This window comes from Sphingomonas sp. RIT328 (genome assembly GCF_000632225.1).
Lineage (GTDB): Bacteria > Pseudomonadota > Alphaproteobacteria > Sphingomonadales > Sphingomonadaceae > Sphingomonas > Sphingomonas kyungheensis.
Map to the genome: position 1 here is coordinate 334,514 of NZ_JFYV01000001.1, position 55,555 is coordinate 390,068.

Sequence of the window (55,555 nt, forward strand, 5' to 3'; positions counted from 1 at the left end):
AGCGCCGGCCGAGCGGGACGAGGTGGGCGGAGAAAGCGCGCATCTGGGCAGGGGTGGGGGAGGTCACGGCTGCTAGATAGTTAGGTAACTAATCATCTGCAACCGAAAACCGTCGGCGTCGCGCGGCTTTCACAATCGCGCGGCATGGCGGTGAGACTTTGGAGGAGCCCGCCATGATTCTCGACCGCCGCCTGCTGATCAAGACCGCGATGATCGGACTGGGCGCGACCGCCTTGCCGGGCGGCGCGTTCGCCGTGCAGGCGATGGGCGCGGCGCGCGGCTTCACCCATGCGGTGGCGAGCGGCGAGCCCGCCGCCGATTCGATGCTGCTGTGGACGCGCTACGTCCCCGCCGACGGCGGCGCGGTCGAATTGCGCGTCGAGGTCGCCGAGACGCCGGATTTCGCGCGCGTCGTCGCCGGCGGCGCGCAGATCACCGGACCGTGGCGCGATCATACCGCCAAGATCACCGTCGACGGCTTGCAGCCCGGCCGCCGCTATCATTACCGCTTCGTCGCCCCCGACGGCAGCCGCTCGCCGGTCGGCCGGACCGCGACCCTGCCCGAAGACGGCATGACGCCGTGGCGCGCGGCGATCTTCTCCTGCTCGAATATCGGCTTCGGCTGGTTCAATGCTTATGCGCATGCGGTCGCCCAGGGCGATTTCGACTGCGCCATCCACCTCGGCGACTATTTCTACGAATATGCGCCGGCGCATTATCCGCTGCCCGCCGACGCGGTGCCCGGCCGCACGCCAGCGCCGCTCGCCGAGACGATCCACCTCGCCGATTACCGGCTGCGCTACGGCAGCTATCGCGCCGATCCCGATCTCCAGGCGCTGCACGCGGCGATGCCGATGATCGTCCAGTGGGACGATCACGAGAGCGCCAACGACAGCTGGGAGGGCGGCGCCGAGAACCACGATCCCGCCACCGAAGGCGATTGGAACGCCCGCCGTGCCGCCTCGATCCAGGCCTATCGCGAATGGATGCCGGTGTCCGACGAGCCGTGGCGGGCCTATGATATCGGCGGCCTCGCGACGCTGTTCCGCACCGAGACGCGGCTGCTCGCGCGCACGCGCCAGCCTGATATCGCGCCGCTGTTCCGCGCCGCCGATCCGGCAACGGCGCTCAAGGCGTTCCGCGACGGCGCATGGCAGGACCCGGCTGCGACGATGATGGGCAGCCAGCAGGAGGTGTGGCTCGCGCATGCGATGCGCGCCTCGGTGCGCAGCGGCCGGCCGTGGCAGATCGTCGGCTTCGGCACGATCATGGGCGCGACGGTGATGCCGGCGGAGACGGAGCGATGGCTCGCCGACATGACGCCGGCGGCGCAGGGCTATGTCCACGCCGGCGTCGTCGCGGGGCAGCTCGGCCTGCCGTTCAATTACGACAATTGGGGCGGCTATCCCGCCGCCCGCGCGCGCTTCCTCAGGTCGGTGCAGCAGCTTGGCGGCAATACCGTGGTGATCTCCGGCGACAGCCACAACGCCTGGGCCTATGATCTCGCGCAGGACGGCCGCCCCGCCGCGGTCGAGTTCGCCGGGCATAGCGTCACCTCGCCGGGGTTCGAGAGCAGCCTCAAGACCGATCCGGCGCGCGTCGCCGCCGCGCTGGTCCGCGTCAACCCGGAGCTGAAATGGTGCGACACGTCGCGGCGCGGCTATATGGCGATGACGGTCGCCGCCGATCGCGTCACCAACGACTGGATCATGGTCGACGGGATCAAGACGCGCACGCCGCGTGCCGCGCCCGGCCACCGCGCCACGGTGTTGCGCGATCGCCACGTCATGGCGTGAAACGCCGGTTTGCCGCAACACTTTGGCGTTCGACTTGGTAGCGCAATCAATCCTACCGGGAAACGTCACATAGCGTCCGTAACGGCCCCGATCACGCCGCGGTGATGCGGCGGATTTGGGGATCATTATGTCACGGATGTTCAACGCGGTGCATCGGCGCCGCGGCGCTTTGCTGCTGGCCGTTTCGCTGGCCACGCTCGGTCAGGCTTCGGCTGCGGCGGCACAGGCGGCTGCCGCAGCTGAACCGGCCGCCGCGACCCCTGCGCCGCAGGAGGACGATGCCAACGGCGTCGTCGTCGTCACCGCGACGCGGACGACGCGATCGGCGGTGACGCTCGACGGCGCCGAGATCCAGAAGGTGCTGCCCGGCGTCAATCCGGTGAAGGCGATCCAGACGCTGCCCGGCGTCCAGTTCGAAACCGCCGATCCGTGGGGGAATAACGAGCAGAACATCTCGCTGATCGTCCACGGCTTCAACCAGAACCAGCTCGGCTTCACGCTCGACGGGGTGCCGCTCGGCGACCAGTCCTACGGCAATTACAACGGCCTCTCGCCGCAGCGTGCGGTGATCAGCGAGGATGTCGGCTCGGTCCGGCTGACCTCGGGCGCCGCCGACCTCGCCACCGCCTCGGCGAGCAATCTCGGCGGCGGGCTGGAGACCTATACCAGCGCCCCTGCCGCCCGCGCCGGCGTCCGCTTCGCGCAGACGCTCGGCAGCTATGACGCGCAGCGAACCTATCTGCGCATCGACAGCGGCGCGGCGGAGGCGCTCGGCGGCACCAACAGCGGCTATCTGTCGATCGTCCGCCAGAAGGCGCGCGCCTGGGAATTTCGCGCCAACCAGGGCGGCTGGCAGGGCAATGCCAAATTCGTCCACAAGGGCGAGCATGGCACGCTGACCGGCTATGCGGCGCTGTCCGACAAGGCGGAGCCCAATCAGGATTCGGTCGCGCACAATGCCGGCGGGATCGAGCCCTATTTCCGCACCGTCCTCTATCCGGACTGGCAGGCCGCGCTCGCCTATGTCGATGCCAACGGCAAGCCGCCGGCCAACAACCCCAATAACTACAGCAATTATTACGGCGATGCGCAGCGCACCGATTATCTGTTCTACGTCAAATACGATTATCGCTTCAGCGACGCGGTGACCTTCTCCAATCAGGTCTATGGTCATCATGACGAAGGGCAGGGGCAGATCGTCGGGCCAGTGTCGGCGGCGGGGCTGCCGGGGCTGTTCGCCGTCTATTTCCCCGGCCAGAACCTGAAGTCGGTGTTCGGCGGTTCGGGTTATGCGCTGCGCACCACCGAATATGGCATCGACCGCCGGGGCTGGCTCTCGTCGCTGGCGATCACCGCGGGCGACCACGAGATCGGCCTCGGCGGCTGGTATGAGCATAACCGCAACACAATCTTCCGCCGCTGGTATGCGGTGCCGGTCGATGCCGCGCCGCCGTCGCCCTATGAATGGGCCGATCCCGCGCTGCGCAAGCTGACGCAATATGCCAGCGTCGTCAGCTATGACGTGGTGCAGCTGCATCTGCAGGACCGCTGGCACGTCACCCCCAATCTTGCGGTCGAGGCCGGATTTAAGTCGAGCCTGCAATTCTCCGACGGCCGCGTCCCGACCCAGCCGCTGCCCAACGCGATGCCGCTGCCCGGCGGCGCGTCGACCCGCTACCCGGAAGGCAAGCTCAACACGCGCAAATGGTTCCTGCCGGCGATCGGCGCGGTGTGGGACGTGACCGCCGACGATCAGGTGTTCGGCCATATCCAGCAGAACGTCCGCCAGTTCCAGGCGTCGATCGCCGCCGGCCTGTCGCCCTATAACGTCGGCAGCCAGGACCTGTTTGAAGCGATCAAGGCCAATACCCAGCCGGAGAGCGCCTGGACCTATGAGGCCGGCGTCCGCACCCGGCGGCGGGTTCAGGCCGGCCCGCTCACCGCGATCGAGGCGCAGGTCAGCGCCTATCACGTCGATTTCAGCAACCGCCTGTTGCAGATCAGCTCGACGCAGGTGATCGGATCGGTGCTCGGCGGTGCGAGCATCCTCCAGAACGTCGGCGCGGTGCGCACCAACGGCATCGACGCGGCGGCGACGCTGCGCTTCGGGCCGGCGGTGTCGCTGTACAATGCGCTGTCCTACAACCGGTCGCGCTATGCCGATGATTATACCAGCGGCAGCAGCATCATCCGCACCGCGGGCAAGGACGTGCCGAACGTCGCGGGCTGGCTCAACAAGACGGTGCTGACACTCGCCGACGGGCCGTTCGAGACGCAAGTGATCGGCGATTACGTCGGTCGCCGCTTCGCCACCTATACCAACGACCAGTCGGTGCCGGGGCGGTTCCTGCTCAATCTCCAGGCGACCTATACGCTGCCGAAGGATCGCATCGCCGGGCTGCACAACCTGCGCTTCGCGGTCAACATCACCAACCTGACCGCGCGTCGCGGCATCTATGAGATCGGCGGGGTGGGGATCACGAAGACCTACAACACCTACGCGCAGCCGCCGCGGATGGCGTTCTTCACGCTCTCCGGCGGCTTCTGACCGGGCGGCGGGGCGGGGGCTGCGGCCTCCGCCTCACGACCGGCGGAGGCGACCGCGGAACAGGCCGCGGTGCGCGACCGCCTCGAACATCTCACCCGGCCCCTCGGGGTCGAGTACCTCATTGTCGGCGAGCCATTCCTCCAGCCCGTCGAGGTCGGGCACGCTATAGGGCCGCAGCGAGCGGCCGGGACCGCGCAATCGCTCGATCGTCTCGATCAGCGAGCCGGTCTGTTCGAGCAACTGGTCGACGCGTTCGGCGGGCACGTCGAGATGCTCGGCGATCAGGTCGCTGCGCACCGCGAGGATCTTGGCTTCGAGCCCGGCATCGGGATGGCGCGCCGCGTCGAGGATCACGTCGCATTCGGTATCGAGGCGCAACGAGCGGTTGTTGATGTTGGCGGAGCCGACGCGCAACTGCTGGTCGTCGATAATGGTGATCTTGGCGTGGCAGTATATCGCGGTGCCGCCGCGCGTGAAGGGATGGTAGAGGCGCAGCCGCCCGTGGGTGTCGCGCCGCCGCAGCGTCTCGACCAGCCGCGCGCGCGCGGTGTCCATCGCCAGCGGTTCGAGCCAGCCTTGCGCGGTGAGCGGGTTGACGATGACGATCTCCGGCCCGTCCACTTCGTCGAGCCGCGCGGCGATCGCCTCGGCGATGCGACGCGAGGCGAAATACTGGCTTTCGCAATAGATATGGCGTTTGGCCGAACGGATCTGGTCGAGGAACAGCGCCTCGACCTCGGTCACCGCGGGCGAATCGGGCATCTCGGGCTGGCTGCGCGCGATGCCGAGATCGACGTCCTCGAACATCGTGTCGAGCGACGGCGGCCAGCAGCTCCCCGCGACCTCGACCGCCGGCAGGCTCGCGCCGGTCGCGAGCTGCCAGCGCGCACGGCACAATTCGGCGAGCGCGGCGGCGGCCTTGCCGGTGATGGCGGTGGTCGCGTCATGCCACGGCTTGTAGGGCTTGCCGCCGGGCAGCTTGCGACCCGGATCGTCGTCACGATGGGCGCGCGTGTCCCAGCGTTCGGCGGTCATGTCGATGCCGCCGCAAAAGGCGAGGCAATCGTCGATCGAGACGATCTTCTGATGGTGCGACGAGGCGGTCGGGTGATGGTGATCGAGCTTGACGTGGATGCGCGGGTGGCGCGCCCATTTGAGCACGGTGAACATCGTCTTGCCGCGCAGCACCGATTTGAGCGCGCCGACATCCCAGCGCAGCAGATAGAGTTCCAGCTCGGGATTGCGCTCGACCAGCCAGTAGAGGAAGTCGCCGACCGTTTCCGGCCCTTCGGTGCTGACCGTGCTGCCGACCAGCCGGATTCGCGCGTCAAAGTCCCAGCCGACCAGCATGATCCGCCGCTTGGCTTGCAGGAAGGCCTCGCGCGCGACGCCGAAATAGCGGTCTGCGTCGACGATCACCGACAGGCGGTCGGCGTGGGCGATACGCCAGACGTTGCGGTCGCATGCGAGCAACCCGGATCGGTCGGTGCCTGAATCGCCCATAGGCCTGCGTCTGTCCTTCCTATCGGCCGTAGATGCGATCGAGCACCTCGGCGCTGCGCGCGAACCGGGCCGCGGCAGGATCGAATGCGGGCGAGGCAGCGAGCTGCTCCGCCCAAACGGCAGCCGACCGCGCACCCCAGGCATCGGGCGGCGTGGTCAGCGTGGTCGCGTGCGTACCGGCGAAATGCTGCGCCGTGAAGTCATAGAAGGAGCCATCGACGTTGCGCAGCGCCGCCCCGCCGCGGCTGCCGTAGAAGGCCGCCTCGATCACCGCGTCGCGGCCGGCGTGGAGATTCCACGAACAGGCGAGGCGAACGATGGCCGTGCCCGCGGTGAACTGCGCGACGGCATAATCCTCGACACCGCCGGGGGCGAGCGGCCTGCCGCCGGCACGCAGCTGCGCCGTCACGTCCGATACCGGCGGGAAATCGAGCGTCCACAAGGCGAGGTCGACGAGGTGGACGCCGAGGTCGATGACGCAGCCGCCGCCGGACTGCGCCGCATCGAAGAACCACGGCTTGCCTGGTCCGTAGGCGTTGTGGAAGGTGAGATCGATCGCGAAGACGTCGCCGAGCGTACCGTCGCGGACGAGGCCGGCGATCGCGCGCATCGCCTCGGTATGGCGGTAGGACAGGTCTACGCCGAGCAGCCGGTCGGCGGCGCGCGCCGCGTCGATCACCGCCTGCGCCTCAACGGCGGAACGGCCGAGCGGCTTCTGGCAGAACACCGACGTGCCGGCGGACAAAGCGGTGATCGCCTGATCGGCATGCAGCGCCGAGGGCGTCGCGATCACCACTCCGTCGAGCCCGAGCGACAGCATCGCGTCGAGTGACTCGACCACCGCGGCCTCGGTCGCGACGGCGCGGGCCTCGGCGACGCAGTCCGCGGACGGGTCGCAGATCGCCGCGACCTCGATCGCGCCCGTCTCGGCCATCGCCGCCATGCGATGGCGGCCGATCCATCCTGTCCCCAGAAATCCCACGCGTGGCTTAGTCATCACCCGTCCTTGTACGTAATTTCTCCCCGGGACGGGGCCAGCGGCTTGAGCATGCCCCGCATGCTCAAGGATCGTCCGGGGGACGATCCAACCCGATGCCGGGGACCGCCGCGTAGCGGTGGTGGAGGGGGCTCGCCGCAAGCGATATCGTTTGTGGAGGCCCCCCTCCACCAGCTGCGCTGGTCCCCCTCCCCGTGCCGGGGAGGATTGCTATTGCAGTTCCACCAGCGCCTTGACGAAGCCGGCCGGCTTGTCGCGCGTCGCATCCAGTGCCTCGGCCAATTGCCCCAGCGGATAGCGATGCGTGTAGAGCGGCGTCGGATCGAACCGCGCGCTCGCCACCGCGTCGATCGCCTCGCGCAGACCCTGCATCTGTACCGCCGGATCGCGCTCGTGCGCGTTGACCACGTCGATGCCCTTCCAGTTCCATTCCTGCATGTTGACCTGGCGCGGCCCGTCCTGGTGATAGCCGGCGACGACCAGTCGCCCGCCGAAGCCGATCAGCGCGGTGGCGAGGTCGAGCGGCCAGGGTTTGCCGACCGCCTCGATCACCCGCTCGCACAATCGCGGTTCGCCGTCGTCACCGGGGGTGAGCGCCTTGACCGTTTCGATGATCCGCCAGTGATCGTCCATCACGATCGTCTCGGCGGCGCCGTAATGGCGGGCGAGGTCGAGGCTTTCCTGCCGGCGTGAGATGGCGATGACGCGTGCGCCGGCATCGCTCGCGAGCTTGGTCAGCACCGCGCCGAGAAAGCCGATGCCGATGATCGCCACCGTCTGTCCGGCACGGATGTCGCTGCGGCGGAAGATGTTGAACGCGCAGCCGAGCGGCTCGCCCGGAAAGGGCTGCCCGTCGAGTGCGGCGGGCAGCGGCGCGACCCGGTCGGCCGGCGCGACGTCATAGCCGGCGAAGCTGCGATAGGAGAGCGCCGCGACCCGGTCTCCGACCGCCAATCCGCTGACGCCCGCGCCGAGCGCGTCGATCCGGCCCCAGCCTTCGTGGCCGAGCCCGCCCGGCTCGCCCGGATAGGTCAGCCACGGCAGACCCGCCCAGGGCTCGAGGTTCGAGGCGCAGACGCCGCAGCCTTCGAGCTTGAGCCGGACTTCGCCGGGGCCGGGCTGCGGCAGCGGCGCCTCGGTCAGCGTGATCTGCCCCGGCGCGGTCAGCACGGCCGCTGGCATGCGCTCTGCACCCAATTGGTTCTGCAACGATCTATCCTTCATGAACGAGCCCGGCATGGCGTCGACGCTGCATGGCAATATCGCCCGGCCGAGCGAACGCGGAGCGCGATCGCGCCGCCGCCGCGCGCGACGCTCATTCCGCCGCCACGGCGGAGGGGCGCGCCGGCGCATAGCGGTCGATCATCCAGGCGCAGAAATCGGCGAATTGCTGCGGGTCGCGCGCCGCGCTGCTGTGATGCGGCTGGACGCCGAGATGCTCGGGCGTGAAGCAGAAGGTCACCGTCACGTCGAAATCGGCGAGCGCCTCCATCTGCCGGTCGAACCAGTCGATCGCGTCCGGGCGGAAGCTGTCCGCCCAGCTGAGGCCGGTGCGCAGCCGCTTGGTGCCGAGCCGCTTCATCCACGCCACCGCCTCGTCGAGCCGCGGGTCCTGATAATGGAACCATTGCATCAGGCCCATCCGGTCGGCGACCGCGGCATAATCGTCGAGGCCGGGCTTGGCCGTGCCGTCCTCGCGGATCAGGCCCATGTAGAAGTGGCGGTAATAGCTCGACCCTTCCGCCTCGCGGTGCCGCGTCGTCGCGCCCCAGCTCTGCGGCAGGTCGAACAGCGAATACCAGAAGACGCGCGGCACGCGGTCGAGCAGCAGCTCGGCGGTGCGGCGCACGCCGAATTGCTGCACCTCTTCCGCGCCGAAGCTGCCGACGCCGACCTCGGTCGCCCAGATCGGCTTGTCGGGCACCACCGCCTCGATCTCGGCGATCTTGTCGGGCCAGGCGTGGATCGGCCACAGGTTCCAGTCGAGCGGAAAGCCGTGCACCGCGACGACGTCGACCGCGTCGAGTGCGCCGTAGCCGCGCATCCGCCGCACCCAGTCGGGATCGATCGGGCTCATCCCGCCGAGCACGCGCGTCACCGCCGGGTTGACCGCATGGATCGCCTGTCCGGCGCGGATCACCGTATCGGCGAAGATCGACCAGTCGGGATCGACCTCGACATCCCAATGCGACTTGTTGTTGGGCTCGTTCCAGATCATCGCGGCTTCGATCATGCCTGCCTCCCTTTCGCCGGATAGACCGCGGCCGGTCCGTATGCCTGATAGGGGACGGCGGCGATGCGGCACAGATAGACTTCGGCCTCCGGCTGCTGCTCGATCCGGAAGCCCGCCGCGCGCAACATCGCCGCGCTTCCCGCGGCATTGGGCGCCCACCAGTTGGTCCAGTCTCCGGCAAAGCGCTGCTCGATGAAGTGCAGCTTCGGATAGCCGGGTTCGTCGAACAGCGGCGGAGGCGTGTGCGTGCCGGGGACGAAGAAGGGATGGTCCTCCGGCACCGGGGCGATCTCGGTCGAACCTTGCTGCATCGTCTGGAACAGCATCAGGTCGCCGGCGACATGCTCGCGGATCAGGTCGAGCGCGAGCAACGGGTGGCGCAGATGGTAGAGCACGCCCATGAAGATGACGAGATCGAATCGCTCGCCAAGCGCGGCGACGTCATAGACGGAGAGGTTGCGGAACTCGATCCCCTCCTGGCCGAGTGCCGCGCTCGCCAGCCGTGCCTGGTCCAGATAGCGTTCGTCGCTGTCGATGCCGACGACCCGCGCGGCGCCGCGCCGCTTCATCTCGACCGAATAGAAACCGGCGTTGCAGCCGATGTCGAGCACCGACCGGCCGGTGAGGTCGGCGGGCAGCGCATCGGCGAAGCGCCGGTACTTGAAGCGGGGATAGTCGCCGAGGAAATGATCGGGCGCGGTGTGGATGCCGTGGCCGAGGTCGATGTTGTGAAACCAGGGGGCGAGGCGATCGACCTCGGCTTGCAGCGTTTCGGGTGTCATGCAGCGACCTGTTCGTTGAGGCTGATGAGCCTGGCGCCCCAGTCGCCGACGACGATGCGGCTGACCGAGGCGGGGCCGACGTCGAAGCGGAGCAGCCGGTCGAGCGGCAGGCCGAGCGCGAAGGCGACCGCGCCGCGGATCATGTCGGAATGGCTGACCAGCGCGATATGCGCGCCGTCCTGCTGCGTCGCGGCGGTGGTGATATAGCCGACGATCCGCGCCTGCGCCTCCGCCATCGTCTCGCCGCCGGGGACGCGGGCGGTGTCGCGATGATCGTTCCACGCCTGCCAGTCCGGTCCGCCGAGATCGGCGAAGGCGATGCCCGTCCAGTCGCCGAGGTCGATTTCGGTGAGCGCGTCAATCGGTTCGGGCGCCGGCAGGCCACAGGCGGCGGCGATCGCGGCGGCGGTTTCGCGCGTGCGTTCGAGGGGGCTGCACAGGATCCGCTCGATCGGCATGTCCGCGCGTCGCGCTGCCAGGCCGCGGCCGAGCGCCGCCGCCTGCGCGCGTCCGGCCTCGCTCAGCGGTACACCGGCGCGACGACCCGACAGCCGCTGGTCGAGATCGATATGGGCCGCGTGGCGGATCAGGAGAAAGGTCGCCGTCACTGTCCCGCCATTCCGCCGCCATCCCCCATGCCGCCCGGTCATCCCCAACAACGGATTGATCTCGGTTAACGAGATTACCGCATAACCCCGTAGGAACAAAGAAGAAGAACCTTCGTTCCACAAACGTAGCGAATAATCGCCAATTGGGGGCGGGTCGGCGGATGAACAGAAAAGACAGCAATACAGCGGTGGTGTCGTTGATCCGGATCAATAGACTATGACCGAAACGGTATTGATCACGGGTGGGGCGGGCTTCATAGGCCGCTTCGTTGGAGAAGAATTGCTGCGCCGCGGCAATCACGTGCGCGTTCTCGACAGTCTCATTCCGCAGGTGCACGGCGAGGTCGACCGGCCGCCGCTGCTCTCTGACGACATCGAGCTGATCCGCGGCGACGTGCGCGACGGTGCCGCCGTGACCCGCGCGCTCGACGGCGTCGACAGCGTCATCCACCTCGCCGCCGAAGTCGGTGTCGGCCAGTCGATGTACGAGGTCGAGCGCTATACCTCGACCAACGATGTCGGCACCGCGGTGCTGTTCGAGAAACTGATCGACCAGCCGGTGCGGCGCGTCGTCACCGCCTCGTCGATGTCGATCTACGGCGAGGGCCTGTATCGCGACGCCGACGGCCGTACGATCGAGGACGCCGAGCGCGGCGCGGTGCGCGACGGCATGGCGAACTGGGACCCGACCGACGCGCAGGGCCGCCCGCTGACCCCGATCGCAACGCCGGAATGGAAGCGGCCGAGCCTCGCCTCAATCTACGCGCTCAACAAATATGTGCAGGAGCGCACCACCCATATCATGGCCAAGCCCTATGGGATCGAGGGGGTCTGCCTGCGCCTGTTCAACGTCTATGGTCCGGGTCAGGCGCTGTCCAACCCCTATACCGGCGTACTGGCGATCTTCGCCTCGCGCCTGCTCAACGGCCAGCAGCCGATGATCTTCGAGGACGGCGAGCAGCGCCGCGACTTCGTCCACGTCAGCGACGTGGCGCGCGCCTTCGCCGATGCCCTAGTGTTGCCCGAGGCGGTCGGCGAGACGTTCAACATCGGTTCGGGCCAGGACCGGTCGGTGACGCAGGTCGCCGAGGCGCTGGCCAAGGCGATGAACAAGAACGACATCCGCCCGGAGATCGTTGGCAAGGCGCGGATCGGCGACATCCGCCATTGCTTCTGCGACACCAGCCTCGCCGAACGCCGGCTCGGCTTCACCGCGCGACAGGATTTTATCGAAGGGCTCGCCGAACTCGCCGAATGGGTCGGCGAACAGCGCGCCGAGGACAATGTCGCGCAGGCGCGGGCGGAGCTCGAACAGCGGGGGCTGGTCGCATGACGGCCGGTCTCGCAGAGCGATCCGGCGAAGCGGGGGCGTTCCGTGGCTGCTGAGGCGCCGATCCTCGTCACCGGCGGCGCCGGCTTCATCGGCTCGAACATCGCCGACCGGTTGGCTGGCGAGGGGCATGACGTCATCGTCTATGACGCGCTCAGCCGGCCGGGTGTCGAGCGCAATCTGCGCTGGTTGCAGGAGCGGCACGGCGACCGGATCACCGCGATCCGGGCCGACGTCCGCGACCGCGACGCGCTCGATCGCGCGGTCGCGCCGGCGCAGGCGGTGTTCCACATGGCGGCGCAGGTCGCGGTGACGACCAGCATGGACGATCCGCGCGACGATCTTGAGATCAACATCCTCGGCACGTTCAACCTGCTCGAGGCGGTGCGCCGCAAGCCCGGCACGCCGGTGATCTTCGCCTCGACCAACAAGGTCTATGGCGATCTCGCCGACCTCGAATTCGAACGGCAGGGCGAGGCCTATCAGCCGGTCGATACGAGCGTGCGGCGTCACGGCATCGGCGAGGACCGGCCGCTCGACTTCCACACGCCCTATGGCGTGTCGAAGGGGGCCGCCGACCAATATGTGCTCGATTATGCGCGCAGCTTCGGCGTGCCTGCAGCGGTGCTGCGGATGAGCTGCATCTACGGCCAGCGCCAGATGGGCACCGAGGATCAGGGCTGGGTCGCCCATTTCCTGATCCGCGCACTCGAAGGCCAGCCGATCACGCTCTACGGCGACGGCTATCAGGTCCGCGACATCCTCGACGTCGCCAATGCGGTTGAGGCCTATCTGCAGGCGTGGCGGCGGATCGATACCGTCAAGGGACGGGCGTTCAACCTTGGCGGCGGGCCGGACAATGCGATCTCGCTGCGCGTGCTGCTCGCCCATATCGGCCGATTGATCGGGCGCGAGGTGGCGATCCATGCCGCCGACTGGCGCGCCGGCGATCAGCGCTATTTCGTCGCCGACACGCGCGCCGCGGAGGCTGCCTTGGGCCTGTCGGCGCGGGTCGGCTGGCGGGAGGGCGTCGCGGCGCTGGCACGCTGGCTCGCCGCCGAACGCGGCTTCGACATCGCCATCGCCGATCCGCAGCCGATGGCGGCGGAATGAGGCTGCTGCTGACCACCGATGCGGTCGGCGGCGTCTGGCAGTATACGGCGGAGCTGGCGGTGGCGCTCGCCGCACGCGGCGTGACCAGCGTCGTCGCGGTGCTCGGGCCGCCGCCCAATGCCGACCAGCGCGCGATGCTCGATGCGGCGGGCCGGGCAGTGACGCTCGTCGTCACCGGCCTGCCGCTCGACTGGACCTGTCACGAGGCCGCGCCGGTCGAGGCCGCGGGCGCGGCGATCGCCGCGCTGGCAGTCGCGCAGGGCGTCGAGCTCATCCACTATAATATGCCGACGCTTGCTGCGGCGGGAGCGCCGCTGCCGTCGATTGCGGTGGCGCATGGCTGTGTCGCGACCTGGTGGCAGGCGGCGCGAGACGTGCCGCTCGCCGCGGCTTATCGCTGGCACCGCGCGCTCACCGCCACGGGGCTGCGCGCGGTCGACCGGGTGGTCGCGCCGAGCGCCGCTTATGCCGAGGTCGTCGCGCGCCATTATGCGCTCGCCCGACCGGTGCTCGCGATCCACAATGGCCGCAGCCTGCCGGAGGTCGCGCCTGCCGGCGCGCCCGCCGACGTCGCGCTGACGGTCGGGCGATTGTGGGACGACGTCAAGAACGCCGCTCTGCTCGATCGCGCTGCGGCGCGGCTGCCGATCCCCTTCCTCGCCGCCGGCGCGACGCGCGGGCCGCATGGCGAGACGATCCAGCTCGAGCATCTGCATAGGCTCGGCGAGGTGTCGGGCGCGCAATTGGCGCGGCATCTCGCGCGGCGCCCGATCTTCGTCTCCGCCGCGCGGTTCGAGCCGTTCGGGCTGGCGGTGCTCGAAGCGGCGCAGGCGGGATGTGCGCTCGTCCTCGCCGACATTCCGACGTTCCGCGAGCTGTGGGAGGGGGTCGCGCTGTTCGTGCCGGCCGACGGCCATGACCACGGCTGGTGCCGCGCGATCGAGGCGCTGGCGCTAGACGGTCCGCGTCGCGCCGCGCTCGGCGAGGCGGCGCGGCTGCGTGCCGCGCGCTACACACCGGCCGCGACCGCCGACCAGATGCTCGCGCTGTATCGCGCGACGCTCACCCGACCGACCATTCGAAGAGCCGCCGCATGAAGATCGTCTATTTCACACACAGCCTCGTCTCCTGCTGGAACCACGGCAATGCGCATTTCCTCCGCGGCGTGCTCAGCGAGCTGCTCGCGCGCGGCCACGACGTCCGCGTCTATGCGCCCGAACACGCCTGGAGCCTTGCCAATCTCGTCGCCGATCACGGGCCGGACGGGCTCGACGCCTATCGCGCCGCCTATCCCGAACTCGGCTCGGTCAGCTATCCGCTCGGCGCGGATGTCGCGGCGATGGTCGACGGGGCCGATCTCGTCATCGTCCACGAATGGAACGACCATGATCTGGTCGCGGCGCTCGGCGGGCTGCGGCGGCGGGGCGCGCCCTGGACGTTGCTGTTCCACGACACGCATCATCGCGCGGTCAGCGAGCCCGATCAGATGCGCGCCTATGACCTGTCCGGCTATGACGGCGTGCTCGCCTTCGGTGAGGCGCTGAGCGAGGTCTATCGCGGCTGGGGCTGGGGCGATCGGGTATGGACCTGGCACGAGGCGGCCGATGTCCGTCGCTTCCATCCGCCGGCCGAGGAGGGCCCGCGCGACGGCCTCGTCTGGATCGGCAATTGGGGCGACGGCGAACGGACCGAGGAGCTGGAGACCTTCCTGTTCGAACCGGCGCGGGAGGCAGGACTGTCGCTCGACATCTACGGCGTCCGCTACCCGCAATCGGCGCGCGAGACGCTCGCCCGCTATGGCGCGCGCTATCACGGCTGGGCACCGAATGCCGCCGCGCCGGGGCTGTTCGCGCGCGCGCTGGCGACGGTACACGTGCCGCGGCGCTATTATGCGACGATCCTCCCCGGCATCCCGACGATCCGCGTCTTCGAGGCGCTCGCCTGCGGCATCCCGCTCGTCTCGGCCCCGTGGCAGGACAGCGAGCGGCTGTTCCGCGACGGTGATTTCCTGATGGTATCATCGGGCGATGCGATGACCCAGGCGTTGCGCGACCTGCGCGAGGATGCGGATCTGCGCGCCGCGCTCGTCGCCTCGGGGCGCGAGACGATCCTCGCCCGCCATACCTGCGCGCATCGCGTCGACGAGCTGCTCGCCATCGTCGCGCGGATCGCGCCCCACGCCCGCAAGGACGCTGCATGAAGATCGCCTTTTACGGCTCCAGCCTGGTATCGAGCTACTGGAACGGTGCCGCCACTTATTATCGCGGCATCCTCAAGGCGCTGCACGCCCGCGGCTATGACATCACCTTCTACGAACCCGATGCGTTCGATCGGCAGCAGCACCGCGACATCGACCCGCCGCCCTATGCCCGGTCGGTGGTCTATCCCGCCACGGTCGAGGCGCTGAACGGCGTGCTGGCCGAGGCGGCGGCGGCGGATATCGTCGTCAAGGCGAATGGCGTCGGTGTGTTCGATGCGGAACTGCTCGACGGCATCGTCCGCCATGCGCGCGGCGACGCGCTGACCGTCTTCTGGGACGTCGACGCCGCCGCGACGCTCGACGAGATGCGCGCCGATGCGAGCCATCCGGTGCTGCGCGCGCTGCCGGCGCTCGACATGGTGCTGACCTATGGCGGCGGCCCGCCGGTGGTCGACGCCTATACCGGCTTCGGCGCACGGCATTGCATCCCGGTCTACAATGCGCTCGATCCGGAGACGCATCATCCGGTGCCGCGCGACGAGCGCTTCGCCTGTGATCTCGCCTTCCTCGGCAACCGGCTGCCCGATCGCGAGGCGCGGGTCGAGGAATTCTTCCTCCGCCCCGCCGCCGCGCTGCCCAGGCAACGCTTTCTGATCGGCGGCAACGGCTGGGAGAGCAAGGCGATGCCGGACAACGTCCGGCACCGCGGCCACGTCTATACCGCCGAGCATAACGCCTTCAACTGCACGCCGCGCGCGGTGCTCAACGTCGCGCGCGACAGCATGGCGCATATCGGGTTCTCCCCGGCGACGCGGGTGTTCGAGGCGGCGGGCGCCGCCGCCTGCCTGATCACCGACGCATGGGAGGGGATCGAGCAGTTCCTGATCCCCGACGTCGAGGTGCTGGTCGCCCGCGACGGGCAGGACGTCGCCGATCATCTCGCGGCTCTGACCCCCGACCGCGCCGCCGCGATCGGCGAGGCGGCGCGCCGGCGCGTCCTGGCGGAGCACACCTACGATCTGCGCGCCGAGCAGGTCGACGCGCTGTTCCGGGCGCATCGCGCGCAGGCGGCGACATGAGGCTCGTCGTCCTCGGCCTCAGCCTCGGATCGTCCTGGGGCAATGGCCATGCCACCACCTTCCGTGCCTTGCTCAAGGCGTTCGCCGCGCGGGGGCACGACATCCTGTTCCTCGAACGGGAGGTGCCCTGGTATGCCGGCGATCATCGCGATCTGATCGATCCCGAATATTGCGAGCTCGCCTATTACCGCGACCTCGCCGATCTCGAACGCTGGCGGGGCAGGGTGGCGCAGGCCGATGCGGTGATCGTCGGCTCCTACGTGCCCGACGGCGTCGCGGTCGGGCGCTGGGTGCAGGCAGAGGCATGCGGCGTCACCGCCTTCTACGACATCGATACGCCGGTGACGCTCGCCAAGCTGGCGCGCGGCGATTTCGAATATCTCTCGCCGGCGATCATCCCCGGCTACGACCTGTATCTCAGCTTCACCGGCGGGCCGACGCTCGACCGGCTCGAACGCGAGTTCAAGGCGCCCACGGCGCGCGCGCTCTATTGCTCGGTCGACACCGCCGCCTATCGGCCGCTCGACGTGCCCAAACGCTGGGACCTCAGCTATCTCGGCACCTATAGCGATGATCGCCAGCCGACGCTGACCCGGCTGCTGATCGACGTCGCCCGCGCCGAGCCGCAGCGCCGGTTCGCGGTCGCCGGCCCGCAATATCCCGCCGGCATCGACTGGCCGGACAATGTCGAGCGGATCGAGCATCTGCCGCCCGCCGGTCATGCCGCTTTCTATTCGGCGTCGCGCTTCACGCTCAACGTCACCCGCGCCGATATGATCGCGGCGGGCTGGTCGCCCTCGGTCCGCCTGTTCGAGGCGGCGGCGTGCGGCACGCCGATCATCTCGGATCGCTGGGACGGGCTCGACGCGATCCTCGCCGACGACGCGGAGATCATCCTGGCCGACATCGGCGACGACGTCCGCACGGCGCTGACGCGCGACGCCGCCGCGATCGGCGCCGCCGCGCGCCGCCGCGTCCTCGCCGCGCACGGCGCGGATACGCGCGCCGCCGAGCTGGAGGCCTATCTGGCCGATCGCATCACGGCGTGCGCGGCGTGACGGCGGCGACAGACGAACGTGCTTGCCTGGCGGAGCAAGCCCGGCAATGGAACGTTCCGGTAACGATCCTTGTTCGAGCAGGCTGATGAGAGACGATCCGACGCAAAGCGATCAAACCGACGGCGAGGTGGCGCGCTATCCGCAGACCGGGCGCTTCCTGATGGGGCGCGGCCGGACGCGGATGACGCCCGAGGAACGCCGCGTGCTGGAAGATACGGCGATGGCGGTGAAGGACTATCCCGCCCGTCATCATCTCGTCCGCCGTGGCGAGCCGGTCGACAGCAGCATGATGCTGATCGAAGGCTATGTGACGCGCTATATGGACGATCGCGAGGGCTATCGGCAGCTCGTCTCGGTCCACGTGCCGGGCGATTTCGTCGATCTGCACGGCTTTCCGACCGGGCGGCTCGATCATGACATCGGCACGCTCGGGCCGGTCAAGGTGGCGTTGTTCGATCATCAGGCGCTGGTCGGCATCACCGAACGCCATCCGACGCTGACCCGCTTCCTGTGGTTCGCGACGCTGATCGACGCGGCGATGCACCGCGAATGGATCTTCCGGCTCGGCCGGCTCGGCGCCGAGGGGCGGCTCGCGCATCTCTTCTGCGAATTGTATGCGCGGCTCGAGATGGTCGGGCTGGCGCAGGACGGACAGTTCGACCTGCCGCTGACCCAGCCCGATCTCGCCGAGGCGTGCGGGCTGACCGGCGTCCACGTCAATCGTACCTTGCGCACCTTGCGCGAGCGCGGCCTGCTCACCTTCAAGAACGGGCGGGTCGAGATTCTCGATCACCGTGGCCTGTGCACCACCGCCGAATTCAACAGCGATTATCTCTACTCGGACTGCGGCGTCTGGAAAACCTCGTGAGCATGGATGGCGGACATCCCCGTTGGTCCAGACGGTGGCGGGGGAGGTATCGATCGAGGTCGGGCAGGTGCTGCTCGACGGTCCGGGCGGTATCGCGGTGACGATGACGCCGGCCGCCGCGGCGGAGACCGGGCGGCGGCTGCTTGCGGCGGCGGACCGTATCGCGACGCAATCGGCGGGGTGACGTGGAGGGATCAGCGGCTATGCTGGCCCGCCGACCCATCCGGAGATCGCCGTGTTCCCCCTGATCCTTGCCGCTGCCGTCAGCCTGCCGCTCGCCGCCGGTGCGCTGGTCGCCGGCGACACCGCCGTCGCCGAGGCGCGCCCCGGCGCGACCAATCCGCTGCTCGCCGACTGGACCGGCCCTTATGGCGGCGTGCCGCCGTGGGACAAGGTGACGCCCGAGCTGTTCCCCGAGGCGTTCACCGTCGGCCTTGCCGAGCGCGCCGCCGAATATCGCCGCATCGCCGACAATCCGGCGGCACCGACCTTCGCCAACACCTTCGTGCCGATGCAGCTCGCGGGGCAGCGGTTCGGCCGGGTGATGACGCTGTTCGGCGTGATGACCGGCAATCGCAACACCCCGGCCTATCAGGCGCTCGACCGCGAATGGTCGCCGAAGATCGCCGCCGCCTCCGACGCGATCACCTTCGATGCCAAGCTGTTCGCCCGGATCGCCGCGATATATGCGGCGCGCGCGCAGCTCGACTCGCAGCAGCAGCGGCTGGTGACGCGCACCTATGACAGTTTCGTGCGACAGGGCGCGAAGCTCGATGCCGCGCAGAAGGCGCGGCTGTCGCAGTACAACCAGCAGCTCGCCAGCGCGTTCAGCGAATTCTCGCGGCGGTTGCTCGCCGACGAATCGACTGCGATCGCGGTGACGGACGAGGCGATGCTCGCCGGCGTGCCGGACAGCGTCAAGGCGGTGGCGAAGGCGGCGGCGACCGAACGCGGCCAGGCGGGCTGGGCGATCGTCAACACCCGCTCGGCGGTCGACCCGGTGCTGACCTTCGCGCAGAACCGCGCGTTGCGTGAACAGGTGTGGCGCGCCTTCACCAACCGCGGCGACAATGGCGACGCCAACGACACGAATGCGGTGATCGCGCAGATCGTCAAGCTGCGCGCCGACCGTGCGCATCTGCTCGGCTTCGCGACGCATGCCGACTGGCGGATGCAGGATACGATGGCCAAGACGCCGGCGGCGGCGATGGCGCTGATGCTGCGCGTCTGGCCGGCGGCGACCGCGCGCGTCGCCGAAGAGGTGCGCGACATGCAGGCGATCGCCGACCAGAGCGGCGCCAAGCTCACCATCGCGCCGTGGGATTACCGCTTCTACCAGGAACAGGTGCGCAAGCGCCGCTACGACCTCGATCAGGCGGAACTCAAACCCTATTTCGAACTCAACAACATCATCCAGGGGTCGCTCTATGCCGCCAACCGGCTGTACGGGCTGACCTTCAAGGAGATCACCGGCACGGTACCGGTGTTCGATCCCGACATGCGCGTCTGGCACGTCACCGATCGCAACGGCCGTGAGGTCGGCCTGTTCTATCGCGACGATTTCGCCCGCACCGGCAAACGCTCGGGTGCCTGGGCGAATACCTATCGCGGCCAGCGTCGCCTCGCGCCGGCACAGACGGTGCTGTCCTCGAACAACAACAATTTCGCCAAGGGCGCCAAGGGGGCGCCGGTGCTGATCAGCCTCGACGATGCGCAGACGCTGTTCCACGAATTCGGCCATGCGATCCATGCGATGCTGCAGGACGTCACCTATCCCGGCCTCGCCGGAACGCCGCGCGACTTCGTCGAATTCCCCAGCCAGGTGAACGAGCATTGGCTGCTGACCCGCGACGTCCTCGACAAATATGCCCGCCATTACCAGACCGGCGCGGCGATGCCGCAGGCGCTGCTCGACAAGATCGATGCCTCGAAGACGTTCAACCAGGGCTTTGCCACCACCGAATATCTCGCCTCGGCGATCGTCGACATGAAGCTGCACACGGTGGCGGACGGCGTCGTCGATCCGGATGCGTTCGAGCGGACGACGCTGGCCGCGATCGGCATGCCGAACGCGCTGGTGACGCGGCACCGCCTGCCGCAGTTCAATCACCTGTTCGCGTCCGACAGCTATTCGGCGGGCTATTACAGCTACCTCTGGTCGGAGACGATGGACGCCGACACCTTCGCGGCGTTCGAAGAGGCGGGCAGTCCGTGGGACAAGGCGACCGCCGACCGGTTCGCGCGCATCCTGCTGTCGACCGGCAACGAGACCGACCGCGCCGAGGCCTATCGCGCCTTCCGCGGCCGCGATCCCGATGTCGGCGCGCTGCTGCGCAAGCGCGGCTTTGCGGCGGCGGCGGCGCGGTGAGCAGCGCGGGCGCGCCGGCGGGGCGGCTCCGCTCGATCCTCGGCGGGTCGGCGGGCAATCTGGTCGAATGGTTCGACTGGTACGTCTATTCGGCGTTCGGCCTCTATTTCGCTCCGCACTTCTTCCCCAAGGGCGATCCGACCGCGCAATTGCTCAACACCGCGGCGGTGTTCGCGGTCGGTTTCGTGATGCGGCCGATCGGCGCGTGGATCATGGGCATCTATGCCGACCGGCGCGGGCGCAAGGCGGGGCTGACGCTGTCGGTGACGCTGATGTGCGCGGGCGCGCTGCTGATCGCCATCTGTCCGGGCTATGATTCGATCCGCTGGGGGGCGCCGGCGCTGCTCGTCGTCGCGCGGTTGATGCAGGGCCTGTCGGTCGGTGGCGAATATGGCGCGAGCGCGGTCTATCTGTCGGAAATGGCGGGGCGCAACCGGCGCGGCTTCTTCTCGTCCTTCCAATATGTCACGCTGATCGCCGGGCAGTTGCTCGCGCTGTTCACGCTGCTGCTGCTCCAGACGGTGCTGAGCGAGGCGCAGCTCGAAAGCTGGGGCTGGCGCATTCCGTTCGCGCTCGGCGGGCTGCTCGCGATCGCGGTCTTCTTCATCCGCCGCGGCCTGATGGAGACCGAGGCCTTTGCCAATGCGCAGGACAAGCCCAAATCGAGCGGCTGGCTGCTGTTCACCACCCACCCGCGCGAGGCGGCGACGGTGGTGCTGCTCACCGCCGGCGGCACGCTCGCCTTCTATGCCTATACCACGTACATGCAGAAGTTCCTGGTCAACACCAGCGGCTTCAGCCGCGAAACCGCGACCTGGGTGATGACCGGCGCGCTGGCGCTCTACGCGCTGATCCAGCCGCTCGCCGGCGCCCTGTCGGACCGGATCGGGCGGCGGCCGCTGATGATCGGCTTCGGCGTCGCCGGCGTGCTGGCGACGGTGCCGATCTTCCGCGCGCTGGAGACGGTGCGCGATCCGCTCGCCGCCTTCGCGCTCGTCCTGGCGGCGCTGGTGATCGTCACCGGCTATACCGCGATCAATGCGGTGGTGAAGGCGGAGCTGTTCCCGGCGCATATCCGCGCGCTCGGCGTCGCGCTTCCCTATGCGATCGCCAATACCGTGTTCGGCGGCACCGCCGAATATGTCGCGCTCTGGCTGAAGGGCGCGCAGATGGAGCGGGCCTTCTACTGGTATGTCACGGCGATGATCGCGGTGTCGCTGGTCACCTATTGGCGGATGCGCGATACGCAGGTGCACAGCCGGATCGTCGAGGACTGACGGTCAGGCGGCGCGCGGCAGTTCGATCGTCGCGCACAGCCCGCCGTCGCTGCGGTTGGCGAGCCGCACGTCGCCGCCCGCCTCGCGCACGATCGTCCGCGCCAGCGCGAGGCCGAGGCCGATGCCGCCGGTGTCGCGATTGCGCGACGTCTCCAGCCGGGTGAACGCCTCGAACACGTCGGAAAGCCGATCGTCGGGGATGCCCGGCCCGCGATCGGCGACCTCGATACACACGCTGGCGGGCTCGGCGATCAGCCGCACCTCGGCGCTGCCGCCATATTTGACCGCATTCTCGATGAGGTTGCGGATCGCGCGGCGGATCAGCGAGGGGCGCAGCCGCATGCGCAGCCGTGCCGCTTCCTCGAAGGCGACGTCCTGGCCGAGATCGCGGAAATCCTCGACCACCGCATCGACCAGGGCGGCAAGGTCGACTTCGGTCAGCGGTTCGCTCGGCCGCCCCATCCGTGCGAGCGACAGGATATCGTCGAGCGTGCGGTTCATCTCGGCGATCGTCTCCGCCATGCGCGCGCGGTCGGTATCATCGTCGACCGATTCGATGCGGACGCGCAAGGCGGCGAGCGGCGTGCGCAGATCGTGGCCGATCGCACCGAGCATCCGGTCCTTCTCGTCGAGCATCGCGGTGACGCGCCATTGCAACGCGTTGAACGAGCGGACGAGCAGGATGATGTCGGCCGGGCCACGCTCGACCACGGCGACCGGTGGCTCGCCGCCGCCGCGTCCGAAGCGTTGCGCCGCCGCGGTCAGCTCGCGCAGCGGCCGCGCGATATGCCGTGCGATCCACAGCACCGGCAGCAGCACGACGCCGTAGAGGATCAGCGTCTGCAGGAATAGGCGCCAGAACAGCCGCACGCCGCCGTCGTCGTCCCATGGCACGATCACCGTCAGCCAGCCGTGCCGCGGCTGTTCGATCGCGATCAGCAGCATCTGTTCGGGATGGTCGCGCTCGCGCCGGACCCGTTCACCGCGCGATGCGTCGCGCCGCTGCGTCGCATCGTCGACCTCGGCCCAGTCGCGCAGGCCGGTGTCGATCCGCCCGACGTCGACGCCCTGTTCGCGCAGCTGCGTCCGCAGTTCGGCTGCGAGTTCGGGCAGGCGCGGCAGGCCGGCGGGGATCACCGCGCGGGTGGCGCGGCGGATGCGGCCATGGTCCGGCGCGATTGGTCGGCCGCCCTGCGCCTCGCGCTCGAGCGCGTCGGCGATGCGGATCGCCACCGGCCGCGTCGCCTGGGCGAGGCGGAAGGCGGCGCGCTCGCGCAGCGCCAGCCCGAAATTCACCGCCTGCGCGATGAACAGCGCGAGCGCGATCAGCACCGCCATCTGGCCGGCAAGGCTGCGCGGCCACCATCTCACAGCCGCGTCACCTCCGCCGCCAGTGTATAGCCGCCGCCCCACACCGTCTTGATGATCTCGGGCAGCTTGGCGTCGGTCTCGATCTTGCGGCGCAGGCGGCTGATCTGATTGTCGATCGCGCGATCGAACGCCGCCGCTTCGCGCCCCTGCGTCAGGTCGAGCAACTGGTCGCGGGTCAGCACCTGCCGCGGCCGCGTCACCAGCGCGAGCAGCAGGTTATATTCGCCGGTCGACAGCGGCACCGACACGCCCTCGCGATCCACCAGGGCCCGCTCGCCGGTCTTGAGCACCCAGCCGGCGAAGGCATAGGAGCCGCTTTCCGGCGCATGCTGGCGCGCGCCGCCGGCGGTGAGGCGGCGCAGCACCACCTTGACCCGCGTCGCCAGTTCGCGCGGCGAGAAGGGCTTCACGACATAATCGTCGGCGCCCATCTCCAGCCCGACGATCCGGTCGGTCTCCTCCGCCTTGGCGGTGAGCAGGATCACCGGCGTGTCGCTGGTCGCGGCGATATGGCGGCAGAGCGACAGGCCGTCCTCGCCCGGCATCATCACGTCGAGGATGACGAGATCGATCGCATAAGCGGCAAGCCGCATCCGCGCGCTTTCCGCATCCGCCGACTGGGTGACGCGGAATCCCTGTTTGGTGAGATATTGCGCGAGCGGCTCGCGGATCGAACGCTCGTCGTCGACGAGCAGCAGGTGCGGCATGTCTCCCATCGCTTCGGCATTAGCCACGGCGCACCTCTCCTGCAAAGGCCGGACGGACCGAAGGCCCGTCCGATCCGTATCTTATTGCTCCGGCGGGGCGGGCGGCATGCCATTGTCGCGGGGGCCGCGCATCGGCCGCGCCGCGGCGAGTTCGGCCGCGTCGAGCTTGCCGTCATGGTTGGTGTCGAGCCGGTCGAAGCGTCGCCCGGCATGGTCGAGCGCTTGCGCACGGGTCATCGCCTCGGCGCCCTCGCGGGGCGGGCGGGCGCCGTCGCGCGGCGGCGGCGGCGCGTCACCGGCGCGGCGATCCCGGCCGCGCCATTGCGCCCGCATCGCGGCGCGGGCGGCCTCGCGTTCGTCCGGCGTCACCGTGCCGTCCTTGTTGGTGTCCATCGCGGTGAAGCGCGCATCCGCCTCCGCGAGCATCTCGGCCCGCGTGATGACGCCGTCGTGATCCGCGTCGAGCCGCATCATCCCGCCGCCTGCGCCGGGCGGGGGTGGTGGCGGCGGCGGCGTCTGCGCGCCCGCCGCGCCCGCGATCATGCCCGCGGCCATCATCGTCGCCAAAGTCCTGCGTATCACCTGCACCTCCACCCCGGCGGGGCCAATCCCCGTCCATCCGGTCTTGCCTATCGTAGGCGGGTGTCGCCGGCGTGTGTCGGCACGGGAGAAAAGTGTAACAAGCTGTCGCCGGCGGTCGGTCAGCCGCGGATCGCGCGATCGTCGAACAGACCGAACAGCAGCGTCGAGGCGTAGATGGCGACGGCGCGATCGCGCGGCATCGCCGCCGCCCATTTGCGCATGTCGAACGCGGCATTCTGCAACGCCATCAGCGCCTGCGCCGCGATCAGCGCATCGACCGCGCGGATCGATCCTTCGGCGATGCCGTCCATCATCGTGCCGGCGAAACGGCGCGCGATCCGGTTGGAGCGATCGACCATCGCGCTGCGCACCTCGCCCGGCAGGCCTGACAGCGCCGTCGTGCGGAGCAGCGGCGTACGCTCGGCGAACTGGACGTCGAGCAGCGTCGCGATCGTGCTGACCAGCCGCTGCCAGTGCGATCCGCCCGCGGCATCGGCCTGCCGCTGCGTGTCGGAGATGGTGTCGAAGCTGCGCCGGTAGCAGGCGATCACCAGATCGTCCTTGGCATCGAGATGATGGTAGAAGCTGCCCTTGGTGACGTTGAGCTCGGCGGCGATCCGCTGCACCGAGGCGCCGCGATAGCCGAGTTCGTTGATCAGCCGCGTCGCCGCGAGCAGGAAGGCGGCGCGGCCCGGCTCGCCCTCGTCGTGCGTCAGGTCGATCGGCTGCGGCGTCCAGGCCACGTCCGCGGCGGCGATGCCGGATTCGAACACGTCCATCAGCCGCGCCTCGACGCGGGCATATTCGTCGGGCTCGTAGCGGACCAGCCAGACCGGCAGCCAGAAGGTGTTTTCGAGCAGCACGTGCGCGCGGGCGCCGAACAGGTCGGTCTCGGCACGATTGGCCGGCGGGCCCCACAGGCCGCGCGTTCGCCGGAACACCTCGCGCCAGCGATTCAGCAATCGGGTACGGTTGGGTTCCTCGGTCGCACGCAGATCGGACAGCACCGCCATGGCGCGTTCCTCGCCCCGCTGGACGCGCGTCAACCGTTCCATGTTGAGCGACAGATAGCGTCGGACGCGCTCGCGCGGCGTCGCGGCGGCATGCGCCTCGTCGATCATCGCGAGCAACTGATCGAGCGTATGCTCGAACGCGGCGGCGGCGAGATCTTCCTTGCGCTTGAAGTAATAAGTGACGCTAGTGGTGTTGAGGCCGACGCGGCGGGCGACGTCGGCGAAGGTCATGCCCTTGGCGCTCTGTTCGTTGATCGCCTCGGCGGCGGCGGCCAGGATCGCGTCGCGCTTGGCGCGGAAGCGCTTCGTGCCCGTCTCCTCATCATTGGTGACGCCGGTGGCGTCCGCCTCGCGTTGCTCCATGCCGCCCGTCTACCAATGCTGGTTTCGAAGAAACAGTGTTTTCTACATGCCTTGCCGATCCACGCCCGGCGTGGCGAGGGGGCGCTGGTCGGCGCTTTACCGAATGTGCGGTATGGCCTAGACGATGGCGAGAGAACGGCTGGAGAGGTTGGATGGATTTCACGCTGAGCCAACGCGAGACCGAATTTCGCGACCGCGTGCGCGCCTTCATCGACGCCGAGATCCGCCCGCGCCGCGCCGAGCATGACGCCGAGGCGGCGAGCGGCGAGCGGTGGAAGGTGATCCCGACGATCGAGGCGTGCAAGGCCAAGGCCAGGGCGGCGGGGTTGTGGAACCTGTTCATGCCGCCGCATTCGGGGCAGGCGCATGTCGACGACCGCTTCGTGTTCGAAGGCACGCAGCTCACCAACCTCGAATATGCCCTGTGCGCGGAAGAGATGGGGCGGATCGACTGGGCGGCGGAGGTGTTCAACTGCTCCGCGCCCGACACCGGCAATATGGAGGTGTTGCACCGCTACGGCACGCTGGCGCAGAAACAGCGCTGGCTCGCGCCGCTGATGCACGGCGAGATCCGCTCGGCCTTCCTGATGACCGAGCCGGCGGTCGCCTCGTCCGACGCGACCAACATCGAAACCTCGATGGTCCGCGACGGCGATCACTACGTCATCAACGGCCGCAAATGGTGGTCGAGCGGGGTCGGCGATCCGCGGTGCCGCATCGCGATCGTCATGGGCAAGACCGATCCCGACGCGCCGCGCCACGCGCAGCAGAGCATGATCCTGGTGCCGATGGACACGCCCGGCGTGACGATCGAGCGAATGCTCAGCGTCTACGGCTATGACCATGCGCCGCACGGCCATGGCGAGGTGGTGCTGCGCGACGTGCGCGTGCCGGTCGATCACATGCTGCTTGGCGAGGGGCGGGGGTTCGAGATCGCGCAGGGGCGGCTGGGGCCGGGCCGCATCCATCATTGCATGCGGACGATCGGCGTCGCCGAGACCGCGATCGAGGCGATGGCGCGGCGGCTGCTCGGCCGCGTCGCCTTCGGCAAGCGGATCGCCGATCAGTCGGTGTGGGAGCAGCGCATCGCCAAGGCGCGGATCGATATCGAGATGACGCGGCTGCTCTGCCTCAAGGCGGCGGACATGATGGACCGCGCCGGCAACAAATCGGCGCAGCTCGAAATCGCGATGATCAAGGTCGCCGCACCGACCATGGCCTTGCAGATCCTCGACGACGCGATCCAGGCGCATGGCGGCGGCGGCGTGTCGCAGGACTTCCACCTCGCCCATGCCTGGGCGGCGATGCGGACGCTGCGCTTCGCCGACGGCCCCGACGAGGTGCACAGTCGCGCGATCGCCCGCGCCGAATTCGGCCGCCACGCCGATGCTGCGGCCCCGCGGCCCGACCGGCGATGAAGGCGGCGGTGCTCCACGCGGCGGGCGCGCCGCTGACGATCGAGGACGTCACCGTCGCCGATCCGCTGCCGCACGAGGTGCTGATCCGCACCTGCGCGGTCGGCGTCTGCCGGTCCGACCTGCATTTCGTCGACGGCGTCTATCCGCATGCGCTGCCGACGATTCCCGGCCACGAGGCGGCGGGGATCGTCGAGGCGGTCGGCAGCGAGGTGCGCACGGTCAAGGTCGGCGATCCGGTCGTCACCTGCCTGTCCGCCTATTGCGGGCAATGCGAATTCTGCGTCACCGGGCGGATGGCGCTGTGCGTCGATGCCGCGGTGCGCCGGCCGAAGGGCGCGCCGCCGCGGCTGATGCTCGGCGACAGACCGGTCGCGCAGATGCTCAACCTGTCCGCCTATGCCGAGCTGATGCTCGTCCACGACCATGCCTGCGTCGCGATCGATCCGGCGATGCCGCTCGACCGCGCCGCGCTGCTCGGCTGCGCGGTGACGACCGGCGCGGGCGCGGTGTTCAACACCAGCGACGTGACGCCCGGCGAGACGGTGTGCGTGATCGGCTGTGGCGGCATCGGCCTCGCCGCGGTCAATGCCGCGCGGATCGCCGGCGCGGGCCGGATCATCGCGCTCGATCCGGTCGCGGAGAAGCGCGCGCTCGCCGAGCAACTGGGCGCGACGCACAGCCTGGACGCGGCCGATCCAACCGCGGCGGATGCGGTGATAGCGCTGACCCGCGGCGGTGTCCATCATGCCATCGAGGCGGTCGGCCGCACCGACAGTGCCGCGACCGCGGTCAAGGTGCTGCGCCGCGGCGGTACCGCGACGATCCTCGGCATGCTGCCGCCGGGCGAGCGGGTCGGCCTGTCCGCGATCGACCTGCTGTCGGGCAAGCGGTTGCAGGGCGGGCTGATGGGCAGCAACCGCTTTCCGGTCGATATCCCGCGGCTGGTCGATTTCTATCTGCGCGGCCTGCTCGACCTCGATACGATCATCGCCGAACGGCTGCCGCTGGCGCGGATCAACGATGCGTTCGCGACGCTGCGGCAGGGCGATGCGACGCGCACCGTGATCACCTTCGCATGACCGACACCATCCCCGTCGCCGACAAGGATCGGCTCGACCTCGCCCGGCTCACCCCCTGGCTGGAGGCGAACGTCGCCGACTTCGCCGGGCCGATCCGCTATGCCAAATTCGCCGGCGGCCAGTCCAACCCGACCTATCGGATCGACAGCCCGTCGGGCGCCTATGTGCTGCGGCGCAAGCCGTTCGGGTCGCTGCTGCCCTCCGCCCATGCGGTCGATCGCGAATTCCGGTTGATCGCCGGCCTGCATCCGACCGGCTTCCCGGTCGCACGACCCTATGCCCTGTGCCACGACGAAGGCGTGATCGGCGCGGTCTTCTACGTCATGGCGCTGGTCGACGGCCGCTCACTGTGGGACGGCACGCTGCCGGACCATGCGCCGGCCGAGCGCACGGCGCTCTACGAGGCGATGGTCGATACGCTCGCCGACCTGCACGCCGTCGACTATGTCGCGGCGGGGCTCGGCGATTACGGCCGGCCGGGCAATTATTTCGCGCGCCAGGTCGAACGCTGGACGCGGCAGTATCGCGCCAGCGAGGCCGAGTCGATGCCCGAGGTGGAGCGGCTGATCGACTTCCTGCCGCGCACCGTGCCCGAACAGACGCGCACCGCGATCGTCCACGGCGACTATCGCATCGACAATATGATCTTCGCCCCCGCCGAACCGCGGGTGACGGCGGTGCTCGACTGGGAATTGTCGACGCTCGGCGATCCGCTCGCCGATTTCTCCTACTTCCTGATGAGCTGGGTGACCGAGCCGGAGGGACGGTCGGGGGTGAAGGGGCAGACCGGTGCCGCCACCGGCATCCCGACCATGGAGCAGGTGGTGGCGCGCTATTGCGCGCGGACCGGTCGTGACGGGATGCCCGACCTCAACTGGTATTTCGCCTATAATCTGTTCCGGCTGACCGGCATCGTCCAGGGCATCAAGAAGCGCATCGTCGACGGCACCGCATCGAGCGCGCAGGCGGAACGGTCCGCGGCGCAGGTCCATCGGCTCGCCGCGGCGAGCTGGCAGTTCGCGCAGGCGGCCGGCGCGTGACTTCGGGAGGACAGATGGCACGCTTCGACGGCAGATCGATCCTCGTCACCGGCGCCGGCAGCGGCATCGGCCGCGCCGCCGCGCTCGCCTTCGCCGCCGAGGGGGGACAGGTGATCGTCGCCGATCGCAGCGACGCGGGCGAGGCGGTCGCCGCCGCGATCGCCGACGCCGGCGGCATCGCGCGCGCGATCCGCATCGACGCGGGTGACGAGGGTGATGTGCAGCGCGCAATGGCACTTGCCGACAGCGCGTTCGGCGGGCTCGACATCGTCTTCGCCAATGCCGGTATCTCGGGCGGCATGGCGAATATCTTCGATACCGATGTCGCGCTGATCGGCGAGGTGCTGCGCGTCAACCTGATCGGGCCGTTCCTCGCGATCAAGCATGGCGCGCCGCGGATCGCCGCGCGCGGCGGCGGCGCGATCGTGCTGACCGCGAGCGTCGCCGGCTTGCGCTCGGGCGCGGGATCGCCGGCCTATTCGGCGTCCAAGGCGGGGGTGATCAACCTCGCCGCGGTCGCCGCGCAGCAATTGTCGGGGAGCGACGTGCGCGTCAACGCGCTCTGCCCCGGCCTGACCGAGACCGGCATGACCCAGCCGGTGTTCGACTTCGCGCGTGACGCCGGCAAGGGCGACCGGCTCGGCCGGCTCAATCCGCTGCGCCGCGGCGCGCAGCCGGAGGAGCTGGCGCGGGTCGCGCTGTTCCTCGCCTCCGACGAGGCGAGCTACGTCAACGGCCAGGCGATCGTGGTGGACGGCGGACTGTCGTCGAGCCACCCGGTGACGCGCCAGGACTATGGCAAGACCGCGGTCTGACAGGTGCTTACGGGGGTGACTTGTTACCGTCACGATTACGGGGCAGCCTGCGCCCATGATGTTGCTGCTCGCCGCCGCCCTCCTGCCCACCGTTCCGCCGGCGCCGCCGGCCGAGCCGAGTCGACAGGCGCTGCTGCGCTGGACGATGAGCCCGGTCCTCTGCCGCGGCGGTGAGCGGGTCGCCGCCGAGCGGGTGGTGCGTCCCGCCGATCCGCAGGGTACGATGGTCTGGAACGGCATGTCGAACCTGACCCCGTTGGCGATCGATTTCCGCATCGATGCGACCGGCCGGCCGCTGTCGATCAGCCCGGTCCGCACCGGCTACCGTCCCTATGCGGATGATATCGTCCCCGCGCTGGCCGCGGCGCGCTTCGCGGCCGGCGGGGAACGCGCGGGCTGCACCGTCACCTTCACGCCCCATGTCGTGCCGCTGGCAACGGCATCGATCGCCGATCTTGCCAGTTATGCCGCGACCAGCCCGACCATGCCGCACGAAATCTGGGTCAAGCTGCTGCCCGCCGGGGAGGATTGCAGCAATCCCGAGCCGGAGGTGTCGCTGCGCGCCTTTCCGCCGTTCAAATCACTGCCCGCGCAGCCCGGATATCTCAGTACAACGATGGTCGGCTATGACGTTGCCGCGAACGGCAAGCCGGTGCGGCCGCACACCATCGCCTCAAGCGAATCGCCGGCGCTCGACGCGGCGGCGCGGGCGGCGGTGGCGCGGTCACGGTTCGAACGCGGCGTGCGGCACGGCTGCGCCTTCCGTTATTGGAAGGGCGCGACGACGCTGGCGGCGCCGCCTACACCTGAGGAAGCGAGCGTCCGGCCGGCGGACGCCACCTGTCCGCTGACGCACGACTATGATCGCAAGCCCGACCTGCGCTATCCTGCCGCCTATAGCCGCCGCAACATCGAAGGCTGGGCGATCATCGCCTTCGATGTCGCCTCGTGGGGACAGACAGGTAATATCCGTGTGCTGGCCGCCGAACCGGCAAGCGATTTCGGCGAGGCGGCGACCAGCATGGTCAGGGCGGTGACGATGCCACCGTCACCGCATGGCTATACCGGCTGTATCGAGCGCGTCTTCTACCGGATCGGCAAGCCCGGCATGAAGGTGCTCCCGCCACAGCTGCCCTTCATCGACTAGCCGCGCCGGCGCATCAGCCCTTCCTGCGCGACGCTCGCGACCAGCCGGCCGTCGCGGGTGAAGATGCTGCCGCGGTTCATGCCGCGGGCGTGGCCCGCCCAGGGGCTGTCGGTGGTGTAGAGCAGCCATTCATCGGCGCGAAACGGTTCGTGCAGCCATAGCGCATGGTCGAGGCTGGCGCATTGCATCTCCGGCATCAGCCAGTTGACGCCGTGCGGCATCATCGCCGTCGCCATCAGCGCCATGTCCGAGGCGTAGGCGAGCGCGGCCCGGTGCAATTGCGGGTCGTCGCCGATCGGTGCGGCGACGCGGAACCAGGCGGCGTTGCTCGGCTCGCGTTTGACCGGCTGGAACCAGCTGCGCGGATAGAGCGGCCGCATCTCGATCGCATTCTGGCGGCGCAGGAAGAAGGCGCGGACCTTCTCGGGCACCTGATCGGCGATGGCGAGGCGCAGCTCCTGTTCCGATTTGAGCGCCTCGGGCGGCGGCACGTCGGGCATCGCATTCTGATGGTGGAAGCCGTCTTCGGGCAGCTGGAAGGAGGCGGCGAGGTTGAGGATCGGCTGTCCCTTCTGCAACGCGACGACGCGCCGTGTCGCGAAGCTGCGCCCTTCGAAGTCGCGGATGACGCGGAAGACGATCGGGAAATCTTCGTCGCCCGCGCGCATGAAATAGGCGTGGAGCGAATGTGCGGCCTTGTCCTCGACCGACCGCTGTGCCGCCTGCAACGCCTGTGCGATCACCTGACCGCCGAACACCCGCCCGCGGCCGCCCGGCTGGCGCGCGCCGCGATACAGGTCGGTGTCGATCTCCTCGACATCGAGCAGCGTCACCAGCATCGCCGCCAGCTCGTCCGGCGTTTTCCGGGGCGGTCCCGAGTGTGAAGAAGCCGTTTCGTCCATCAATATCCCGCATGCCTCGCCAGACGATCGGCGTGGAAGCCGACGTCGCCGAACAGTTCCGCGAGCACCCGCGCCCGCTTCATGTAGAAGCCGACGTCATACTCATCCGTCATGCCGATGCCACCATGCATCTGAATGGCTTCCTGTACCGACAGCGTCGTCGCCATGCCGGTCATCGCCTTGGCGACCGACACCGCCTCGTCGGCGCGATCGCTGCCCGCATCGAGCAATTGCTGCGCCTTGAGCACCGCGGCGCGCGCCACCTCCATTTCGCTGTAGAGATGCGCGGCGCGATGCTGCAGCGCCTGGAAGCTGCCGATCGTCGTGCCGAACTGCTTGCGCTCCTTCAGATAGCCGACGGTCATGTCCATCGCGCCGCCGCCGACGCCGACCAGTTCCGCCGCCGCGCCCGTCCGACCGGCGCGGAGCAGGCGGCCGAGCGGGTCACGGCCGGCGTCGACCTCGCCGATCACCGCATCGGCATCGACCTCGACGCCCTCGAAGCGCAGGCGCGCGGCGAGGCTGGCGTCGGCGAGCCGCTCGGGCGTCGCGGTCAGTCCGGCCGCATCGCGCGGGACCGCGAACAGCGTGACGCCGTCCTGATCGTCCTCGCCGCCGGCGGTGCGTGCCGCGACGATCAGCAGGTCGGCGACATGGCCGTGGGCGACGAACTGTTTGGCACCGGTGAGGCGGAAGCCGTTGCCGGCCCGTTCGGCGGTCATCGCGATCCGGTCGCGATGCTTCGGCCCCTCGTCGATCGCCAGCGCCGCGATCGCGTCGCCGGCCGCGATCCGCGGCAGCCATTCGCCCGCCTGCGCGCTGCCCTGCAAGGCCGCCACCGCCGCCACCGCGGTCGACAGGAAGGGCGACGGGGAAAGGTTGCGGCCGATCTCCTCCAGCACCACGCCCGCCTCGACATGGCCGAGGCCGAGGCCGCCATGCGCCTCGTCGATCAGGATGCCGGTGAAGCCCATCTCGGCGAACTGCTTCCACAGGTCGCGCGAGAAGCCGGTCGGGTCGTTGGCGTCACGCAGGCCACGCAGATGCGCGACCGGGGCATGTTCGGCGACGAAGTCCTTGGCGGTGTCGCGGAGCATCGTCTGTTCGTCGTTGAGGTAGAGAGGCATGGTTGCATTCCCGTGTTCCGGCGGAGGCCGGAACCCAGGGTTCCGGGCGTGCCGCTTCATGGCCCTGGGCTCCTGCTTCCGCAGGAGCCCGATCTCGCTCTAGGTGCCCGGCAGCTCGAGGATGCGCTTGGCGATGATGTTGAGCTGGATCTCGCTGGTTCCGCCCTCGATCGAATTGGCCTTGGTGCGCAGCCAGGCGCGCGGCATCGCCCCGGTGCGCGAGCGTTCGCTCTCCCACTCCAGGGCGTCCGAGCCGCCCGCCGCCATCATCAGCTCGTGGCGGTCCTTGTTCAGCTCGGTGCCGACATATTTCATCATGCTCGGCTGGGCGGGATGGGCGAGCCCGGCCTTGAGTTCGTCGATGAACCGCTCGCTCATCGCACCGAACGCCCTGGCGCGCACCTCGAACAGCGCGATCTGCGTACGCAGCACCGGATCGGCGAGGCGGCCGTCAGCATCGACGCCGATGGTGGCGATCGCCCCCTCGACCAGCGGATTGCGCCCGCCGCCGCCGAGGCCCATGCCGCTGATCATCTCGCGCTCGTGGCCGAGGAGGTATTTGGCGACGTCCCAGCCCTTGTTCTCGTCGTGGATGCGATTGGCCTTGGGCACCTTCACGTCGTCGAAGAAGGTCTCGCAGAAAGGCGAATAGCCGCTGATCAGCAGGATCGGCTTGGTCGAGACGCCGGGCGTCGCCATGTCGAACAGCACGAAGCTGATCCCGCCCTGCTTCGATTCCTTGCTGGTACGCACCAGGCAGAAAATCCAGTCGGCCTTGTCGGCATAGCTGGTCCACACCTTCTGGCCGTTGACGATATAATGATCGCCGCCGTCCTCCGCGCTGGTGGCGAGGCCGGCGAGATCGCTGCCGGCATTGGGTTCGGAATAGCCCTGGCACCAGCGGATCTCGCCGCGCGCGATCTTGGGGAGGTGCTCCAGCTTCTGCGCCTCGGTGCCGTATTTGAGCAGCGCCGGCCCAAGCATCGAGATGCCGAACGAGTTGAGCGGATTGCGCGCGCGGATCGCCGCCATCTCCTCGCGCAGCACCTTGGTCTCCGCCGCGGACAGGCCGCCGCCGCCATAGGCCGCCGGCCAGTCGGGCACGGTCCAGCCGCGCTCCGCCATCGCCTTCAGCCAACGCGCCTGCGGCGGGTTGGCGGCGGGATCGTAGCGCCGCCCGCCCCAGCAGATGTCGGCGTCGGAGCGCACCGGCTCGAGCATCTCGGGCGGGCAATGGTCCGCCAGCCAGGCGCGGGTCTGGGTGCGGAAGGTGTCGAGGTCGGTCATAATGTCCTCTCCCTGCGGATCGCTGGCGCGATCGCGATCGTTACTTGATGCTGCCGCTCTTCAGGCTCTGCGCGACCGTGAAGCCATGCTTCTCCAGCCCGGCGACGACCTTGTCGTAACCCTCGGTCTTCGCCCAGAACATCGGGCCGCCGCGATAGACCGGCCAGCCATAGCCGTAGATCCACACGACATCGACGTCGGACGCGCGCTGCGCCTTGCCTTCCTCCAGGATCAGCGCGCCTTCGTTGACCATCGGGTAGAGCGTGCGTTCGACGATCTCCTCGTCGGTCACCTCGTGCTGCGGCGTGCCGGTCTTGTCGCGCCAGTCCTGGATGATCTCGGCGACGCGCGGCGAGGGGGACGGATTGCGCTTCTCGTCATAGTCGTAGAAGCCGGCTTGGCGTTTCTGGCCCCAGCGCCCTTCGGCGGCGAGCGCGTCGCGGACGTTCTCGATCCGGTTCGGGTCGCGGTGCCAGCCGATGTCGACGCCGGCGAGGTCGGCCATCTGGAACGGCCCCATCGGCATGCCGAAGGCGACGTGGACGCGGTCGATCTGCTCGGGCGTCGCGCCTTCGAGCAGCAGCTTGTTGGCCTCGACCTGCCGCGGCATCAGCATGCGGTTGCCGATGAAGCCATAAGTGACGCCCGCGACCACCGCGACCTTGCGGATCGTCTTGGCGAGCGCCATCACCGTCGCGAGCACGTCCGGCGCGGTCTTGGCGCCGCGCACCACCTCGAGCAGCTTCATCACATTGGCGGGCGAGAAGAAATGCATGCCGAGCACGTCCTGCGGCCGGCTGGTGCAGGCGGCGATCGCGTCGATGTCGAGATAGGAGGTGTTCGAGGCAAGGATCGCGCCCGGCTTGGCGATGCCGTCGAGCCGGCCGAAGATCTCCTGCTTGACCGCCATCGTCTCATACACCGCCTCGATCACCAGATCGCAGTCGGCGAGCGCATCGAAGTCGAGCGTCGGGATCAGCGCCGCCATCGCGGTGTCGACCTGTCCCGACGTCATCCGCCCCTTGGCGGCGGTCGCCTCATAATTCTTGCGGATCACGCCGGTGCCGCGGTCGAGCGCCTCCTGCGCCATCTCGACGATCGTCACCGGGATCCCCGCCGACAGGAAGTTCATCGCGATGCCGCCGCCCATCGTGCCCGCGCCGATCACGCCGACGCGCCTGATCGGACGCAGCGGCGTGTCGGCCGGCACGTCGTCGATCTTCGCGGCCTGCCGTTCGGCGAAGAAGATATGGCGCTGGGCGGCCGACTGGTTGCCGGTCATCAGCCGCAGGAATTCCTTCCGTTCGAAGGCGATGCCCTGGTCGAACGGCACTTCGGTCGCCTTGACGACGCAGGCGATGTTGGCCGCCGGCGCGTCGAAGCTGCGGAAGCGGCGGGCATTCTCCTTCTGGAAGGCGGCGACCGCCTCGGGATCGGGCTGCACCGCGCGTTCTGAGGCGCGCGGGATCGGCCGCACCGCCTTCACCTCGCCGGCGAAGGCGACTGCGTCGGCGGCGAGGCTGTCCTCGCCGACGATCCGGTCGATCAGGCCCGCCTCCTGCGCCCGCTTGGCGGAGATCGGGTCGCCCTTGGCGGTCATCTCCAGCGCCAGCCGCACGCCGGCGAGCCGCGGCAGCCGCTGCGTACCGCCCGCGCCGGGCAGCAGGCCGAGCTTGACCTCCGGCGTGCCGATCTTGGCGGAGGGCACGGCGACCCGGTAATGGCAGCCGAGCGCGACCTCGCAGCCGCCGCCCAAGGCGGTGCCGTGGATCGCCGCGACGACGGGCTTGCTGCTCGCCTCGATCCGGTCGACGACGGTGGGCAGCATCGGCTCGACCGGGGGCTTGCCGAATTCGGTGATGTCGGCGCCGGCGAAGAAGGTGCGGCCGTCGCAGCGGATCACCATCGCGGCGATCGCGCCGTCCGCCTCGCCCTCCTCGATCGCCGCTTCGAGACCCTGGCGGACCGCGGCGCCGAGCGCGTTGACCGGCGGATTGTCGGCGATGATGACGAGCACGTCGCCATGGCGTTCGGTGCGGATCGGCGAGGTCATTCGGGCATCCTTCCTAAGGGTCAATCGAGCGCCGCGTAGAGCATCGTCTTGAGCTCACGGCGGATCGGATAGAGGCTCGACGGCGTGAACTGCGTCATGAACACCATGTGCAGCCGCTCGACGGGATCGATGAAGAAGGCGGTGGAGAAGATGCCGCCCCAATAATATTCGCCGACGCTGCCGGGGAGCATCGATCGCGCCACGTCCTGCGTCACCGCAAAGCCGAGCCCGAAGCCGGTGCCGGCATTGTGCGCCTCGCTGAACAGCGAGCGCGACAGGCTGGCGAGATCGCCGCCGCCGGGCAGATGGTTCATCCGCATCAGCTCCAGCGTCTTGCGGCCGAGGATGCGCGCGCCGTCGAGCGTGCCGCCCTGTTCGCACATCCGGCAGAAGCGGTGATAGTCGAGCGCGGTCGAGACGAGGCCGCCTCCGCCCGACAGCAGGCGCGGCGGCTTCGCCCAGGCGCTCTGCGCGCCGCGATCGTAGAGGACGCGCTCGCCGTCGGCGTCGAGGGCATAGCAATCGGTGAGCCGGTCGATCTTGTCGGGCGGCACGTGGAAGCCGGTATCGTCCATGCCGAGCGGCGCGAAGATCCGCTCGCGCAGCACGACGTCGAGCGTCTGCCCGGTGAGCCGCTCGATGACCGCGCCGAGCACGTCGGTGGCGACCGAATAATTCCATCCCTCGCCGGGCGGGAATTCGAGCGGCAGCCGGGCGAGCGCGGCGACGAAGCCGTCGAGGTCCTGTTCGCCGTGCCAGCGCTCCAGCCGCTGCGCGCGATAGGCGGCGTCGATGTTGGAACGGTTCTGGAAGCCGTAGGTCAGGCCCGCGGTATGGCGCAGCAGATCGAGCATGCGCATCGGCGTGGCGGGCGGACGGGTGACGAAGGGCATGCCGCCGCCGCCGCTCTGATAGACGCCGGTGTCGGCGAAGGCGGGCAGCACATCGTGCACCGGCGTATCGAGCGCGACCAGCCCCGATTCGACCAGCGTCATGAACGCCACCGAGGTGATCGGCTTGGTCATCGAGGCGATGCGGAACAGCGACCCCTCGTCCACCGCCGCGCCGCCCTCGCGCGCCGCACCCTGGTGCGAAAAATGGACGATCCCGCCGTCACGCGCGACGAGCAGCTGCGCGTGCGGCAGCAGACCAGTGTCGAGGTACCGCGCCTTTACAAAGGCATCGATCGCGGCGAGGCGTGCCGCCGATAGGCCGTGCCGGGGATGTGACGGCGCTGTCATGTGGTTGCCATACCCCATTTTCTAACTCGCGTTCCATATCGCCTTGAGTGAAGCCGGAATCAACAGTAACCTTTCGTCGAATTCGAACAGGGGGCGGCGTTTCGCGGCCGACCGAAGGGACGTGGCATGGCGGCGGGAACGGGGCAGGGCTGGCCGGCGATGACGATGGCGGAGGTGCGCGATGCGCTCACCGCGCCGGGCGCGCGCTTCGAGATGGAGGAGGTGGCGATCGACGGCATCGCGACCCGGATATGGAAGAACGCACCCGCCTCGCTCGCCGCGCTGCTCGCCGCGAGCCGGGGGCAGGGCGAGCGGACCTTCCTCGTGCTCGACGACGATCGCGTCAGCTATGCGGCGCATCACCGCGCGGTGGCGGCACTGGCCGGGCATCTCGTCGCGCTCGGCATCGGCTGCGGCGATCGCGTCGCGCTGGCGATGCGCAACCTGCCCGAATGGCCGATGGTGTTCTTCGCGAGCGTCGCGATCGGCGCGATCGTCGTTCCGCTCAACGCCTGGTGGAGCGCGGACGAGCTCGATTTCGCCCTGCGCGACTCGGGCGCACGCCTGCTGATCTGCGACGGCGAACGACTGGCGCGGCTCGCCACGCCCCTGTCGGCCTTGCCGGAGCTGCCGGTCATCGTGACGCGATCGGCGGAGCCGGGGCGGGCGATGCGGCTCGAATCGCTGATCGGCGCTCCGGCGGACTGGGCCGGTCTTGCCGATGCCGACCTGCCGCAGGTGGGAATCGCGCCCGACGATGCCGCGGCGATCTTCTACACCAGCGGCACCACCGGGCGGCCCAAGGGCGCGGTGCTCAGCCATCGCAATCTCGCCAGCAACCTCCTGTCGAACGGCTATGCCGCGGCGCGCGTCTGCCTGCGCCGGGGGGAGATCCCGCCGGAGCCGGCGCCGCGCGTCGCGCTGATGGTCATCCCCTTCTTCCACGTCACCGGCTGTTCGGCGTCGCTGCTGCCGCTGGTGGCGACGGGATCGACGATCGTGCTGATGCCGAAGTGGGACGCGACCCAGGCGCTCGGCCTGATCGAGCGCGAGCGCGTCACCACCACCGGCGGCGTGCCGACGATCGCCTGGCAGCTGCTCGAACATCCCGACCGGGCACGCTACGATCTCTCCTCGCTGGAGGCGATCGCTTATGGCGGCGCGCCGTCGGCGCCCGACCTCGTCCGCCGCATCCGCAGCGATCTCAGCGCGGCGCCGGGAAACGGCTGGGGGATGACCGAGACGACCGCGACGGTTACCTCGCTCGCGGCGGAGGATTATCTGCATCGGCCCGACAGCGCGGGCGCGCCGGTCGCCGTCGCCGATCTGGCGATTCGCGACGCGGACGGGATCACCGACCTGCCGCCGGGCACGCTCGGCGAATTGTGGGCGCGCGGGCCGATGGTGGTGCGCGGCTATTGGAACCGCCCGGAGGAGAGCGCCGCGACCTTCGTCGACGGCTGGGTGCGGACCGGCGATATCGCCCGAACCGATACGGAGGGCTTTCTGTTCATCGCCGACCGCGCCAAGGACGTGATCATCCGCGGCGGCGAGAACATCTATTCGATCGAGGTCGAGAATGTCCTCTATGCGCATCCGTCGGTCACCGACGCGGCGCTGATCGGGGTGCCGCATCGCACGCTCGGCGAGGAGCCGGTCGCGGTGGTGCATCTCTGCCCCGGCTGCACCGCCGACGCGGCGGAATTGCAGGCGTTCGTCCGCGCCCGGCTCGCCGGCTTCAAGGTGCCGGTGGCGATCCGCTTCATGACCACGCCGCTGCCGCGCAATGCCAGCGGCAAGATCCTGAAAACCGAACTCAAGCATTGCTTCGTCACGGAGCAGGCGGACACCGCCTGACGATGCGGCAAGAAGCAGGATGGCGCCCGCAAAAAATACGCTAGAGCGGTGGGATGGCCGACGCTCCCGCTCCCGATCCGACCCCGATGACACCCGAGGATCAGGTCGCGCTCGGCGCGCCGCTGCTGCCCGGCGGGCGGTCGGAGATCGGGCGGATCGCGCAGCGGCGTGACCGGCTGCTCGCCGCGCTGACGCTGATCGCCGGCATCGGCCTGACGCTCGGCACGCCGTTCGCGCTCAAGTCGGGTGCGGAATTCTTCATGCCGCTCACCGCGGCGCTGGTGATCGCCATCGCGCTGGTGCCGGTGCTCGAATGGCTGGAGCGGCGGCGGATGCCCTCGGCGCTCGCCGCGCTGCTGTGCGTGCTCGTCTTCCTGATCATCGCCAATATCGCGATCGCCGCGATCGTCGTGCCGGCGACCGACTTCTTCCAGCTGCTGCCGAGCCGGATCAGCCGCATCCAGCACAATCTGTCGCCGCTGCTCGATCTCTATTCGACGCTGGAGAAGTCGGTGAACAAGATGTTCCGGCAGATCGCGTCGACGCCGGTGCGGCAGCCGCAGACCGCCGCGGTGGCGCCGCCCAGCTCGATCCTCGAACTCGCCGCGACCTCGGCGCCGACGGTGATCGTCCAGTTCTTCTTCGGCATCCTGATCGTCTTCTTCTTCCTGTCCGGCTGGACGGGGATGCGCAAGAAGACGATCACCCGCCGCAACAGCTTCGACGGCGCGATGGCGACCGCGCGCGTCATCCAGGATGTCGTCGACGACGTGTCCGCCTATCTCGGCACGATCACGCTGATCAACCTGACGCTCGGAGGCGTGGTCGCCGGCGTGCTCTATTTCATCGGCATGCCGTCGCCGCTGATGTGGGGCGGGATCGTCGCGCTGCTCAACTACATTCCGTATTTCGGGCCGATCATCGCCGCTTTCCTGCTCGCGATCGGCGGCATGATGACCTTTACCGACATCTGGGTGGCGATGCTGCCGCCGGCGGTGATGATCGGCTGTCACCTGCTCGAGGCGAATGCGATCACGCCGCTGATCGTCGGGCATCGGCTGACGATCAGTCCGCTGATGATCCTCGTCTCGATCAGCTTCTGGGGCTGGGTATGGGGGACAGCGGGGGCGTTGCTCGCGGTGCCGCTGCTGATCATCATCCAGACCGTGCTGGGCGCGGCGGGCAAGCCCGACATCGCCGGATTCCTGTTCGAACACGGCACGCTGGTGCAGCAGGAACGGCTGCGCCGGCGCCGCGGCGACGACGATGGCGAGCGGCCGAACGAATAGGCCGTTGACACCCCCCGATCGCTCGCCTAGTTGGCGCGCCTCAACGCTTTCAGCGGGTGTAGCTCAGTTGGTTAGAGCGCCGGCCTGTCACGCCGGAGGTCGCGGGTTCGAGCCCCGTCACTCGCGCCATTCCCTTCGTGGGATTGGGAAAGACTATCGGAACATGCGGGAGTATGTCGCGTCGCTCAGCCGGGCGGACGATCTGCTCCGACCGCGTATCACGCGGGTGTAGCTCAGTTGGTTAGAGCGCCGGCCTGTCACGCCGGAGGTCGCGGGTTCGAGCCCCGTCACTCGCGCCATCCGCTTTCGCGGATGAGCGTTCCCGCCGCGGCTAGCGCCAGCGGCCCGTCTCCATCCACAGCAGCAGCGGCTTCATCGGCACGATCCAGACGATCCCGGCGATGAGGTAGAAGGGCAATTGCAGCCACCACGCCCAGCCGCCGACGACGCCCGATGCGCTGACGATGATCGCCGACCACAGGCCGATCAGCGCGATGATGAGCAGCACGCCCGCGGGCTTGCGCCAACTGGGGGTCATGGGACGATCCAATCCGATTCGGTGACGATGGCATGCAGCGGTACGTCCCACGGATCGGCGGGGCAATGATCGACCTGCTGCACCGACCAGGCGACACCGACCCGCCACGCGAACGGCAGCCGCGCGAAGGCGCGATCGTAGAAGCCCGCGCCCTGACCCAGTCGATGCCCGTCGGCGTCGAAGCCGAGCAGCGGGGTGAGGATGATGTCCGGCACGACCTCGGCGGCGTCGGCGGCGGGTTGGCGCAGCCGGTAGAGCCCCTCGCTGAGATCGTCGCCGCACCGCCACGCCAGGAAGCGCATCGGCCGATCGCGCCGCGTGACGTGCGGCAGCGCCAGACGGCACCCGGCGTCGGCGGCGGCGGCGAGCAGCGGGGCGGGATCGGCCTCGCTGCCGAACGGCACATAGCCGGCGACGACCGTCCCCGCGGTCAGGCGATCGGTGAACGCCGGCGGCACGCGCATCGGCCGGTCGCGCGCGGCTCCGTCGCGGACGGCACGCAGGCGGGCGCGGAGGGCTGGCTTGTCGATCATCGCTCCGGTCGCGGCGCGGAAGAGAAAGGCGGGTGGCGGGACCGCCGTGGCCGTGTGCCAAAATATCCACCGACGCCCAGTAACGTCAGGTGGGGACCATGTGCGTCGGACCAGGGTCCGGGCAGGGACAGCCCCCTTGGATGATGAATAGCCTCAGGGATAAAGTAAGGCTCGTACCGGGCAGAACCCGCCGCTGCCTGATTTAGGATGTCGCGACGCCGGTGGCAATGGGGGGAAGGCTAACCCGCGACCGGATCGCGCTCCAGCGCATTGGCCAGCGCCTCCAGCCGGTCGGCGATGCGGGCGAGCGCCGGCTCGCTGACCGCGGCGCCCTCGGGCGGCCGGTGCTGGATCTCGTCGAGCGCGTCCGCCAGCATCAGCGCGACAAACAGCATCGCGCGCTCCCCCGGCACGTTGCCCGCGGCGCGCAGCGCGCCCGGCCAGCGTTCGTCGAGCATCCGGCCGAGCTGTTGCAGCCGCGCTTCCTCGCCGTCGCGGCAGGCGACGGTGAACGGCCGGGTGCCGATCGTCAGCGTCACGTTCGCCATCAGGATGCGGAGCCGCGGGCGATAACGTCGTCGAGCGCGCTCACCGCCTCGGCCATCCGCGCCTTCAGCGCGGCGTGGCGACGCGCGAGGGCGTCGCCGGCCCGGGCGCGCGCATCAATCGCGGATTCGATTCGGGCGATCGCAGCGTCGATGCGATCGACCGCACTAAGAGTATCGGGCATGCGGAGGGACGTAGGCGCGGCCGTGGCGAGCGGCAAGCCGGCAAAGTCCGTCCCGCAATCGGCCCGGCGCACGCCACGCGCGGTTGACAGACCGGGGGGCAGACTCGCAAAGGCTGGCGCGCCCGGCGCGGCCCCTGTGTCGCCGCGCAGCTCATGCATTGGCGAGGAGAGCCCAGATGACGGTGAAGGTTGCGATCAACGGCTTCGGACGGATCGGACGTCTGGTGGCGCGGGCGATCATCGAACGGAACGCCGGCGATCTCGAACTGGTGGCGATCAACGATCTCGCCGATGCCAAGTCGAACGCCTGGCTGTTCAGCCGCGACAGCGTCCACGGCAAATATCCCGGCACCGTCGCCGCGGAAGGCAATGACCTCGTCATCGATGGCAAGCGCATCCGCGTCACCGCCGAGCGCGATCCCGCCAATCTGCCGCACAAGGACTTGGGCGTCGAGCTGGTGCTCGAATGCACCGGCTTCTTCACCGATCAGGCGTCGTGCCAGAAGCATATCGATGCCGGCGCCAAGAAGGTGCTGATCTCGGCGCCGGGTAAGGGCGTCGACCTGACCGTCGTCTATGGCGTCAACCACGACAAGCTGACCGCCGAGCACACGATCGTGTCGAACGCGTCGTGCACCACCAACTGCCTCGCGCCCGTCGCCAAGGTGCTCAACGATGCGATCGGCATCGAGCGCGGCCTGATGACGACGGTGCACGCCTATACCAACGATCAGAAGATCCTCGACCAGATCCACCCCGACCTGCGCCGGGCGCGCGCCGCGGCGATGTCGATGATCCCGACCACCACCGGCGCGGCGCGCGCGGTCGGCGAGGTGCTGCCCGAGCTCAAGGGCCGGCTCGACGGGTCGGCGATCCGCGTGCCGGTGCCCGACGTCAGCCTGGTCGACCTGACCTTCACCCCCAAGCGCGACACGACCAAGGACGAGGTCAATGCGATCCTCAAGGCGGCGTCGGAAGATGGTCCGCTCAAGGGCGTGCTGGTCTTCTCGGACGAACCGCTTGTCTCGATCGACCTGATGCACACGCCGCAATCCTCGACCGTCGACAGCCTCGAAACCGCGGTGATCGACGGCAAGCTGGTCCGTGTGGTCAGCTGGTACGACAATGAATGGGGCTTTTCCAACCGCATGGTCGACACCGCGACCGTGATGGCGAGCTTCCTCTAAGCCGATGGGCGCCTCGGGCGGCGTGCTCGCCGGCATTGCCCGGCACGCCCGGCCCAAGGGGCCGATGGAGCTGCTCGATGCGATCGAGGTGACCGTCGGGGGCGGGCTGCACGGCGACTTTCGCGGTGCGGTCAAGCCCGGCGGTCGCGGCCGGCGGCAGGTGACGATGATGGAGCGGCGCGACTGGGACGCGGCGATGGCCGAACTCGGCCACGTCCTCCCCTGGCAGGAGCGGCGCGCCAATCTGCTGCTCGACGGCATCGACATCCCGCAGGTACCGGGCGCGGCTCTCCGGATCGGCACGGTCGAGCTGGAGATTTCGTTCGAATGCGATCCGTGCAGCCGCATGGAGACGATCGCTGAGGGATTGAAGGCGGCGCTGACGCCCGACTGGCGCGGCGGTGCCTGTGCGCGGGTGCGGCGCGGCGGCCGGATCGCGGTCGGCGATGCGGTGACGGTGATCGAGGCGGGTCGCTGACCCGAAGTCATGACATGAGGAAGATGCGATGACCAAGGCCTTCAAGACGCTCGACGACATGGGGGAAGTTTCGGGCAAGCGCGTGCTCGTCCGCGAGGATCTGAACGTGCCGATGGCGGATGGCGCGGTGACCGACGATACGCGGCTGCGCGCGACGCTGCCGACCGTCACCGAACTCGCCGATCGCGGCGCGATCGTGCTGATCCTTGCCCATTATGGCCGCCCCAAGGGCGTGCCCAGCCCCGACATGTCGCTGGCGATGCTGGCGCGGCCGTATAGCCACGTGCTCGGCCGCGAGGTGCGCTACATCGACTGGGAGGGGGCCGAGGAGGCGGTGGCGACGCTGCAGCCCGGCGATATCGCGATCCTCGAGAATACCCGGTTCTTCGGCGGCGAGGAGAAGAACGACGCTGCCGTGGTCGAGCGCTTCGCCCGGCTCGGCGATCTCTACGTCAACGATGCCTTCTCCGCCGCGCACCGCGCGCATGCCTCGACCGAGGGTCTGGCGCATGTGCTGCCCGCCTTCGCCGGCCGGGCGATGGAAGCGGAACTCGATGCGCTGGAAAAGGCGCTCGGCAACCCCGAGCATCCGGTCGCGGCGGTGGTCGGCGGCGCGAAGGTGTCGACCAAGCTCGACGTGCTCAAGCATCTCGTCACCCGCGTCGATCATCTGATCATCGGTGGCGGCATGGCCAATACCTTCCTCGCCGCGCGCGGCGTCAACGTCGGCAAGTCGCTGTGCGAGCACGACCTCACCGGCACCGCCGACGAGATCCTCGACGCCGCGGATCGCGCCAATTGCACCGTCCATCTGCCCTATGACGTGGTGGTGGCGAAGGAATTCCGCGCCAATCCGCCGGTCCGCACGATCAACGTCCATGAGGTCGCGGCGGACGAGATGATCCTCGACGTCGGGCCGAGCGCGGTCGAGGCGCTGGGCGACGTGCTCAAGAACTGCCGCACTCTGGTGTGGAACGGCCCGCTCGGCGCGTTCGAGACCGCGCCGTTCGACGTCGCCACCGTCAGCCTCGCGCGCACCGCGGCGGCGCTGACGCAGGACGGCAGCCTCGTCTCGGTCGCCGGCGGCGGCGATACCGTCGCCGCGCTCAATCAGGCGGGGGTGGCGGATCGCTTCACCTTCGTCTCGACCGCGGGCGGCGCCTTCCTCGAATGGATGGAAGGCAAGGACCTGCCCGGCGTCGCCGCGCTGATCCGCGGTTGATCGGACGGGGCGCCGCTCAGGCGGGCGGCGCCTCGGCGAGCAGCGGCGCGAGGATCGTGTTGAGATCGTCGAGTTCGAACGCCGCCGCCTTGGCGTAGCGGACGACGCCGGCGCGATCGATGACGTAATTGGTCGGCAGCGCGTTGCCGATCAGCGGATAGGCGCCCTTCACCCGTCGCGCCGGGGTGATCGCCAGCGCCGCGAACAGCGGCTTCATCCGGAAGGCCGGCACCGAATCCTCGGTCGCGATCGCGAAGACACGCAGGCCATGGCGCTTCTGCATGCGATAATAGCCGTCGAGCAGCGGCAGTTCGTGGCGACACGGCCCGCACCAGGTCGCCCAGAAATTGAGCACCACCACCTCGCCGCGCAGGTCGGCGAGCTTGACCTTGCTGCCGTCGATCAGCGTCAGCTCGGCCGGTGGCGCCGGCCGCCCGACCACCGAGGCCGGCGGATCGGCGCGGGTCGCCGGCGCGGCGACGCAGAAGGCGACGGCGGCGGCCGCATATCGAAAAGCCCGCATGATGATCTCCCCCCGCGACCATCTGATCACGCCCGCGGCGGACCGGTCAAGCCGGGCCGGCTAAACGGTTGATCAAAGTCCCCGTCCGCAGTAGGTTAAACGCGTTAAACAGGCAGGTGGCATGCTCGGCGTTCGACTCGACACGGAATTGGAAGAGCGGCTCGCTGCGGTCGCGCGCACGCAGGGGCGCAGCAAGAGCGATATCGCACGCGAGGCGGTGCGCCGCTACGTCGATCTGCACGACGAGGCCTATCGGCGCGAGGCACGCCGCCAGTCGACCCGCGCCTCGGCGCGCCTTTCGGTCGCCGACGGCGTCTTCTGGCAGGATGGCGCGGCGTGGAGATAAGCCATGGCGCGATCGTGCTGGCCGACGGCCCGGCAGGCGAGCCGCAGCGGCCCTGCGTCGTCGTCCAGTCGGATCTGTTCAACGCGACGCATGCGACGATCACCGTCTGCCCGCTGACCAACGTCATCGGCGGCGAGGCGCTGTTCCGCGTCGTCATGTCGCCGCGCGAGCACAATGGCCTCACCGCCGAATGCGAAGTGCAGATCGACCGTATCTCCAGCATCGCGCGCGAGCGGATCACGCAGGTGATCGGCCATGCCAGTCCCACCCGCATGGAGCAGATCGACCAGGCGTTGCGCCGCTGGCTGATGCTCTGACCCTATCCGTCCCAAGGAGCCGACCCATGACCACCAACGTCACGCCCGCCGTCAAGGCGATCCTCGACAAATATGAAGCGACCAGCCCGGCGGTGAAGGCGAACCTCGCCCGCATCCTGATGCACGGCAAATTGGGCGGCACCGGCAAGCTGGTGATCCTGCCGGTCGACCAGGGGTTCGAGCACGGGCCGGCACGCTCCTTCGCGGTCAACCCGCCCGCCTATGATCCGCACTATCATTACCAGATCGCGGTCGACGCCGGCCTGTCGGCCTATGCCGCGCCGCTCGGCCCGCTCGAGGCGGGGGCGGACACCTTCGCCGGGCAGATCCCGACCATCCTCAAGATGAACAGCTCGAATAGCTGGGCGACGAGCATCGATCAGGCGGTGACGGCGAGCGTCTCGGATGCGCTGCGGCTCGGTTGCGCGGCGATCGGCTTCACCATCTATCCGGGCTCGGACGCGATCTTCGAGCAGATGGAGGAGATCCGCGAGCTGAGCGAGGAGGCCAAGTCGGTCGGCATCGCCACGGTGATCTGGAGCTATCCGCGCGGCGGCAAGCTCAGCAAGGACGGCGAGCTCGCGCTCGATGTCGGCGCCTATGCCGCGCATATGGCGGCGCTGCTCGGCGCACATATCATCAAGGTCAAGCTGCCCTCCGCGCATATCGAGCAGGAAGAGGCCAAGCGCGTCTACGAAGGCACCGACTGGTCGAACCAGGCCGATCGCGTCCGTCACGTCGTCCAGGCGAGCTTCGCCGGCCGGCGCATCGTCGTCTTCTCGGGCGGCGCGGCGAAGGGGGCGGATGCCGTCTATCAGGACGCGCGTGACATCCTCGCCGGCGGCGGCAACGGTTCGATCATCGGCCGCAACACCTTCCAGCGCAGCCGCGAGGATGCGCTCGACATGCTCGGCAAGCTGATCGCCATCTACAAGGGCGAGGCGGCCTGACGCGATGACGTACGCCGCGTCGGAGCCGGATCACGATCCGCCCGGCGCGGCTGCGACCGCAGCTGTACTCGACCTGCCGCAGCGCTTCGCCTATCATCGCTCGGTGGCGCCCTTGTTGTGGATGCTGGTTGTGATTGGTTCGATCGAGCTCGCGGTCACGCATCTGCTCGTCGCGCTGTGGAGCCGTCCGGTGGCGCTGGCCGTGTCCGCCGTCACGCTGGCGGCGCTGGCCTGGCTGGTGCGCGCCTTGCTGATGATGAAGCGTCGCCCCGTGCTGCTCGATCACGCGCGGCTGGTGATGCAGGTGGGCACGATCCGGCGTGTCGATATCCCCCGCGACGCCATCGCCGGACTGAGGCCGTCGCTGCCCGCGGCGGCGCTGAAGCAGCGTTCGACGCTGAACCTCGCGCTGCTCGCCTATCCCAACGTCGTCGTCGATCTGCGCCGGCCGCTGCCGGGACGTCGCGGCATCGTCACGATCGCGCACCGGCTCGATGATCCTGCCGCTTTCGTCGCGGCGTGGAAGGCGCTAGGCGCTCAGCGATGACCGAAGACGATCCGCTGGGCCCGCTCGACCCTGATTTCGCCGCGCATTTCGAGCGTGCCGACCGCCGGCCGCCGTGCCAGCTCTATCTGATCTCGCCGCTCGACGTCACCGGCGGCTTCGCCGACCGGCTGGCGCGCGCGCTCGACGCCGGGCCGGTCGCGGCCTTCCAGCTGCGCATCAAGGATGTCGACCAGCATAGTGCCGCCAAGCTGGCCGAGCCGCTGCAACGGATCTGCGCCGACCGCGAGGTCGCCTTCATCGTCAACGACAGTATCGCGCTGGCCAAGCGGCTCGGCGCCGATGGCGTGCATCTCGGCCAGGAGGACGGCGATCCGCGCGAGGCGCGCGACGCGCTCGGGCCGACCGTGCAGATCGGCGTGACCTGCCACGACAGCCGTCATCTCGCGATGGAGGCGGGCGAGGCCGGCGCGGATTATGTCGCCTTCGGTGCCTTCTTCCCGACGACGACCAAGACGGTCGAGCATCATGCCGATCCGTCGATCCTGTCGTGGTGGGCGTCGATGTTCGAACTGCCGAGCGTCGCGATCGGCGGCATCACCCCGGTCAACGCACCCGCGCTGGTGACGGCGGGCGCCGATTTCCTCGCCGTGTCGGGCGCGGTCTGGGGCGGTGACGAGGCCGCGGCGGTGCGCGCTTTCGCGGCGGTGCTGGCGGGCTGACGCCGACAGTCTTGCGGCGACGCCGCGGCAGATTGTACAATCCTCCCCGGGGAAACGGGTGGGGTTTTGTAAAGTGTTGAAAGTATTGGTGTGGGCCGCGGTCGGTTGGCTGGTTGCGGCGGGCGTCCTCACGACCTCGGAGGCGGTGGCGCAACAACGGCGTGACTATGTGACGCCGAGCATCGCCGCGCATGCCGGTCTCGCCGCCTTGTCGCAAGCCTGCACGATGCGCGTCCCGCCGCCGTTGATCGCGGCGAAGACCCGGTTGCAGTCGCTGGCGGTGCGCAACGGCTGGCCGGTGCCGCGCTTCGAGGCGACCTATGCCGCCGCGCTCGCGCTCGCCATGCGGCGGATCGCCACCACGCAGCCGGGACAGCGCGCGCAGGCCTGCGGGCGGTTGCGGGCGATGGCGGGGGAGCCTGCGCACCCGGCTCCGGTGGGATAGGGCGCGGCAGGCAACCCGCCGGCGCTTCGGCCGTTTGATCCACCAGCGTAACGGTCGGAAAGGACGGCGGCATGAGGATGGCAATGGCAGCGGCCTGGCTCGCAGGCATGGCGATCGCCGCGCCGACGGCGGCGCAGCAGCGGCCGGCCGTACAGAGCGCGCCGGCGATCGACCGCACCATCCTCCACGTCCAGGTCATCCTCGACTCGCTCGGCTTCGGCCCCGGGGTGATCGATGGCAAGGGCGGACAGTCGCTCGCCGCGGCGCTCAAGGGCTTCCAGGAGGCGAAGGGCCTGCCGCGTACCGGCAAGCCCGACGCGGCGACCTTGCAGGCGCTCTATCCCTATCGCGCCAAGCGCCCGACCGCGCGCTTCGTGCTGACGCGCGAGGCGCTCGCCGGTCCCTATTACAATCCGCTGCCGAGGGATTATGGCGAACAGGCGAAGCTGCCGGGCATCGGCTATGCGACGCCGATGGAGAAGCTGGCGGAGATGTTCCACACCCAGCCGGCGGTGCTGATCGCGCTCAATTCGCCCGACACCCGGCTCAAGGTCGGCGATGCGATCATCGTCCCCAATGTGCTGCCCGCGAGCCGCGCCTATGACCCCAAGCTGCCCGATCACTGGCGGCAGACGCTCGCTATGCTCAACGTCGACGCGCGTCAGCCGACCGCCGACCACATCATCGTCGACAAGTCGGACAAGGTGCTGCGCGTCCTCGACAAGGACGATCGTCTGATCGCGCAGTTCAGCGCGACGATGGGGTCGCAGCACGATCCGCTGCCGCTCGGTCGCTGGACGATCAACGGCGCCGACTATAACCCCAAATTCCACTATAATCCGGCGCTGTTCTGGGATGCCAAGACGGGCGACGAGAAGGAGATGCTGCCGCCGGGGCCGAATGGACCGGTCGGCGTCGTCTGGCTCGACCTGTCGAAGGAGCATTACGGCATCCACGGCACGCCGCATCCCGAACTGATCGGCCGAACCGAGAGCCATGGCTGCATCCGCCTGACCAACTGGGATGCGGCGCGGCTCGCACAGATGGTCAGGCCGGGCACCAAGGCGGTGTTCAAGGCGTGAGCGGGCGCCGGTATGGCGGCGGCTATAATGAGGGCAGGCGGTTGTCGCGACGATACCGGCCGCGACGGGCAGGGGATGATATGACGGATCGCGGGATGCGCGCTGGATCGTGGTCGGAAGCTAGCCGCCCGCCGCGACGCGCCCCGGGGTCCGTGGCATGACCCGTTTCGGCTGGATCGTCCTCACGGTCTTCGTCCTCGTCGCCGCGGCGTTCGCCGCGATGACCAGCTTCGGCACCGCCCGTCATCGCCGCCTCGACACGGCGGTGACGCAGCCTTTGCCATCGTCGCCGCCTGCCGCCAGCGCCGCGCTGCTCACCGTGCCGGTGAAGGGCGTGCGGCGCGAGGCGATCGTCGACAGCTGGAACGACGCACGCGGCGGCGGCACGCGCGGGCATCACGGAACGGATATTCCCGCCGCCGCCGGCACGCCCGTCGTCGCCGCGGCGGCAGGGACGGTCGAGAAGCTGTTCCAGTCGAATCTCGGCGGCACCACCGCCTATGTCAGTTCGCTGGACCGGCGCTGGATCTATTATTACGCGCACCTCTCCGGTTATGCGCCGGGCCTGCACGAGGGGCAGGGGGTGCGCGCGGGCGAGCCGATCGGTTTCGTCGGCGACACCGGCGACGCCGGACCCGGCAATTACCACCTTCATTTCGGCCTGCAGCGGATGCGGCCGGACGAACGCTGGCACCAGGGCATAGACGTCAATCCCTTTCCGCTGCTTGCCGCGCGCGGGCAGGGACGGTAAGGAGCGCGACCGGGCGTGCGCCGGACGCGCGCCTCTCTCGCTCTTTCCAATAGGTTCAGATCCATGAAGATCAGCGGCGTGGACATCCGTCCCGGCAACATCATCGAATATGAGGGCGGCATCTGGCGCGCCGTCAAGATCCAGCATACGCAGCCCGGCAAGGGTGGCGCCTATATGCAGGTCGAGATGAAGAACCTGATCGACGGCCGCAAGAACAACGTCCGCTTCCGCTCCGCCGAAACGGTCGAGCGCGTCCGCCTCGACACCAAGGACTTCCAGTTCCTGTTCCGCGACGGCGATGCGCTGACCTTCATGGACAAGGACAACTACGAGCAGATCACGCTCGATGCCGGTATCCTCGGCGATGCTGCGGCCTTCCTGCAGGACGGCATGGACGTGGTGCTCGAACTCTATGACGAAAAGCCGATTTCGGTCGAACTGCCGAGCACGATCGAGGCGATGATCGTCGAGGCCGATGCGGTGGTGAAGGGCCAGACCGCATCGTCGTCGTACAAGCCGGCGATCCTCGACAATGGCGTGCGCGTGATGGTGCCGCCGCATATCGGCGCGGGCACGCGCATCGTCGTCGACGTCTACGAACAGACCTACGTCCGCCGGGCGGACTGACGACCTATCCCTTTCCCTGCGGGAGAGGGAAGCCGAGTGTTACGAGGTCGGGTGAGGGCAGGTCCTTCCTCCGGCCTCACCCTCCCACCGCCTGCGGCGGCGGGCCCAGCTGCGGGGTGGACTACGCCCCGCGTGATTCAGGTCATGCCCGGGGCATGACCTACCCCGCAACTCTCTCCCGGTGGGAGAGGGGTATAGAGAAGACTTATGCCCTCCCATTCCGGCCTCTTCACCGTCATCGAACGCGCCGCGCGCAAGGCCGGCACGGCGCTGCGCCGCGACTTCAACGAGGTGCAGCACCTCCAGGTCAGCCGCAAGGGGCCTGCCGACTTCGTGTCGATCGCCGACAAGCGCGCCGAACAGACGCTGTTTGACGAGTTGCGCCGCGCGCGCCCGGACTGGGGATTCCTGATGGAAGAGGGCGGTGAGGTCGCGGGGGATCCCGACAAGCCGCGCTTCATCATCGATCCGCTCGACGGCACCTCCAACTTCCTGCACGGTATCCCGCATTTCGCCATCTCGATCGCGGTCGAGGAGCCGACCCCGGCGGGCAAGCGTGAGATCACCACGGCCCTGGTCTACCAGCCGCTCACCGACGAGAGCTTCTGGGCGGAGAAGGGGCGCGGCGCGTGGCTCACCGACCAGCGGCTGCGCGTCTCGGCGCGGCGCGATCTGTCGGAAGCGCTGATCGCGACCGGCATCCCGTTCCTCGGCCATGGCGATTTCGTCCAGTGGAGCCGCATCTTCGGTGCGATCGCCCCCGAGGTCGCCGGCATCCGCCGCTTCGGTGCGGCGGCGCTGGATCTTGCCTGGGTCGCGGCGGGCCGGTTCGACGGCTATTGGGAATCGGGGCTCAAGCCCTGGGACGCCGCCGCGGGCATGCTGCTGGTCAAGGAGGCCGGCGGCTACGTCACCGACTTCCGCGGCGCCGACCGGGCGATGGAGCGCAACGAGTTCCTCGCCGCCAATGACGGCCTGCACGTCAAGCTGCACAAGCTGGTCGCCGGCGCACTGCGCTAAGCGCAAGGCCTGCCTCTGTCCCCGTCCCGGCGGAGGGGATGGAGCGCTCCCAGCATCGGGCGGGGGCGGGGTGATATCGCCCCCGTCGTCGCGATCAATTGAGAGTGATTCGCAGGCGGTTCGCGGCCTTGCCCGTGCTCGCCCGGAGGCCTAAAGCGGCCCCCACATCCTTCGCACCTGCGAGAAGTCTCTTGGTCGATCTGTCGCAATATCTGCCCATCCTGCTCTTCCTGGGCGTCGCCCTGGCGCTGTCGAGCACGTTCGTGTTCCTGCCGATGCTCGTCGCCCGGCTGACCGGCACCGACAAGCCCAACGAGCAGAAGCTGTCGGAATATGAATGCGGTTTCCCCGCCTTCGAGGATCCGCGCAGCCAGTTCGACGTGCGATTTTATTTGATCGCCATTCTGTTCATCATCTTCGATCTCGAAGCCGCGTTCCTATATCCTTGGGCAGTCTCGGTCTTCAGCATCGGCTGGACCGCATGGATCTCCATGATGATCTTCATCGGCGAACTGGCCCTGGGCCTCGTCTATGCCTGGAAAAAGGGAGCGTTGGATTGGGAATGACCCCTATGTCCGGACCGGTAGAACTCGCCCGCTCGGCGGCGCCCACCTCGGTGGTGCCGCCCGATCAGGGTTTCTTCGACAGCCTCAACGGCGAGCTCAACGACAAGGGCTTCCTCGTCACCTCGACCGAGGAGCTGTTCCAATGGGCGCGCACCGGCTCGTTGTGGTGGATGACCTTCGGCCTCGCCTGCTGCGCGGTCGAGATGATCCACGTCAACATGCCGCGCTACGACCTCGAACGGTTCGGCGCTGCGCCGCGCGCGTCGCCGCGCCAGTCGGACGTGATGATCGTCGCCGGCACCTTGTGCAACAAGATGGCGCCGGCGCTGCGCAAGGTCTACGACCAGATGTCGGAGCCGAAATACGTCGTGTCGATGGGCAGCTGCGCCAATGGCGGCGGCTATTACCATTACAGCTATTCGGTCGTGCGCGGCTGTGATCGCGTCGTGCCGGTCGACATCTACGTCCCCGGTTGCCCGCCGACCGCCGAGGCGTTGCTCTACGGCATCATGCAGCTTCAGCGGAAGATTCGCCGCCAGGGGAGCATCGAACGGTGAGGGCGCCCGCTCCCGCCTGGGCCGCCGACCTCAACGGCGAGACGATCGAGACCGTGCGCGCGACGCTCGGCGCGGCTTTGCTCGATGCGGTCGAGCAGGTCGGCGAGATCGCGCTGTACGTCGAGCGCACCGCGATCGTCGATGCGCTGACCAAGCTGCGCGACACGCCTGGCCTCGAATATCAGCAACTGATGGAGATCGCCGGCGTCGATTATCCGGACCGTCCCGAACGGTTCGAGGTGGTCTATTGCCTGCTCTCGCTGACCCGCAACCACCGCCTCCACGTCCATGTCTCGACCGACGACGTCAAGCCGGTGCCGTCGGTGACGGGGATCTGGCCGGTCGCCGGCTGGCTCGAGCGCGAGGTGTACGACATGTACGGCGTGCTGTTCACCGGCAATGCCGACCTGCGTCGTATCCTCACCGATTACGGCTTCCGCGGTCATCCGCAGCGCAAGGACTTCCCGCTCTCGGGCTTCGTCGAGATGCGCTATTCGGAAGAGGCGAAGCGGGTGATCTACGAGCCGGTCAAGCTGGCGCAGGATTTCCGCAACTTCGACTTCCAGAGCCCGTGGGAGGGCGCCGCTTACGTGCTCCCCGGCGACGAGAAGGGCATGCTGCCCGAGGCGAAGGGCGCGCCGACGCCGCTCAAGGCCGACGACATCGCCAAGGCCGATGCCGCGCGCACCCCGACGCAGGCGCCCAGGGCCGGCAGCGAACCCTATGCCAAGAACGACACCTCCGGCACCGCCAACACCGGCGCCGGCGAGCGCGATCCGGGGAATGCGCGCGAGGACAAGCCCAAGGATTCGGACGTCGTGCCGACCAAGGGTGGAGGACAGAATCAGTGAGCCAGGACACGCACGTCGCGCCCGCCACCCACAGTGTCGATCCCTATGTCGACGAGCTGATGCACGTCACCAGCCCGGCGCATCCGACCGAGGGTGACGTCACGATCCAGAATTACACGATCAACTTCGGTCCCCAGCATCCGGCGGCGCATGGCGTGTTGCGGCTGGTGATGGAACTCGACGGCGAGATCATCGAGCGGATCGATCCGCACGTCGGCCTGCTCCATCGCGGCACCGAGAAGCTGATCGAATACAAGACCTACGCCCAGGCGATCCCCTATTTCGACCGGCTCGATTATTGCTCGCCCGCGTGCATGGAGCATACCTTCGTGCTCGCGATCGAGAAGCTGCTCGATATCGAGGTGCCGCTGCGCGCCCAGTATCTGCGCGTCTTCTTCGCCGAGCTGACCCGTATCTCGAACCACATGCTCAACCTCGGCAGCCACGTCATGGACGTCGGCGCGATGACGCCGAACCTGTGGATGTTCGAGATCCGCGAGGATTGCTACGGCTTCCTCGAGCGCGCCACCGGGGCACGGATGCATCACAATTAC

Annotated in this window: 57 protein-coding genes and 2 tRNA genes (2 of these 59 cut by a window edge); 38 read left to right on the top strand and 21 right to left on the bottom strand. The window is 68.8% G+C overall.

The annotated features are described in order from the left end of the window. Positions 1-67 carry the beginning of a MarR family winged helix-turn-helix transcriptional regulator gene (locus BW41_RS01660; protein WP_037530616.1) on the bottom strand. It extends 389 nt beyond the left edge of the window, so the window shows 67 of its 456 coding nt (coding positions 1-67); it begins with the start codon at positions 65-67; its stop codon lies beyond the left edge, outside the window. Positions 68-173: 106 nt separating this feature from the next. On the opposite strand from BW41_RS01660, the gene BW41_RS01665 reads away from it, so the two are divergent. Continuing rightward, positions 174-1,796 (top strand): alkaline phosphatase D family protein, encoded by a 1,623-nt coding sequence (locus BW41_RS01665; RefSeq protein ID WP_037530617.1) that lies wholly within the window; start codon positions 174-176, stop codon positions 1,794-1,796. A gap of 127 nt (positions 1,797-1,923) precedes the next feature. Then, a complete protein-coding gene (locus BW41_RS01670) occupies positions 1,924-4,344 on the top strand; it encodes a TonB-dependent receptor (RefSeq protein WP_037530619.1) in 2,421 nt (806 codons plus the stop codon). A 33-nt stretch (positions 4,345-4,377) separates the two neighbouring features. Here the strand turns inward: BW41_RS01670 and BW41_RS01675 are convergent, their stop codons facing one another. The 6 genes from BW41_RS01675 to BW41_RS01700 form a co-directional block, all read right to left on the bottom strand. Next, positions 4,378-5,847, bottom strand: coding sequence for a phospholipase D-like domain-containing protein (locus BW41_RS01675; protein ID WP_037530620.1), 1,470 nt, complete (start codon positions 5,845-5,847; stop codon positions 4,378-4,380). Positions 5,848-5,866: 19 nt separating this feature from the next. Beyond that, on the bottom strand, positions 5,867-6,844 hold the full coding sequence (locus BW41_RS01680; protein ID WP_037530621.1) for a Gfo/Idh/MocA family protein: 978 nt from the start codon (positions 6,842-6,844) through the stop codon (positions 5,867-5,869). Positions 6,845-7,054: 210 nt separating this feature from the next. Further along, positions 7,055-8,026, bottom strand: coding sequence for an MDR/zinc-dependent alcohol dehydrogenase-like family protein (locus BW41_RS01685; protein WP_081792828.1), 972 nt, complete (start codon positions 8,024-8,026; stop codon positions 7,055-7,057). 133 nt (positions 8,027-8,159) lie between these two features. Next, a complete protein-coding gene (locus BW41_RS01690; RefSeq protein ID WP_037530622.1) occupies positions 8,160-9,077 on the bottom strand; it encodes a glycosyl hydrolase in 918 nt (305 codons plus the stop codon). Then, entirely contained in the window at positions 9,074-9,859 is a 786-nt protein-coding gene (locus tag BW41_RS01695) for a TIGR04290 family methyltransferase (protein ID WP_037530623.1), read from the bottom strand. Before BW41_RS01695 ends, BW41_RS01690 begins: the two co-directional genes overlap by 4 nt. Then, the gene (locus BW41_RS01700) at positions 9,856-10,467 is read right to left on the bottom strand and encodes a histidine phosphatase family protein (protein ID WP_037530624.1); all 612 of its coding nucleotides are present in this window, start codon (positions 10,465-10,467) and stop codon (positions 9,856-9,858) included. Before BW41_RS01700 ends, BW41_RS01695 begins: the two co-directional genes overlap by 4 nt. A 217-nt stretch (positions 10,468-10,684) precedes the next feature. Between BW41_RS01700 and BW41_RS01705 the strand changes: the two genes are divergently transcribed. From BW41_RS01705 to BW41_RS01745, 10 genes are all read left to right on the top strand, one after another. Next, positions 10,685-11,800: an NAD-dependent epimerase/dehydratase family protein gene (locus BW41_RS01705; protein WP_037530626.1), complete on the top strand. Its 1,116-nt coding sequence runs from the start codon at positions 10,685-10,687 to the stop codon at positions 11,798-11,800. A 42-nt stretch (positions 11,801-11,842) separates the two neighbouring features. Then, positions 11,843-12,910, top strand: coding sequence for an SDR family NAD(P)-dependent oxidoreductase (locus tag BW41_RS01710; protein ID WP_037530630.1), 1,068 nt, complete (start codon positions 11,843-11,845; stop codon positions 12,908-12,910). Further along, the gene (locus tag BW41_RS01715) at positions 12,907-14,007 is read left to right on the top strand and encodes a glycosyltransferase family 4 protein (protein WP_037530633.1); all 1,101 of its coding nucleotides are present in this window, start codon (positions 12,907-12,909) and stop codon (positions 14,005-14,007) included. Before BW41_RS01710 ends, BW41_RS01715 begins: the two co-directional genes overlap by 4 nt. Next, positions 14,004-15,110 carry a CgeB family protein gene (locus tag BW41_RS01720; protein ID WP_037530636.1) on the top strand — a complete coding sequence of 369 codons (1,107 nt, stop codon included), beginning with the start codon at positions 14,004-14,006 and terminating at the stop codon, positions 15,108-15,110. The genes BW41_RS01715 and BW41_RS01720 overlap by 4 nt, the downstream gene beginning before the upstream one ends. Continuing rightward, positions 15,107-16,189: a CgeB family protein gene (locus BW41_RS01725; RefSeq protein WP_037530639.1), complete on the top strand. Its 1,083-nt coding sequence runs from the start codon at positions 15,107-15,109 to the stop codon at positions 16,187-16,189. Before BW41_RS01720 ends, BW41_RS01725 begins: the two co-directional genes overlap by 4 nt. Then, entirely contained in the window at positions 16,186-17,247 is a 1,062-nt protein-coding gene (locus BW41_RS01730) for a CgeB family protein (protein WP_037530642.1), read from the top strand. Before BW41_RS01725 ends, BW41_RS01730 begins: the two co-directional genes overlap by 4 nt. 85 nt (positions 17,248-17,332) lie before the next feature. Then, positions 17,333-18,115, top strand: a complete 783-nt coding sequence (locus tag BW41_RS01735; protein ID WP_037530645.1) for a Crp/Fnr family transcriptional regulator — start codon at positions 17,333-17,335, stop codon at positions 18,113-18,115. Positions 18,116-18,137: 22 nt separating this feature from the next. Further along, positions 18,138-18,299: a hypothetical protein gene (locus tag BW41_RS21425; protein WP_200870317.1), complete on the top strand. Its 162-nt coding sequence runs from the start codon at positions 18,138-18,140 to the stop codon at positions 18,297-18,299. A gap of 51 nt (positions 18,300-18,350) precedes the next feature. Continuing rightward, a complete protein-coding gene (locus BW41_RS01740) occupies positions 18,351-20,483 on the top strand; it encodes a M3 family metallopeptidase (RefSeq protein ID WP_081792829.1) in 2,133 nt (710 codons plus the stop codon). Further along, the gene (locus BW41_RS01745) at positions 20,480-21,760 is read left to right on the top strand and encodes an MFS transporter (protein ID WP_037530649.1); all 1,281 of its coding nucleotides are present in this window, start codon (positions 20,480-20,482) and stop codon (positions 21,758-21,760) included. The genes BW41_RS01740 and BW41_RS01745 overlap by 4 nt, the downstream gene beginning before the upstream one ends. Positions 21,761-21,763: 3 nt before the next feature. On the opposite strand, the gene BW41_RS01750 is transcribed toward BW41_RS01745, so the two are convergent. From BW41_RS01750 to BW41_RS01765, 4 genes are all read right to left on the bottom strand, one after another. Next, positions 21,764-23,098, bottom strand: coding sequence for a sensor histidine kinase (locus BW41_RS01750; protein ID WP_037530651.1), 1,335 nt, complete (start codon positions 23,096-23,098; stop codon positions 21,764-21,766). Positions 23,099-23,127: 29 nt separating this feature from the next. Then, positions 23,128-23,847: a response regulator gene (locus BW41_RS01755; RefSeq protein WP_037530652.1), complete on the bottom strand. Its 720-nt coding sequence runs from the start codon at positions 23,845-23,847 to the stop codon at positions 23,128-23,130. Between the two features lie 72 nt (positions 23,848-23,919). Further along, positions 23,920-24,420: a hypothetical protein gene (locus BW41_RS01760; RefSeq protein ID WP_235199458.1), complete on the bottom strand. Its 501-nt coding sequence runs from the start codon at positions 24,418-24,420 to the stop codon at positions 23,920-23,922. Positions 24,421-24,539: 119 nt separating this feature from the next. Further along, entirely contained in the window at positions 24,540-25,796 is a 1,257-nt protein-coding gene (locus tag BW41_RS01765; RefSeq protein ID WP_037530653.1) for a TetR/AcrR family transcriptional regulator, read from the bottom strand. A gap of 152 nt (positions 25,797-25,948) precedes the next feature. Between BW41_RS01765 and BW41_RS01770 the strand changes: the two genes are divergently transcribed. The 5 genes from BW41_RS01770 to BW41_RS01790 are packed head-to-tail and all read left to right on the top strand — an operon-like array spanning position 25,949 to position 31,295. Then, positions 25,949-27,214 (top strand): acyl-CoA dehydrogenase family protein, encoded by a 1,266-nt coding sequence (locus BW41_RS01770; RefSeq protein ID WP_037530655.1) that lies wholly within the window; start codon positions 25,949-25,951, stop codon positions 27,212-27,214. Beyond that, positions 27,211-28,293: a Zn-dependent alcohol dehydrogenase gene (locus tag BW41_RS01775; protein ID WP_037530656.1), complete on the top strand. Its 1,083-nt coding sequence runs from the start codon at positions 27,211-27,213 to the stop codon at positions 28,291-28,293. Before BW41_RS01770 ends, BW41_RS01775 begins: the two co-directional genes overlap by 4 nt. After that, positions 28,290-29,333 carry a phosphotransferase family protein gene (locus BW41_RS01780; protein ID WP_037530658.1) on the top strand — a complete coding sequence of 348 codons (1,044 nt, stop codon included), beginning with the start codon at positions 28,290-28,292 and terminating at the stop codon, positions 29,331-29,333. The genes BW41_RS01775 and BW41_RS01780 overlap by 4 nt, the downstream gene beginning before the upstream one ends. A 14-nt stretch (positions 29,334-29,347) precedes the next feature. Continuing rightward, positions 29,348-30,148 carry an SDR family NAD(P)-dependent oxidoreductase gene (locus BW41_RS01785; RefSeq protein WP_037530660.1) on the top strand — a complete coding sequence of 267 codons (801 nt, stop codon included), beginning with the start codon at positions 29,348-29,350 and terminating at the stop codon, positions 30,146-30,148. Between the two features lie 55 nt (positions 30,149-30,203). After that, positions 30,204-31,295, top strand: coding sequence for an energy transducer TonB (locus BW41_RS01790; protein WP_051583175.1), 1,092 nt, complete (start codon positions 30,204-30,206; stop codon positions 31,293-31,295). On the opposite strand, the gene BW41_RS01795 is transcribed toward BW41_RS01790, so the two are convergent. From BW41_RS01795 to BW41_RS01815, 5 genes are all read right to left on the bottom strand, one after another. Then, positions 31,292-32,134 carry an acyl-CoA thioesterase gene (locus BW41_RS01795; protein ID WP_235199459.1) on the bottom strand — a complete coding sequence of 281 codons (843 nt, stop codon included), beginning with the start codon at positions 32,132-32,134 and terminating at the stop codon, positions 31,292-31,294. The genes BW41_RS01790 and BW41_RS01795 overlap by 4 nt on opposite strands. Positions 32,135-32,196: 62 nt before the next feature. Continuing rightward, positions 32,197-33,324, bottom strand: a complete 1,128-nt coding sequence (locus BW41_RS01800) for an acyl-CoA dehydrogenase family protein (protein ID WP_037530665.1) — start codon at positions 33,322-33,324, stop codon at positions 32,197-32,199. Positions 33,325-33,423: 99 nt separating this feature from the next. Further along, positions 33,424-34,614, bottom strand: coding sequence for an acyl-CoA dehydrogenase family protein (locus BW41_RS01805; protein ID WP_037530667.1), 1,191 nt, complete (start codon positions 34,612-34,614; stop codon positions 33,424-33,426). A 37-nt stretch (positions 34,615-34,651) separates the two neighbouring features. Further along, entirely contained in the window at positions 34,652-36,664 is a 2,013-nt protein-coding gene (locus tag BW41_RS01810; RefSeq protein ID WP_037530669.1) for a 3-hydroxyacyl-CoA dehydrogenase NAD-binding domain-containing protein, read from the bottom strand. Positions 36,665-36,684: 20 nt separating this feature from the next. Continuing rightward, the gene (locus BW41_RS01815; RefSeq protein WP_037530907.1) at positions 36,685-37,905 is read right to left on the bottom strand and encodes a serine hydrolase domain-containing protein; all 1,221 of its coding nucleotides are present in this window, start codon (positions 37,903-37,905) and stop codon (positions 36,685-36,687) included. Positions 37,906-38,031: 126 nt separating this feature from the next. Here BW41_RS01815 and BW41_RS01820 point away from each other — a divergent pair, with 126 nt between their 5' ends. From BW41_RS01820 to BW41_RS01835, 4 genes are all read left to right on the top strand, one after another. After that, complete coding sequence (locus BW41_RS01820; RefSeq protein ID WP_051583177.1) at positions 38,032-39,762, top strand: class I adenylate-forming enzyme family protein; 1,731 nt, start codon at positions 38,032-38,034, stop codon at positions 39,760-39,762. A gap of 53 nt (positions 39,763-39,815) precedes the next feature. Beyond that, the gene (locus tag BW41_RS01825; protein ID WP_037530671.1) at positions 39,816-41,051 is read left to right on the top strand and encodes an AI-2E family transporter; all 1,236 of its coding nucleotides are present in this window, start codon (positions 39,816-39,818) and stop codon (positions 41,049-41,051) included. A gap of 52 nt (positions 41,052-41,103) precedes the next feature. Beyond that, positions 41,104-41,180, top strand: a tRNA-Asp gene (locus tag BW41_RS01830). A 93-nt stretch (positions 41,181-41,273) separates the two neighbouring features. Next, positions 41,274-41,350 (top strand) — tRNA-Asp (locus tag BW41_RS01835). Positions 41,351-41,382: 32 nt separating this feature from the next. Here BW41_RS01835 and BW41_RS01840 read toward each other — a convergent pair. From BW41_RS01840 to BW41_RS01855, 4 genes are all read right to left on the bottom strand, one after another. Continuing rightward, entirely contained in the window at positions 41,383-41,589 is a 207-nt protein-coding gene (locus BW41_RS01840; RefSeq protein WP_037530672.1) for a DUF2842 domain-containing protein, read from the bottom strand. After that, on the bottom strand, positions 41,586-42,122 hold the full coding sequence (locus tag BW41_RS01845) for a 5-formyltetrahydrofolate cyclo-ligase (RefSeq protein ID WP_037530675.1): 537 nt from the start codon (positions 42,120-42,122) through the stop codon (positions 41,586-41,588). Before BW41_RS01845 ends, BW41_RS01840 begins: the two co-directional genes overlap by 4 nt. A 239-nt stretch (positions 42,123-42,361) precedes the next feature. Continuing rightward, a complete protein-coding gene (locus BW41_RS01850) occupies positions 42,362-42,670 on the bottom strand; it encodes a cell division protein ZapA (protein WP_037530676.1) in 309 nt (102 codons plus the stop codon). Then, entirely contained in the window at positions 42,670-42,888 is a 219-nt protein-coding gene (locus BW41_RS01855; RefSeq protein WP_235199460.1) for a hypothetical protein, read from the bottom strand. The genes BW41_RS01850 and BW41_RS01855 overlap by 1 nt, the downstream gene beginning before the upstream one ends. A 140-nt stretch (positions 42,889-43,028) precedes the next feature. Between BW41_RS01855 and gap the strand changes: the two genes are divergently transcribed. The 3 genes from gap to BW41_RS01870 are packed head-to-tail and all read left to right on the top strand — an operon-like array spanning position 43,029 to position 45,739. Then, positions 43,029-44,039, top strand: coding sequence for a type I glyceraldehyde-3-phosphate dehydrogenase (gene gap / locus BW41_RS01860; RefSeq protein ID WP_037530678.1), 1,011 nt, complete (start codon positions 43,029-43,031; stop codon positions 44,037-44,039). A gap of 4 nt (positions 44,040-44,043) precedes the next feature. Next, positions 44,044-44,517, top strand: coding sequence for an MOSC domain-containing protein (locus tag BW41_RS01865; RefSeq protein WP_037530680.1), 474 nt, complete (start codon positions 44,044-44,046; stop codon positions 44,515-44,517). A gap of 28 nt (positions 44,518-44,545) precedes the next feature. Further along, the gene (locus BW41_RS01870) at positions 44,546-45,739 is read left to right on the top strand and encodes a phosphoglycerate kinase (RefSeq protein WP_037530682.1); all 1,194 of its coding nucleotides are present in this window, start codon (positions 44,546-44,548) and stop codon (positions 45,737-45,739) included. A 16-nt stretch (positions 45,740-45,755) separates the two neighbouring features. Here the strand turns inward: BW41_RS01870 and BW41_RS01875 are convergent, their stop codons facing one another. After that, entirely contained in the window at positions 45,756-46,262 is a 507-nt protein-coding gene (locus BW41_RS01875; RefSeq protein ID WP_037530686.1) for a TlpA family protein disulfide reductase, read from the bottom strand. 121 nt (positions 46,263-46,383) lie between these two features. Between BW41_RS01875 and BW41_RS01880 the strand changes: the two genes are divergently transcribed. The 14 genes from BW41_RS01880 to BW41_RS01945 form a co-directional block, all read left to right on the top strand. Continuing rightward, positions 46,384-46,608 (top strand): ribbon-helix-helix protein, CopG family, encoded by a 225-nt coding sequence (locus BW41_RS01880; protein WP_037530687.1) that lies wholly within the window; start codon positions 46,384-46,386, stop codon positions 46,606-46,608. Continuing rightward, positions 46,599-46,925, top strand: a complete 327-nt coding sequence (locus tag BW41_RS01885) for a type II toxin-antitoxin system PemK/MazF family toxin (protein ID WP_235199461.1) — start codon at positions 46,599-46,601, stop codon at positions 46,923-46,925. The genes BW41_RS01880 and BW41_RS01885 overlap by 10 nt, the downstream gene beginning before the upstream one ends. 26 nt (positions 46,926-46,951) lie before the next feature. Further along, on the top strand, positions 46,952-47,875 hold the full coding sequence (locus BW41_RS01890) for a class I fructose-bisphosphate aldolase (protein WP_037530689.1): 924 nt from the start codon (positions 46,952-46,954) through the stop codon (positions 47,873-47,875). Positions 47,876-47,879: 4 nt separating this feature from the next. Next, positions 47,880-48,422: a hypothetical protein gene (locus BW41_RS01895; protein WP_051583178.1), complete on the top strand. Its 543-nt coding sequence runs from the start codon at positions 47,880-47,882 to the stop codon at positions 48,420-48,422. Next, positions 48,419-49,102, top strand: coding sequence for a thiamine phosphate synthase (gene thiE / locus BW41_RS01900; protein ID WP_037530690.1), 684 nt, complete (start codon positions 48,419-48,421; stop codon positions 49,100-49,102). Before BW41_RS01895 ends, thiE begins: the two co-directional genes overlap by 4 nt. Positions 49,103-49,175: 73 nt before the next feature. After that, entirely contained in the window at positions 49,176-49,547 is a 372-nt protein-coding gene (locus BW41_RS01905; RefSeq protein ID WP_152542052.1) for a hypothetical protein, read from the top strand. 77 nt (positions 49,548-49,624) lie between these two features. Beyond that, complete coding sequence (locus BW41_RS01910; RefSeq protein WP_443027634.1) at positions 49,625-50,629, top strand: L,D-transpeptidase family protein; 1,005 nt, start codon at positions 49,625-49,627, stop codon at positions 50,627-50,629. A 157-nt stretch (positions 50,630-50,786) separates the two neighbouring features. Next, positions 50,787-51,380 (top strand): M23 family metallopeptidase, encoded by a 594-nt coding sequence (locus BW41_RS01915; RefSeq protein ID WP_037530698.1) that lies wholly within the window; start codon positions 50,787-50,789, stop codon positions 51,378-51,380. 63 nt (positions 51,381-51,443) lie between these two features. Next, a complete protein-coding gene (gene efp / locus BW41_RS01920; RefSeq protein ID WP_037530700.1) occupies positions 51,444-52,007 on the top strand; it encodes an elongation factor P in 564 nt (187 codons plus the stop codon). A 207-nt stretch (positions 52,008-52,214) separates the two neighbouring features. Then, positions 52,215-53,027 (top strand): inositol monophosphatase family protein, encoded by an 813-nt coding sequence (locus BW41_RS01925; RefSeq protein WP_037530702.1) that lies wholly within the window; start codon positions 52,215-52,217, stop codon positions 53,025-53,027. A 191-nt stretch (positions 53,028-53,218) separates the two neighbouring features. Beyond that, positions 53,219-53,593, top strand: coding sequence for an NADH-quinone oxidoreductase subunit A (locus tag BW41_RS01930; protein ID WP_037530704.1), 375 nt, complete (start codon positions 53,219-53,221; stop codon positions 53,591-53,593). A 5-nt stretch (positions 53,594-53,598) separates the two neighbouring features. Beyond that, positions 53,599-54,150 carry a NuoB/complex I 20 kDa subunit family protein gene (locus tag BW41_RS01935; RefSeq protein WP_037530706.1) on the top strand — a complete coding sequence of 184 codons (552 nt, stop codon included), beginning with the start codon at positions 53,599-53,601 and terminating at the stop codon, positions 54,148-54,150. After that, entirely contained in the window at positions 54,147-55,001 is an 855-nt protein-coding gene (locus tag BW41_RS01940) for an NADH-quinone oxidoreductase subunit C (RefSeq protein ID WP_037530707.1), read from the top strand. Before BW41_RS01935 ends, BW41_RS01940 begins: the two co-directional genes overlap by 4 nt. Before the next feature lie 59 nt (positions 55,002-55,060). Further along, positions 55,061-55,555 carry the 5' end (the start) of an NADH-quinone oxidoreductase subunit D gene (locus BW41_RS01945; RefSeq protein WP_037530924.1) on the top strand. Its footprint extends 717 nt past the window's final position, so 495 of the gene's 1,212 nt are visible here — the first part of the coding sequence; the start codon lies at positions 55,061-55,063; its stop codon lies beyond the right edge, outside the window.

Excerpts from the sequence above, each read along its gene's own strand:
- BW41_RS01665 (WP_037530617.1), top strand. The coding sequence starts at position 174 with ATGATTCTCGACCGCCGCCTGCTGATCAAGACCGCGATGATCGGACTG.
- BW41_RS01670 (WP_037530619.1), top strand. The coding sequence starts at position 1,924 with ATGTCACGGATGTTCAACGCGGTGCATCGGCGCCGCGGCGCTTTGCTG.
- BW41_RS01675 (WP_037530620.1), bottom strand. The coding sequence starts at position 5,847 with ATGGGCGATTCAGGCACCGACCGATCCGGGTTGCTCGCATGCGACCGC.
- BW41_RS01680 (WP_037530621.1), bottom strand. The coding sequence starts at position 6,844 with ATGACTAAGCCACGCGTGGGATTTCTGGGGACAGGATGGATCGGCCGC.
- BW41_RS01685 (WP_081792828.1), bottom strand. The coding sequence starts at position 8,026 with ATGCCAGCGGCCGTGCTGACCGCGCCGGGGCAGATCACGCTGACCGAG.
- BW41_RS01690 (WP_037530622.1), bottom strand. The coding sequence starts at position 9,077 with ATGATCGAAGCCGCGATGATCTGGAACGAGCCCAACAACAAGTCGCAT.
- BW41_RS01695 (WP_037530623.1), bottom strand. The coding sequence starts at position 9,859 with ATGACACCCGAAACGCTGCAAGCCGAGGTCGATCGCCTCGCCCCCTGG.
- BW41_RS01705 (WP_037530626.1), top strand. The coding sequence starts at position 10,685 with ATGACCGAAACGGTATTGATCACGGGTGGGGCGGGCTTCATAGGCCGC.
- BW41_RS01715 (WP_037530633.1), top strand. The coding sequence starts at position 12,907 with ATGAGGCTGCTGCTGACCACCGATGCGGTCGGCGGCGTCTGGCAGTAT.
- BW41_RS01720 (WP_037530636.1), top strand. The coding sequence starts at position 14,004 with ATGAAGATCGTCTATTTCACACACAGCCTCGTCTCCTGCTGGAACCAC.
- BW41_RS01725 (WP_037530639.1), top strand. The coding sequence starts at position 15,107 with ATGAAGATCGCCTTTTACGGCTCCAGCCTGGTATCGAGCTACTGGAAC.
- BW41_RS01730 (WP_037530642.1), top strand. The coding sequence starts at position 16,186 with ATGAGGCTCGTCGTCCTCGGCCTCAGCCTCGGATCGTCCTGGGGCAAT.
- BW41_RS01735 (WP_037530645.1), top strand. The coding sequence starts at position 17,333 with ATGAGAGACGATCCGACGCAAAGCGATCAAACCGACGGCGAGGTGGCG.
- BW41_RS01750 (WP_037530651.1), bottom strand. The coding sequence starts at position 23,098 with ATGGCGGTGCTGATCGCGCTCGCGCTGTTCATCGCGCAGGCGGTGAAT.
- BW41_RS01755 (WP_037530652.1), bottom strand. The coding sequence starts at position 23,847 with ATGGGAGACATGCCGCACCTGCTGCTCGTCGACGACGAGCGTTCGATC.
- BW41_RS01765 (WP_037530653.1), bottom strand. The coding sequence starts at position 25,796 with ATGGAGCAACGCGAGGCGGACGCCACCGGCGTCACCAATGATGAGGAG.
- BW41_RS01770 (WP_037530655.1), top strand. The coding sequence starts at position 25,949 with ATGGATTTCACGCTGAGCCAACGCGAGACCGAATTTCGCGACCGCGTG.
- BW41_RS01775 (WP_037530656.1), top strand. The coding sequence starts at position 27,211 with ATGAAGGCGGCGGTGCTCCACGCGGCGGGCGCGCCGCTGACGATCGAG.
- BW41_RS01780 (WP_037530658.1), top strand. The coding sequence starts at position 28,290 with ATGACCGACACCATCCCCGTCGCCGACAAGGATCGGCTCGACCTCGCC.
- BW41_RS01785 (WP_037530660.1), top strand. The coding sequence starts at position 29,348 with ATGGCACGCTTCGACGGCAGATCGATCCTCGTCACCGGCGCCGGCAGC.
- BW41_RS01790 (WP_051583175.1), top strand. The coding sequence starts at position 30,204 with ATGATGTTGCTGCTCGCCGCCGCCCTCCTGCCCACCGTTCCGCCGGCG.
- BW41_RS01795 (WP_235199459.1), bottom strand. The coding sequence starts at position 32,134 with ATGCTGGTGACGCTGCTCGATGTCGAGGAGATCGACACCGACCTGTAT.
- BW41_RS01800 (WP_037530665.1), bottom strand. The coding sequence starts at position 33,324 with ATGCCTCTCTACCTCAACGACGAACAGACGATGCTCCGCGACACCGCC.
- BW41_RS01810 (WP_037530669.1), bottom strand. The coding sequence starts at position 36,664 with ATGACCTCGCCGATCCGCACCGAACGCCATGGCGACGTGCTCGTCATC.
- BW41_RS01815 (WP_037530907.1), bottom strand. The coding sequence starts at position 37,905 with ATGACAGCGCCGTCACATCCCCGGCACGGCCTATCGGCGGCACGCCTC.
- BW41_RS01820 (WP_051583177.1), top strand. The coding sequence starts at position 38,032 with ATGGCGGCGGGAACGGGGCAGGGCTGGCCGGCGATGACGATGGCGGAG.
- BW41_RS01825 (WP_037530671.1), top strand. The coding sequence starts at position 39,816 with ATGGCCGACGCTCCCGCTCCCGATCCGACCCCGATGACACCCGAGGAT.
- BW41_RS01840 (WP_037530672.1), bottom strand. The coding sequence starts at position 41,589 with ATGACCCCCAGTTGGCGCAAGCCCGCGGGCGTGCTGCTCATCATCGCG.
- BW41_RS01845 (WP_037530675.1), bottom strand. The coding sequence starts at position 42,122 with ATGATCGACAAGCCAGCCCTCCGCGCCCGCCTGCGTGCCGTCCGCGAC.
- BW41_RS01850 (WP_037530676.1), bottom strand. The coding sequence starts at position 42,670 with ATGGCGAACGTGACGCTGACGATCGGCACCCGGCCGTTCACCGTCGCC.
- gap (WP_037530678.1), top strand. The coding sequence starts at position 43,029 with ATGACGGTGAAGGTTGCGATCAACGGCTTCGGACGGATCGGACGTCTG.
- BW41_RS01865 (WP_037530680.1), top strand. The coding sequence starts at position 44,044 with ATGGGCGCCTCGGGCGGCGTGCTCGCCGGCATTGCCCGGCACGCCCGG.
- BW41_RS01870 (WP_037530682.1), top strand. The coding sequence starts at position 44,546 with ATGACCAAGGCCTTCAAGACGCTCGACGACATGGGGGAAGTTTCGGGC.
- BW41_RS01875 (WP_037530686.1), bottom strand. The coding sequence starts at position 46,262 with ATGCGGGCTTTTCGATATGCGGCCGCCGCCGTCGCCTTCTGCGTCGCC.
- BW41_RS01880 (WP_037530687.1), top strand. The coding sequence starts at position 46,384 with ATGCTCGGCGTTCGACTCGACACGGAATTGGAAGAGCGGCTCGCTGCG.
- BW41_RS01890 (WP_037530689.1), top strand. The coding sequence starts at position 46,952 with ATGACCACCAACGTCACGCCCGCCGTCAAGGCGATCCTCGACAAATAT.
- BW41_RS01895 (WP_051583178.1), top strand. The coding sequence starts at position 47,880 with ATGACGTACGCCGCGTCGGAGCCGGATCACGATCCGCCCGGCGCGGCT.
- thiE (WP_037530690.1), top strand. The coding sequence starts at position 48,419 with ATGACCGAAGACGATCCGCTGGGCCCGCTCGACCCTGATTTCGCCGCG.
- BW41_RS01910 (WP_443027634.1), top strand. The coding sequence starts at position 49,625 with ATGGCAATGGCAGCGGCCTGGCTCGCAGGCATGGCGATCGCCGCGCCG.
- BW41_RS01915 (WP_037530698.1), top strand. The coding sequence starts at position 50,787 with ATGACCCGTTTCGGCTGGATCGTCCTCACGGTCTTCGTCCTCGTCGCC.
- efp (WP_037530700.1), top strand. The coding sequence starts at position 51,444 with ATGAAGATCAGCGGCGTGGACATCCGTCCCGGCAACATCATCGAATAT.
- BW41_RS01925 (WP_037530702.1), top strand. The coding sequence starts at position 52,215 with ATGCCCTCCCATTCCGGCCTCTTCACCGTCATCGAACGCGCCGCGCGC.
- BW41_RS01935 (WP_037530706.1), top strand. The coding sequence starts at position 53,599 with ATGTCCGGACCGGTAGAACTCGCCCGCTCGGCGGCGCCCACCTCGGTG.